The 51,535-nt window shown below is 58.5% G+C and carries 50 protein-coding genes and 3 pseudogenes (1 of these 53 cut by a window edge); 44 read left to right on the top strand and 9 right to left on the bottom strand.

The window, feature by feature from the left end:
• Positions 1-178: 178 nt before the first annotated feature.
• The 5 genes from HMPREF2547_RS01310 (at position 179) to HMPREF2547_RS01300 (ending at position 4,408) form a co-directional block, all read left to right on the top strand.
• Complete coding sequence (locus HMPREF2547_RS01310) at positions 179-616, top strand: hypothetical protein (protein WP_070604483.1); 438 nt, start codon at positions 179-181, stop codon at positions 614-616.
• Positions 617-852: 236 nt separating this feature from the next.
• Positions 853-1,587 carry a hypothetical protein gene (locus HMPREF2547_RS10695; RefSeq protein WP_141744324.1) on the top strand — a complete coding sequence of 245 codons (735 nt, stop codon included), beginning with the start codon at positions 853-855 and terminating at the stop codon, positions 1,585-1,587.
• A gap of 127 nt (positions 1,588-1,714) precedes the next feature.
• Entirely contained in the window at positions 1,715-2,173 is a 459-nt protein-coding gene (locus HMPREF2547_RS10690; RefSeq protein WP_141744323.1) for a hypothetical protein, read from the top strand.
• Between the two features lie 175 nt (positions 2,174-2,348).
• The gene (gene mgtE, locus HMPREF2547_RS01305; RefSeq protein ID WP_070604481.1) at positions 2,349-3,695 is read left to right on the top strand and encodes a magnesium transporter; all 1,347 of its coding nucleotides are present in this window, start codon (positions 2,349-2,351) and stop codon (positions 3,693-3,695) included.
• 53 nt (positions 3,696-3,748) lie between these two features.
• Positions 3,749-4,408, top strand: coding sequence for a class I SAM-dependent methyltransferase (locus tag HMPREF2547_RS01300; protein ID WP_083296841.1), 660 nt, complete (start codon positions 3,749-3,751; stop codon positions 4,406-4,408).
• A 20-nt stretch (positions 4,409-4,428) separates the two neighbouring features.
• Here the strand turns inward: HMPREF2547_RS01300 and HMPREF2547_RS01295 are convergent, their stop codons facing one another.
• A complete protein-coding gene (locus tag HMPREF2547_RS01295) occupies positions 4,429-5,325 on the bottom strand; it encodes a carbohydrate kinase family protein (protein WP_070604479.1) in 897 nt (298 codons plus the stop codon).
• Between the two features lie 30 nt (positions 5,326-5,355).
• On the opposite strand from HMPREF2547_RS01295, the pseudogene HMPREF2547_RS10565 reads away from it, so the two are divergent.
• From HMPREF2547_RS10565 to HMPREF2547_RS01280, 3 genes and pseudogenes are all read left to right on the top strand, one after another.
• Positions 5,356-5,739: pseudogene (locus tag HMPREF2547_RS10565) on the top strand (glycoside hydrolase family 32 protein); the annotation flags it as partial.
• Positions 5,723-6,265, top strand: a pseudogene (locus HMPREF2547_RS01285) (PTS transporter subunit EIIC); the annotation flags it as partial. The pseudogenes HMPREF2547_RS10565 and HMPREF2547_RS01285, both read left to right, overlap by 17 nt.
• A 221-nt stretch (positions 6,266-6,486) precedes the next feature.
• Complete coding sequence (locus HMPREF2547_RS01280; protein WP_069359393.1) at positions 6,487-7,269, top strand: formate/nitrite transporter family protein; 783 nt, start codon at positions 6,487-6,489, stop codon at positions 7,267-7,269.
• 44 nt (positions 7,270-7,313) lie between these two features.
• Here HMPREF2547_RS01280 and HMPREF2547_RS01275 read toward each other — a convergent pair whose 3' ends face one another.
• Positions 7,314-8,030 carry a VIT1/CCC1 transporter family protein gene (locus tag HMPREF2547_RS01275; protein WP_049170007.1) on the bottom strand — a complete coding sequence of 239 codons (717 nt, stop codon included), beginning with the start codon at positions 8,028-8,030 and terminating at the stop codon, positions 7,314-7,316.
• Between the two features lie 132 nt (positions 8,031-8,162).
• On the bottom strand, positions 8,163-9,404 hold the full coding sequence (locus tag HMPREF2547_RS01270; protein ID WP_042388406.1) for a multidrug effflux MFS transporter: 1,242 nt from the start codon (positions 9,402-9,404) through the stop codon (positions 8,163-8,165).
• A 281-nt stretch (positions 9,405-9,685) separates the two neighbouring features.
• On the opposite strand from HMPREF2547_RS01270, the gene rplN reads away from it, so the two are divergent.
• From rplN to rplO, 10 genes are all read left to right on the top strand, one after another.
• Positions 9,686-10,054 carry a 50S ribosomal protein L14 gene (gene rplN, locus HMPREF2547_RS01265; RefSeq protein ID WP_016422069.1) on the top strand — a complete coding sequence of 123 codons (369 nt, stop codon included), beginning with the start codon at positions 9,686-9,688 and terminating at the stop codon, positions 10,052-10,054.
• Entirely contained in the window at positions 10,055-10,369 is a 315-nt protein-coding gene (gene rplX, locus HMPREF2547_RS01260; protein WP_070604475.1) for a 50S ribosomal protein L24, read from the top strand. It begins immediately after the preceding gene.
• A gap of 2 nt (positions 10,370-10,371) precedes the next feature.
• On the top strand, positions 10,372-10,926 hold the full coding sequence (rplE, locus tag HMPREF2547_RS01255; RefSeq protein ID WP_005509901.1) for a 50S ribosomal protein L5: 555 nt from the start codon (positions 10,372-10,374) through the stop codon (positions 10,924-10,926).
• A gap of 382 nt (positions 10,927-11,308) precedes the next feature.
• Complete coding sequence (locus tag HMPREF2547_RS01250; protein ID WP_070604473.1) at positions 11,309-12,205, top strand: GDSL-type esterase/lipase family protein; 897 nt, start codon at positions 11,309-11,311, stop codon at positions 12,203-12,205.
• A gap of 403 nt (positions 12,206-12,608) precedes the next feature.
• Positions 12,609-13,007 (top strand): 30S ribosomal protein S8, encoded by a 399-nt coding sequence (gene rpsH, locus HMPREF2547_RS01245; RefSeq protein ID WP_005509822.1) that lies wholly within the window; start codon positions 12,609-12,611, stop codon positions 13,005-13,007.
• Positions 13,008-13,022: 15 nt separating this feature from the next.
• Positions 13,023-13,559 carry a 50S ribosomal protein L6 gene (gene rplF / locus HMPREF2547_RS01240; RefSeq protein WP_005509895.1) on the top strand — a complete coding sequence of 179 codons (537 nt, stop codon included), beginning with the start codon at positions 13,023-13,025 and terminating at the stop codon, positions 13,557-13,559.
• Complete coding sequence (gene rplR / locus HMPREF2547_RS01235) at positions 13,559-13,957, top strand: 50S ribosomal protein L18 (protein WP_005510009.1); 399 nt, start codon at positions 13,559-13,561, stop codon at positions 13,955-13,957. The genes rplF and rplR overlap by 1 nt, the downstream gene beginning before the upstream one ends.
• 34 nt (positions 13,958-13,991) lie before the next feature.
• Entirely contained in the window at positions 13,992-14,609 is a 618-nt protein-coding gene (gene rpsE, locus HMPREF2547_RS01230; protein WP_005510059.1) for a 30S ribosomal protein S5, read from the top strand.
• Positions 14,610-14,614: 5 nt separating this feature from the next.
• The gene (rpmD, locus tag HMPREF2547_RS01225; RefSeq protein WP_070604493.1) at positions 14,615-14,800 is read left to right on the top strand and encodes a 50S ribosomal protein L30; all 186 of its coding nucleotides are present in this window, start codon (positions 14,615-14,617) and stop codon (positions 14,798-14,800) included.
• 7 nt (positions 14,801-14,807) lie between these two features.
• A complete protein-coding gene (gene rplO / locus HMPREF2547_RS01220; protein ID WP_016422071.1) occupies positions 14,808-15,254 on the top strand; it encodes a 50S ribosomal protein L15 in 447 nt (148 codons plus the stop codon).
• A 102-nt stretch (positions 15,255-15,356) separates the two neighbouring features.
• On the opposite strand, the gene HMPREF2547_RS11100 is transcribed toward rplO, so the two are convergent.
• Together HMPREF2547_RS11100 and HMPREF2547_RS11095 are read right to left on the bottom strand one after the other, a co-directional pair.
• Positions 15,357-16,508, bottom strand: coding sequence for an aminotransferase class I/II-fold pyridoxal phosphate-dependent enzyme (locus HMPREF2547_RS11100; RefSeq protein WP_370548459.1), 1,152 nt, complete (start codon positions 16,506-16,508; stop codon positions 15,357-15,359).
• 48 nt (positions 16,509-16,556) lie between these two features.
• Positions 16,557-17,216: pseudogene (locus tag HMPREF2547_RS11095) on the bottom strand (6-carboxyhexanoate--CoA ligase); the annotation flags it as partial.
• Positions 17,217-17,570: 354 nt separating this feature from the next.
• Here HMPREF2547_RS11095 and secY point away from each other — a divergent pair.
• Both secY and HMPREF2547_RS01205 read left to right on the top strand, forming a co-directional pair.
• Positions 17,571-18,902 (top strand): preprotein translocase subunit SecY, encoded by a 1,332-nt coding sequence (gene secY / locus HMPREF2547_RS01210; RefSeq protein ID WP_141744322.1) that lies wholly within the window; start codon positions 17,571-17,573, stop codon positions 18,900-18,902.
• Entirely contained in the window at positions 18,902-19,453 is a 552-nt protein-coding gene (locus HMPREF2547_RS01205) for an adenylate kinase (RefSeq protein ID WP_005509947.1), read from the top strand. The genes secY and HMPREF2547_RS01205 overlap by 1 nt, the downstream gene beginning before the upstream one ends.
• Before the next feature lie 180 nt (positions 19,454-19,633).
• Here the strand turns inward: HMPREF2547_RS01205 and HMPREF2547_RS01200 are convergent, their stop codons facing one another.
• The gene (locus tag HMPREF2547_RS01200; protein ID WP_070429843.1) at positions 19,634-20,215 is read right to left on the bottom strand and encodes a hypothetical protein; all 582 of its coding nucleotides are present in this window, start codon (positions 20,213-20,215) and stop codon (positions 19,634-19,636) included.
• Between the two features lie 137 nt (positions 20,216-20,352).
• On the opposite strand from HMPREF2547_RS01200, the gene map reads away from it, so the two are divergent.
• The 9 genes from map (at position 20,353) to HMPREF2547_RS01155 (ending at position 28,354) form a co-directional block, all read left to right on the top strand.
• Entirely contained in the window at positions 20,353-21,153 is an 801-nt protein-coding gene (gene map / locus HMPREF2547_RS01195; protein ID WP_070429842.1) for a type I methionyl aminopeptidase, read from the top strand.
• Positions 21,154-21,437: 284 nt separating this feature from the next.
• The gene (gene infA, locus HMPREF2547_RS01190; protein WP_016422077.1) at positions 21,438-21,659 is read left to right on the top strand and encodes a translation initiation factor IF-1; all 222 of its coding nucleotides are present in this window, start codon (positions 21,438-21,440) and stop codon (positions 21,657-21,659) included.
• Between the two features lie 296 nt (positions 21,660-21,955).
• Positions 21,956-22,324, top strand: coding sequence for a 30S ribosomal protein S13 (rpsM, locus tag HMPREF2547_RS01185; protein ID WP_005509836.1), 369 nt, complete (start codon positions 21,956-21,958; stop codon positions 22,322-22,324).
• 3 nt (positions 22,325-22,327) lie between these two features.
• A complete protein-coding gene (rpsK, locus tag HMPREF2547_RS01180; protein WP_016422078.1) occupies positions 22,328-22,732 on the top strand; it encodes a 30S ribosomal protein S11 in 405 nt (134 codons plus the stop codon).
• 24 nt (positions 22,733-22,756) lie between these two features.
• On the top strand, positions 22,757-23,362 hold the full coding sequence (gene rpsD, locus HMPREF2547_RS01175; protein WP_005509964.1) for a 30S ribosomal protein S4: 606 nt from the start codon (positions 22,757-22,759) through the stop codon (positions 23,360-23,362).
• A gap of 73 nt (positions 23,363-23,435) precedes the next feature.
• A complete protein-coding gene (locus tag HMPREF2547_RS01170; protein ID WP_016422079.1) occupies positions 23,436-24,461 on the top strand; it encodes a DNA-directed RNA polymerase subunit alpha in 1,026 nt (341 codons plus the stop codon).
• Positions 24,462-24,498: 37 nt separating this feature from the next.
• On the top strand, positions 24,499-24,969 hold the full coding sequence (rplQ, locus tag HMPREF2547_RS01165) for a 50S ribosomal protein L17 (RefSeq protein ID WP_016422080.1): 471 nt from the start codon (positions 24,499-24,501) through the stop codon (positions 24,967-24,969).
• Positions 24,970-25,262: 293 nt separating this feature from the next.
• Positions 25,263-26,153: a tRNA pseudouridine synthase A gene (locus HMPREF2547_RS01160; protein WP_042388414.1), complete on the top strand. Its 891-nt coding sequence runs from the start codon at positions 25,263-25,265 to the stop codon at positions 26,151-26,153.
• A gap of 59 nt (positions 26,154-26,212) precedes the next feature.
• Positions 26,213-28,354 (top strand): DUF6541 family protein, encoded by a 2,142-nt coding sequence (locus tag HMPREF2547_RS01155; protein WP_016422082.1) that lies wholly within the window; start codon positions 26,213-26,215, stop codon positions 28,352-28,354.
• 589 nt (positions 28,355-28,943) lie between these two features.
• Here the strand turns inward: HMPREF2547_RS01155 and HMPREF2547_RS10555 are convergent.
• Positions 28,944-30,098: a hypothetical protein gene (locus HMPREF2547_RS10555; RefSeq protein ID WP_083296839.1), complete on the bottom strand. Its 1,155-nt coding sequence runs from the start codon at positions 30,096-30,098 to the stop codon at positions 28,944-28,946.
• Positions 30,099-30,211: 113 nt separating this feature from the next.
• Here HMPREF2547_RS10555 and eccB point away from each other — a divergent pair, with 113 nt between their 5' ends.
• Positions 30,212-31,654 (top strand): type VII secretion protein EccB, encoded by a 1,443-nt coding sequence (gene eccB, locus HMPREF2547_RS01145; protein ID WP_070545647.1) that lies wholly within the window; start codon positions 30,212-30,214, stop codon positions 31,652-31,654.
• On the opposite strand, the gene mycP is transcribed toward eccB, so the two are convergent.
• The gene (gene mycP / locus HMPREF2547_RS01140; protein WP_222865580.1) at positions 31,613-32,851 is read right to left on the bottom strand and encodes a type VII secretion-associated serine protease mycosin; all 1,239 of its coding nucleotides are present in this window, start codon (positions 32,849-32,851) and stop codon (positions 31,613-31,615) included. The genes eccB and mycP overlap by 42 nt on opposite strands.
• Positions 32,852-32,865: 14 nt before the next feature.
• Complete coding sequence (gene eccD / locus HMPREF2547_RS01135) at positions 32,866-34,281, bottom strand: type VII secretion integral membrane protein EccD (RefSeq protein ID WP_239272332.1); 1,416 nt, start codon at positions 34,279-34,281, stop codon at positions 32,866-32,868.
• A 193-nt stretch (positions 34,282-34,474) separates the two neighbouring features.
• Between eccD and eccCa the strand changes: the two genes are divergently transcribed.
• The 14 genes from eccCa to HMPREF2547_RS01065 form a co-directional block, all read left to right on the top strand.
• A complete protein-coding gene (gene eccCa / locus HMPREF2547_RS01130; protein ID WP_141744321.1) occupies positions 34,475-38,302 on the top strand; it encodes a type VII secretion protein EccCa in 3,828 nt (1,275 codons plus the stop codon).
• Positions 38,302-39,690 carry a type VII secretion-associated protein gene (locus HMPREF2547_RS01125; protein WP_070604467.1) on the top strand — a complete coding sequence of 463 codons (1,389 nt, stop codon included), beginning with the start codon at positions 38,302-38,304 and terminating at the stop codon, positions 39,688-39,690. The genes eccCa and HMPREF2547_RS01125 overlap by 1 nt, the downstream gene beginning before the upstream one ends.
• Before the next feature lie 202 nt (positions 39,691-39,892).
• The gene (locus tag HMPREF2547_RS01120) at positions 39,893-40,219 is read left to right on the top strand and encodes a WXG100 family type VII secretion target (protein WP_005510029.1); all 327 of its coding nucleotides are present in this window, start codon (positions 39,893-39,895) and stop codon (positions 40,217-40,219) included.
• A gap of 73 nt (positions 40,220-40,292) precedes the next feature.
• A complete protein-coding gene (locus HMPREF2547_RS01115; RefSeq protein ID WP_016422090.1) occupies positions 40,293-40,580 on the top strand; it encodes a WXG100 family type VII secretion target in 288 nt (95 codons plus the stop codon).
• Positions 40,581-40,898: 318 nt separating this feature from the next.
• A complete protein-coding gene (gene rplM, locus HMPREF2547_RS01110; protein WP_049170060.1) occupies positions 40,899-41,342 on the top strand; it encodes a 50S ribosomal protein L13 in 444 nt (147 codons plus the stop codon).
• On the top strand, positions 41,339-41,899 hold the full coding sequence (gene rpsI, locus HMPREF2547_RS01105) for a 30S ribosomal protein S9 (protein WP_016422091.1): 561 nt from the start codon (positions 41,339-41,341) through the stop codon (positions 41,897-41,899). The genes rplM and rpsI overlap by 4 nt, the downstream gene beginning before the upstream one ends.
• Before the next feature lie 220 nt (positions 41,900-42,119).
• Positions 42,120-44,042, top strand: coding sequence for an acyltransferase family protein (locus HMPREF2547_RS01100; RefSeq protein WP_049190393.1), 1,923 nt, complete (start codon positions 42,120-42,122; stop codon positions 44,040-44,042).
• A gap of 43 nt (positions 44,043-44,085) precedes the next feature.
• Complete coding sequence (locus tag HMPREF2547_RS01095; RefSeq protein WP_070604491.1) at positions 44,086-45,774, top strand: VanW family protein; 1,689 nt, start codon at positions 44,086-44,088, stop codon at positions 45,772-45,774.
• 102 nt (positions 45,775-45,876) lie between these two features.
• Entirely contained in the window at positions 45,877-47,220 is a 1,344-nt protein-coding gene (glmM, locus tag HMPREF2547_RS01090) for a phosphoglucosamine mutase (RefSeq protein ID WP_016422094.1), read from the top strand.
• Positions 47,221-47,236: 16 nt separating this feature from the next.
• Positions 47,237-47,893 (top strand): isopentenyl-diphosphate Delta-isomerase, encoded by a 657-nt coding sequence (gene idi, locus HMPREF2547_RS01085; RefSeq protein WP_016422095.1) that lies wholly within the window; start codon positions 47,237-47,239, stop codon positions 47,891-47,893.
• Between the two features lie 4 nt (positions 47,894-47,897).
• Positions 47,898-48,923 (top strand): mevalonate kinase, encoded by a 1,026-nt coding sequence (gene mvk / locus HMPREF2547_RS01080; RefSeq protein WP_101687816.1) that lies wholly within the window; start codon positions 47,898-47,900, stop codon positions 48,921-48,923.
• Positions 48,920-49,897 (top strand): diphosphomevalonate decarboxylase, encoded by a 978-nt coding sequence (mvaD, locus tag HMPREF2547_RS01075; RefSeq protein ID WP_070604465.1) that lies wholly within the window; start codon positions 48,920-48,922, stop codon positions 49,895-49,897. The genes mvk and mvaD overlap by 4 nt, the downstream gene beginning before the upstream one ends.
• Positions 49,898-49,909: 12 nt before the next feature.
• Entirely contained in the window at positions 49,910-50,995 is a 1,086-nt protein-coding gene (locus HMPREF2547_RS01070) for a phosphomevalonate kinase (RefSeq protein ID WP_070604463.1), read from the top strand.
• 93 nt (positions 50,996-51,088) lie between these two features.
• Positions 51,089-51,535, top strand: partial view of a hydroxymethylglutaryl-CoA reductase (NADPH) gene (locus HMPREF2547_RS01065; protein WP_016422099.1) — the 5' end (the start) only. Its footprint extends 609 nt past the window's final position; 447 of the gene's 1,056 nt are visible here — the first part of the coding sequence; its start codon is at positions 51,089-51,091; its stop codon lies beyond the right edge, outside the window.

Raw genomic sequence — 51,535 nt, 5'->3', positions numbered from 1 at the left:
AAACGTCCGCATCCCCTTTTGTCACTTAACCCCGGAATCTGATGCGCCTTCTTCGGAACTTTTCCACCGTGCAAGCCCTCTAATACGTGAACACCGGCTATAAGAGACGTGCTTCAATGCGATTGGAAGCGATATTTGGTCCGTCGGTGGTTGATTATCACGTTGACCAGGAGGCGCAGTGGAAAGCCAGTTACCGCTCAAGAACGATTTCATCGATTTGCTGCTCGAACAAACCGCTGAGGACGAGGGACTGACCTTAGAAGAGTATATCTTTAGGCATATTCGGCAATACGAGGATCAAACTGGTGAAGAACTTCAAGAGCTGTTCGCAGCCGGAGAATTGGATAATGAAGAACTAGAAGAGCTGTTATTGACCAGCCATTTGGCGACTCATGAAGTAAACGAGGTGACCGAACAGTACTACTACGAACTCCGAAAGGGAACGACTATCGGGGTTCTATCCGTTTTGTTTCTCGTGGTCGGCGTAATCTTTGGGGGTATCGCCGTAGTGTGCGCTTTCAACGACGCTATGGGGGCTGGTCTGACCTGCGGAGCAATTGGTGTGGTTTTGGCTTGTGTGCGTCTTGGGACGATTATTTGGGCGAGTACGGATTAGCTGTCTTCTAATTGGTGTCTGGGTTATATGGCAGGCTCTACAGCTAAGTGCTGTGCCTGTGCGAGATGGAGTGTAAACGGCGTGGCCGCTGATTCGGAGTCAAGTAGTGAAGGCGTTCGACAACACCATGTTCTGCGAATAACCCACGAGTTTTGCCGCTAAGGCTCTTTCCCGAAAAGACTGAAAAATTTCGTATGAACAGGGAACTTTTTGCGTGCGCGCGGACTCTAACAAGCATGATGAGTTCACTTCCCGGTAGAAAGCCCCAACGGCTGGTGATAAGCAGCGATTCCATATCGTCCTTGGAGGATCGCCCACGCGCTCAGGCGTCTGACGATCGCCCACGTCCTGACAACCAGATTGGAAACAAACAGGCTTCGGAGAGATCGCGATTTAAGAAAGCGGTTTTGAATAAGCGCCGTATAGCTGTTCTTTTGGTCTGCACCGGAATGCTCCTTGGTTCAGTTGTATTTGCTTATTCGAAAGTGTCCGAGGCGAAGAACTATGTTTATACACCGCCTGGGATGCCGCATAACTTGGCTGAGAAGCTGCCTCCGCTTTTGCGAGCTATTAGCTACGTTGATGAAGAATCCGATGGAGGGCGAACTGTAAGTCTTGGAGACGAGAACGTCGAGGGTTTCTCGTATGGGATCGATTTGCCCGGGGCATGTACAACCCCTTCTTATTCATTGATTTCAGACCAAAAAGTAGTCAGGAGGCATCTTTCAGGTGTTGAGTCTCTTGACGGCTACAATGGTTTGTCCATACCTGGGTATAACGCATTTTCATATTTAAGTGAACAGTATGCGGGTGTGGATTGGAAAGACTATAGAACGGTTCTTTATCCCGATGATGAATCATACTTGATAGAAATCAACTGTACCCAATTTTGGCGTACAGACTCTACAGCAGATATTGAAGAGTGGCATGAGCGACTTTATGAACTTTTGTCTGTCGATGGAGGGTTTTAAATGGGGAAGTTCGGAAAGATGCCTATCGAAAACGAAACCAACATTAAGAGATTTAACGTAATTGATATCAGTTTAATTGTTGGCACTTTACTGTTAGCTACGTGTGTATTCGGTGGTAGTATGTGGTATGCGGGGGTCGAATGGCGCCGGCGGTCACGATGAGGTTCGCCTGTATGATGGACCAAGTATCGAAGGATTGCGGCCCACGCTGACCTCTAAATCGCCTAGTTTAATCCCTGCGACCTCAACGAAATGTTCGCTGGATATGATTTGGAGTATCCCAAATATTGAGGTACCCCAGGTAGCGGCGCAAGTTTGTGATAGCTATATTTATGTCGGTGTGGAATCGTGGATTGAGCGAGTCTATGCGCATCGGGAATCTTGGCCGAATTATAAAGAATATGAATTGCCTGGATTTACGGCGTTCGAATTTGGGTATGGAGGTCAAGCGATGGTAATTAATGATAATCGTGATTTGGCAATTTATATTCGCCATATTGACCGTCATAAAAATAATGAACTATTGAAAGATAGCTTTGAAGATGGCGGTAGTTTCGAGCGATTTGTACAGAGGATGCGGGTCTAGAACGATCTTTACGGTTGTTCCTAGCCTGCGGCTGGCCTGGTTTGTCCAAAACTTGGAACCGCAACATACGGGTCAGCTTCGTGCTCTGCGGGGTTAAACCTCCTGCTTGCCGGTATGGTCTAAAGAGGTCGGTACAGCCGGTACCAAGTCCGAGTAGCGGGAGGCACGCTGGATAATGGGCAATAGCAGAACCCTTGATGATCGAGATCTCGAGTCCGCGCTTCGCTCACATGACGTGGCTACGCTGTCGCGGCTCTTAACTGATATTGAGCCCAAGGCTGCCGCTCGAAAGATGCGCCGCCTCAGCCATGGGGAACGTGCGCTGTTCTACCGCACACTGCCGAAAGACACGGCGGTTGAAACCTTCGATGAGCTGAACTCGGCTCTGCAGGCGCACCTGATTGACAGTCTCCGTGATCCTGAAGTCACCGCAGTTTTCGCGGAGATGGAACCGGACGATCGAGCAGAGCTGCTCGACGAGCTTCCTGCGTCTGTCGCTGCAAAACTGCTTGCCGATCTGCCGGATGACGAGCGAGAGCTAACCAACATCGTCCTCGGTTACCCCGATGGTTCCATTGGGCGTCGGATGAGCCCGGAGCTGGTGTCGCTTCACGACGATATGACGGTGGGGGAGGCTCTGGAGACCGTCTACAAGCATCTGGATGATGCCGAATCCATCTACACGCTGCCGGTGTCGAACCGGAACCGTCGGCTGGTGGGCGTGGTTAGCCTTCGTGAACTGATGCGCGCCAGCAGTGATATCCATGTTGCGGCGATTTTGCGGAAGGCCGATTACGCAGAGGCGACCGAATCCGAAGAGAAGGTAGCCCGCATGTGCGCTGATCGTAAGCGCCTAGCTCTGCCGATTGTCGACAGCGAGCAGCGTGTTATCGGTCTGCTCACGGTCGACGACGCCCTCCGGATTCTGGAAGAGGCAGACTCCGAGGACCAAGCTCGTATTTCCGGTTCTGAGCCTCTGCGCTTGCCCTATCTCGCGACGCCCATTTTCGAGATTGTTCGCTCTCGTGTGGTGTGGCTGCTCGTGCTTGCTATCGGTGCAACATTGACCGTGCAAGTCCTGGAAACTTTCGAAGAGACTCTTTCTCAGATGGTGGTTCTCTCGGTATTTGTGCCGCTGCTGATCGGTACAGGTGGCAATACCGGTAACCAGGCAGCAACCACGATTACGCGTGCGTTGGCGCTGGGGGATGTCCAACCCCGCGATATATTCAAAGTCATTCTCCGCGAGGTGAGAGTCGGTGCCTTCCTCGGTTTATTGCTTGGTACTCTCGGCCTGCTATTGGCTGGCTTGGTTTACGGCTGGGACATCGGCCTAGTGATTGGCCTGACGCTGCTGGGTATTTGTACTCTCGCGGCAACTGTCGGTGGCATCATGCCGCTAATCGGTAAGAAGTTCGGCATCGACCCAGCCGTCTTCGCTAACCCGTTCATTACCACTCTTGTCGATGCCTCCGGTCTGATCATCTACTTCCTGATCGCTAAGTCAGTATTGGGAATCTAGTCCCGTCGCGCAGGGGACGTCGGCGGTATAGAAAAGAGATCAACTACGCCATAATGGTGGCCATGAGCAATGGCACCCACAATCACCGCACTTGGAAAGAAATTATCGCTGCCGATCCGCAGCATTCTCGTCGTTACGCCAACCGCTGGCGGGGATTCGTGCGCGAGGGCCGCGATATTGACGGCGAGGCTCGGTTGGTGGATGCAATGGCGCCACGCCACGCTCGAATCCTGGATGCCGGCTGTGGGCAGGGGCGCGTCGGCGGTTACCTGGCGAAGGCTAGTCATCGAGTCGTCGGTGTCGACGTCGACCCCTATCTCATCGACGAGGCAAAGCGACAGTTCCCGGACGCGACGTGGTTGGTAGGGGACTTGGCGCAGCTGCCGCACGTGCTTGACGACGGGCTGGAGAACACACCCCACGATGACACGGCATCCGCCTTCGACGTCATCATTTGCCCCGGCAATGTGCTGACTTTCGTAGCGGCAGAAGACCGCGCGAAGGTACTGCAGGGCTTCGCGGAGGTGCTGAATCCGGAGAGCGGTCGTGCCATTATCGGCTTCGGCGCTGGCCGTGGTTGGGACTTTGCCGATTTTGAAACCACTGCGCAGGAGGCTGGGCTCACCGTGATTCAGCGTTATTCCACGTGGGATCTTCGTCCCTTTGACAAAGAGTCTCAGTTCCTGGTTGCAGTGCTTGAGCGAGCTAAATAGAGCGGGCTAAGCAGCGCGGACTAGGAATCTTTAGCCAGGAGTTCTTCGACTTCGGTTTTCGTCGGCGGCTGCGCTCCCTTGCGGGACACAGTGATGGCAGCCGCGGCGGCCGCATAGTGCAGAATCTCGCGCCACTGATCTGGTGATACGGAAGTCAGGTCAGCTGCCGTCAGACCTCGTTCCTCAATTTGCGCCAAAAGTGCGCCCATAATTGTGTCCCCAGCACCGATGGTGTCAACGACATTCGCGTTGACGGCTGGGACATCGATGCGGTTTCCGTCGGCAAGCAAAGTGAGCCCATCGCCACCTCGGGTGATGACGGCGGCCGGAACTTTAGTCAGCGCCTCTTCGCCAAGGAACTCGACTTCCTCGTCCGAGAGCTTCAACAAATTGACGTAGGGGAGCAAGCTCATGAGGAATTCGCGGTGTGCATCCGTTGCGTAAATGGGGCGAATATTTGGATCCAAAGCGACCAGGGTGCCATTGGCCGCGAACTGTTTGAGCAATTCCGCGTACCGGCTGGCACCTGGTTCTAGCGCCAGTGACAGGGTGCCGAAGCATGCGATATTCGCATCGATGTGCTTCGGCTCCACCAACGGGGTGGCCGTGCCGTCGGTGTAAAAGGTGTACGTTGCAGAGCGATCGTCGTGGATGGTGGTTACCGCCAGAATGGTCGGCTCTGGGCCACGCTGAACGTAAGAGGTGTCGACCCCTTCGTTTTCCAAGTGCTTGACCAGCTCATTTCCGAAACCATCTGTGGACAGGCGGGACTGGAAAATAACATCCGCACCGAGGCGAGAGGCCGTAACCGCGACGTTGTAGGGGCCTCCGCCTAGCGCCGGCACGTGGTTATTGAGGCTGCCAGGAGATACCGGAACGAGGTCAACCAGACCTTCGCCGCAAACACAAATAGCCATGACTTCAATAATATCGGGGGGGGGAGGGGTATGACCTATCGGTCGAATTACCATCTGTCACCGCCACAGGGCCGACTGAATGACCCGAATGGCCTTTTCGTGGACGGCGAGACACTGCATGTGTTCTACCAGCATGATCCATGCTTTCCACATGCGCCGAAGAGAACTGGGTGGGGACATGCGTCCGCGTCGCTCACGACAGCCGAGCGGTGGCGTCATCACCCCGATGCGCTGTATCCAGGCATGCCCTATGACAAGCATGGTTGTTATTCTGGCAGCGCGGTTGTTGATGGCGATGATGTGTGGCTCTTCTATACCGGCAATCTGAAGGCAGACGGTCGCCGCATTCCGTCGCAGAATCGGGTGCGCGCGCTTGACGCCTCCGCCCCAGAGGGTGGGATTCATCTTGCCGATTCTGGTTATCTCATGGATTCTCGCAACGATTGAGAAGTTCTTCCATAAGCGTCTCAAGGGCACTGTCGACTTCATGCTGACACCACTGTTGACGTTGCTCATCACTGGTTTCATCACCTTTGCCGCCATTGGTCCAGTACTGCGCACTGCAGGTGAATGGCTGGGTATTGGTCTTGCAAATCTGTACGAATTCGCGGGACCTGTGGGTGGCTTCTTGTTCGGCTTGGTCTACTCGCCAATTGTCATCACTGGTCTGCACCAGTCCTTCTCACCAATCGAGTACATGCTGTGGGACCAGGGCGGCTCGTTCATTTTCGCGACGGCATCGATGGCCAATATTGTCCAAGGTGGTGCCGCGCTGGCAGTGTACTTCCTGGCCAAGAGTGAGAAGCTTAAAGGTCTGGCTGGCGCCTCCGGTATGTCGGCGCTATTCGGTATTACCGAGCCGGCCATCTTCGGTGTGAACCTACGTTTGCGCTGGCCGTTTTACATCGGCATGGGTGCCTCGGCCATTGCCTCAACCATGAAGGACGAGCCGAAGTCAGAAACTGCTGCTGCACCTGCTGGTACCGGAGAAAAGAAGTAAATCTGCCTCTCTTCGACGGTGAATCGCAGTTCCTGGTTGCAGCGCCTAAGGGGGGTAGGGCGCTGTGACCGTCGTAAAGCGGTTGCGATTCCGCGTCAGCCTGTCGTTATTCTTTTATGCGAATAACTGCAATTAACGGCACGCAGGGAAAGGCTTCGGCGGTGACGCTATACGAAACGCTGGATACGGCTGGCGACAAGAAACAGGAACTGTTGACGCAGGACTACGGACGATTTGCCGTGCGAGCGGTCCTGGCGGGTATGTACCTGACGCTCGGGACGGCCTTTGCAGCGGTCGCTGGACAAGTGGCAGAGGGCGTCGCGCCGGGGACTGGGGGACTGGTTTTTGCGTGCCTGTTCGGGCTTGGGCTGTTCGCCATTGTGGTGCTCGGTGCGGAGCTTGCGACCGGCAGCATGATGTTTGTGTCCTGGTCCACCGCACGCGGACGCATGGCGTGGGGAGTGGCCTTTCGAATGGTGGCCGTCGCTACGTTCTACAACTTCATCGGTGCGGCGATTGTGGCGCTGGTGCTCAGCCAGAGCGCCAAGCTCGGTGGGATCGATGACACACATCTGATTTCCACCTTGACTGAGGGGAAGCTGGCCAAGCCGTTCTTCGGCGCTTTCGTAGAGGCCATGGGTGCGAACTTCGTGGTCAATATGGCTGTCCTAGGTGCACTTCAAGCCAAAGAAATCATTTCGAAGTTCGTTGTGATTCTGCCGATTATTGCAGTGTTCGTTGGGCTTGGACTCGAGCACGTGATTGCGAACTTCTCGTTGTTTTCCTTGGCCTTTTTCGCTGATCCGCATCCTGCAGCCTTCGATGGTCTGCACATAACTGTTAACTGGGTGGCCGTGTGGCTGGGCAACTTCGTAGGTGGTGGCCTGGGGATCGGCGCGGTCTACGCCTGGTTGAACCAGACGAAGACCAGCTATGTTGACTAGGTTTTGAGTTTCGCTGTGCGTTAACCGGGCACCTATTTGACGGTCTAACCGACAGCCTGCCCGAAGAGCAGACCGACGAAGTAGGACACAATCAAACCGAGCGCACCACCAATTACCAGGCGCAGAGCAGCCTTGCCGGAGTGCGTGGAGCTGAGCTTGGCGCTGATGTAGCCGGTTAGAGCCAGAGTCACGATGGTGACAACAGTGACTGCGATTGCGCCAGAAGTGGGGCCGGTGAAAACCAGTGCCGCAATCATCGGCAGGATGGCGCCGAGTAGGAACGACAGTGCCGAAGAACCGGCAGCAGCCCAGGGGTTGGTAAGTTCCTCACCGTCAATGCCCAATTCCAGCTTTAGGTGAGCCGCCAGCGGATCGCTTTGTGCGATGCCGTGGGCAGCATCTTCGGCGATATGTTCTGGGATGCCGTAGCTAGAGAGAATCCCCACGAGCTCTTTATGCTCTTCATCTGGAAAGTCTTTAAGCTCGGCCTTTTCTTTGGCAATCAGTGCCCGCTCAGTATCGCGCTGGGTTGAAACCGAGACGTATTCACCCAGGGCCATCGAGATAGCCCCAGCGATAACGGCCGCGGCGCCAGCAGTCAGAATGGCTTCGCGAGAGGAACCTGCTGCAATCACACTGAGCAAGATTAGAGCAGTGGAGACGATACCGTCGTTGGCTCCGAGAACTCCGGCGCGAAGCCAGTTGAGCTTCGCCGACTCAGATGCCTTATGTGGTTCATGAGGATGTGCATGCGTGGTCATGGCAGGACCTTTCTCCCATGTCAGCCCCATGCCTACGGGTGGTACGAGGCCTCACCATCGATTTAATGCCGATTCGGGCACATTCTCAACCAGTGAAGTGAAACGCGGGGAGTCCTCTCGCGCGCGTAGCTCTTATGGAAGTCGGTGTGAGCGTTTGTGGAGGTCGGCGCGCGTCAATGTCAACACCGCGGTCAGTGCAATCAATGCACAGGTCAACATCGAAATAGCCATCGAGAGGGGAAGATTGGAACCAAGCCCCACCAACGGGGAAACCGTGGCGGCCGCGAGGAACTGTGTGAAGCCCATGAGACCGGAACCTGAGCCAATTCCGATATCTCGAACCTCCTCAATTCCGAGTGCCGTGGCATTGGCGAAGATTAGCGGCATCATCGGTACCGTAATGAACAGCAACAGCCAAGTAGTGAAGAAGGTAATCCCGACGAGGGCATTAATAATCAGGCCTATCGACGTCACGAGCATGACCGTAAGGGCAACTAAAATGCCTTTGCGGGGATGAAGCCGGTTGATCATCTTGCCGTTGAGGATTGACACAAATGTCAACATCGCTGCATTGGATGCGAACACGAGAGAAAACTGAGTAGGGGTGAGCCCCAGCAGCTCCTGGAAGATAAAGGGTGACGCAGCGATATAGGAAAACATCACCGAGAAGCCACCAGCGAAAGCCAACAAGTAGCCGACAAATACTGGCCGCCGCAGCAGCCTGCCAATATTGGGCAGGAGATTGCGCAGAGCGCCTGTGGAGCGTCGCTCAGGCGGCAGGGTTTCCGGAACCATCAGGATCACAATCGCGACCATCGCGACGTTGATGGCTGCGAGAAACCAGAACACGCTGCGCCAGCCGAATGCGGGGCCTAGAAAACCGCCCACAAGGGGAGCGATTGCCGGGGCGATGGAGGAAATGCCCATCAGCGTGGAGAAAGCTCTCGCTGATGCCTTGCCCGTCAAGAGGTCTGGTACTACAGAACGAGCCAGAACAACTGTGGAGCCACCAGCTAACCCCTGGAACAGGCGCATTGCAATAAGCGTGCCAATATTCGGTGCTACTGCACAGAGGATTGACGAGCCCAAGAACACCAAAGTCGCAATGAGAAGCAGCTTCTTGCGGCCCAAACTATCGGAGAGAGCGCCAATGACGAGCTGTCCAGCAGCCATGCCAATCATGAAGGTTGTCAGCGTGAGCTGAACCATCGACTCGGTCGTGGAGAACTCGCGTGCAATCTCCACGAAGGATGCCAGATATGTATCTGCGCCGAACGGGGCGGCGGCGGATAATAAGGCCAAGCCGGCAAGTAGCGATACCGGCAGCGTCTGTGCTGGCTGTGTCTGAGCGCTCCCGGAATGTTGATTTGTCACTGTCTCAGTATAGGGTTGCCGCACAAGGCATAAACCATGTTGGGGGCATGAAACTAAGGGATTTTGTTGTCCCGCACGAACGTGCCATAATACACAGGTTGCGCGAAGCGACTGCGTGCTGCTCTCAACGGTCTAGAACCGTAGTAAGCACGAGGTCAAAGCGATAGGAAAGCTACCTCTAGCAGGTGCTTCCGTCGTAAAGCGTAAACGCAAGACATAAAGACCGCGTGCGTTTAGGACGGAAATCTGACGCACAATGCAACCAGGTCAGGAGAAACGCAGTGATTCAGCAGGAATCCCGTCTGCGCGTTGCCGACAACACTGGTGCACGTGAAATTCTGTGCATCCGCGTTCTCGGTGGCTCGACCCGACGCTTCGCTGGCATTGGCGACACCATTGTCGCAACTGTCAAGGAAGCTACTCCGGGCGGCAACGTCAAGGCAGGCGAAATTGTTAAGGCAGTTATCGTCCGTGCGAAGAAGGAGACCCGTCGTCCGGATGGCTCCTACATCTCGTTCGACGAGAATGCAGCTGTCATCATCAAGGCCGACGGTGAGCCAAAGGGCACCCGTATTTTCGGCCCGGTCGCGCGTGAGCTGCGTGACAAGAAGTTCATGAAGATTGTCTCGCTCGCACCGGAGGTGATTTAAGTGAAGATCCGTAAGGGCGATACCGTGCTGGTTATCTCCGGTCCGGACAAGGGTGCTCAGGGCAAGGTCATCGAGGCCTACCCGAAGCGCGACAAGGTCATGGTCGAGGGCGTTAACCGTACCAAGAAGCACGTTGCAAACTCCGCTGCGGAGCGCGGCGCTTCCTCGGGTGGCATTGTCACTCAGGAAGCTCCGATTCACGTGTCGAACGTCATGCTGGTCGACGAAGATGGTACCCCGACTCGCGTCGGTTACCGCTTCGATGAGGACGGCAAGAAGGTTCGCATCTCCCGCCGTACCGGGAAGGACATCTAAGCATGAGCGAAAATTACACCCCTCGTCTGAAGGCCCGTTACCGCGATGAGATTCGCGGCAAGATGCAGGAAGAGTTCTCCTACGAGAACGTCATGCAGATTCCGGGCGTCACCAAGGTCGTCGTCAACATGGGCGTCGGCGCTGCTGCTCAGGACAAGAAGCAGATCAACGGTGCTATCAACGACCTGACTCTGATTACCGGTCAGAAGCCGGAGACCCGTCGTGCTCGCAAGTCGATCGCTAACTTCAAGCTCCGTGAAGGCGATGCCATCGGCGCTCGCGTCACCCTGCGTGGCGACCGTATGTGGGAGTTCCTGGATCGTCTGCTGACCGTGGCTCTGCCGCGAATCCGCGACTTCCGCGGTCTGTCTGATCAGCAGTTCGATGGTCACGGTAACTACACCTTCGGCCTGTCTGAGCAGACCATGTTCTACGAGATCGACGTTGACAAGATCGACCGCCCGCGCGGTATGGACATCACCGTCGTGACCACCGCTACCAACAACGAGGAAGGCCGCGCGCTGCTGCGCGAGCTGGGCTTCCCGTTCAAGAAGTAGTTTTGCCTCTTCGGTAGCTTTTGCCTGAAGCCCCGGATGCCGCTTGGCCTCCGGGGCTTTTTGCTGCTCTGTTAACTGCTTATGTTCGTGGGGGAGTGAGGTCGCTGTGCGGGGCCTGCGTAAAAGTTACCAGTGTTGCTGGTGGGAAAGTTGACCCTTTTTGGGGGTTGGAAATTAGTAAAGCCACAAGGTTTCTCAGTTGAAAGTTAGGCGTTTGTGATGATTTCGTTGTAAACTGCCATTCGTCATAGTGACGGCCGCCAAAATGCATTGTGGTCGTTATCAATTTGGGCAAGACTTAAGTGACTTCAGCTTCTGTGTGATTGAGCCAGTGGTTCTACACAGAGCGGTTCTTAAGTTAAAACGCAAAGGGATTAACTACATGAAGAACTTCTCCGTGGCCGTCCGCTCGGCTGCTATTGCAACTGTTGCGGCTCTGGGTCTGAGCTTGGGTGCAGGTGCTGCCAACGCACAGCCGGCACTGCCGGAAATGCCGAACATTCCGATTCCGGGTATCGGCGACACCGGCCCGAAGGGCGTCAAGCAGATCGTCACCTTCGGTGACTCCTTCACCGCTAATGCCGGTAAGGGTGGCCCGCGTGGCCTGGCGCCGGGGCAGAACGTACTGGTCGCCAACTGCGCTACCGACATGGAAAACTGGCCGAAGGTCGCAGCTACGAAGCTGAACAAGTCCCTGGGTGACTGGTCCTGTAACGGTCTTGGCGGCTTCCCGGGTCAGCTCCTCGCATACCTGGAGGCTTCCATCCAGTACGGCGACATCGGAGAGGGCACCGAGAAGGTTGTCCTGATGTACGGCGGCATGGACTGGGTCCAGTGGGTTGACGTGGCAGGCGAGCTTGTCGCAAAGCCGGATCCGCAGGCTCCTTCCGCGTTCAAGCAGACGCTGCGTCAGTTCACTGACCGCGTCCACCAGGTTGCCCCGGGCGCTCAGGTCGTCCTGGCGTCGTACCCTGAGTACGCCACTGATGACCAGCTGTGCCTGGTGAACACCCCGAACCAGACCTTCCCGATCCCGGCACCGGGTGGCAGCGAGATCCAGGGTGCATTCCGTGACAGCATTCGCTCCGCATCTCAGCACGTAGGTGCCGGCTTCATTGACGTCTACGAGGCAACCCTCGGCCACGGTACCTGCAACCCGAACCCGGATGAGCGCTTCGTCGCCGGTTTCGCAGACCCGGTGATGGGCCCGATGACCAACCACCCGACGGTGGCTGGCGAAAAGGCAATGGGTAACATCATCGCCGACCAGCTCTACTAATTTCCTTTCGCCGGCACCATGTCGGCTAGGAATTGAGTTCCACCGCTAGTTGGTGGGGCTTCACGCCGTGAGCGGACTAACGTCCGTCCGCGGCGTTTTTGCATTTCGGCCGGTATTTGTTAGTATCACCAGGTCTGCCCTCTATAAGAGGTGCGGCAGTAAAAATGTAAGAACTTTGCTGTAGGCCCCTCGCCTCGCATCGTCTCTGGTGTCACCTGGGTGGCGAGCTGACTCGGCTATTGAACCGAGTTGGCGAACAGTAGCCCTTAAATCGCCGGAATCACGATATTGGTAATCACTCCAACTTAAGCTTTCGCCGTGTGACAGTTGCTGTTTGCGCGGTCATTGGAGTTAGCCACGAGGTGGGAAGGAACCGCAGCGAGAAAGGAAGCGGTCACTAACCATGACCATGACTGACCCAATCGCCGACATGCTGTCGCGCGTGCGCAACGCTAACAACGCGTACCACGACTCTGTCTCGATGCCGTCGTCCAAGCTGAAGGCTAACATCGCCGAGATCCTCAAGTCTGAGGGTTACATTGCGGACTACGCAGTCGAGGATGCCAAGGTCGGCAAGACCCTGACCCTGAACCTGAAGTACGGTCCGTCCCGCGAGCGTTCGATCGCTGGCGTGCGTCGCGTCTCCAAGCCGGGTCTGCGTGTTTACGCAAAGTCCACTAACCTGCCGAAGGTCCTCGGCGGCCTGGGCGTGGCTATCATCTCCACGTCTCAGGGCCTGCTGACTGACCGTCAGGCTTACGAGAAGAAGGTTGGCGGGGAAGTCCTCGCTTACGTCTGGTAAAGGGGGAACTACACAATGTCTCGTATTGGTAAGAACCCTGTCGTTGTCCCGGCAAACGTTACTGCCCAGGTCAACGGCCAGGACGTTTCCGTCAAGGGCCCGAAGGGCGAGCTGTCTGTCTCTATCCCGGCTCCAATTACCGTTGAGCTGAAGGACAATGAGATTGTGGTCAACCGCCCGGATGACCACCGCAAGAGCCGCTCCCTGCACGGCCTGTCCCGTTCGCTGATTAACAATATGGTTGTCGGTGTGACCGAGGGCTACACCATCAAGATGGAAATCTTCGGTGTCGGTTACCGTGTCGCCAAGAAGGGCAAGGACCTCGAGTTCTCCCTGGGCTACTCGCACCCAGTCCTGATCGAAGCACCGGAAGGTATCACCTTCGACGTCGACGGCACCACCAAGCTGTCGATCACAGGTATTGATAAGCAGCAGGTCGGACAGCTCGCAGCTAACATCCGTCGTCTGCGTAAGGATGATCCTTACAAGGGCAAGGGCATTCGTTACGATGGCGAGCAGATCCGTCGCAAGATCGGAAAGACGGGTAAGTAATGAGCAACACCAACGAAAAGCGCCTCCCGGTAGGCAAGGACATCTCGACTCGTCGTCGTGTCGCCCGTGCCCGCCGTCACGCACGCTTGCGCAAGAACGTCCGCGGCACCTCCGAGGCACCGCGCCTCGTCGTGCACCGCTCTTCCCGCCACATCACCGCTCAGGTTATCGACGACTCCATCGGTCGTACCCTGGCAGCTGCTTCCACTCTGGACGCAGATCTCCGTGGCTTCGAGGGCGACAAGAAGGCCAAGAGCGCCAAGGTCGGCGAGTTGATTGCTGCTCGCGCTAAGGATGCTGGCATCGAGAAGGTCGTTTTCGACCGCGGTGGCTACCAGTACCACGGCCGCGTTGCTGCTCTGGCCGAGGCTGCCCGTGAAGGTGGTCTGAAGTTCTAATGCGCACTTACAAGTCCAACGGAAGGAATGCGTGATGTCGGAACGCGATAAGCGCGAAGGCGGACGTAACTCCGCTGACAACAAGAACAACAACCGTCGTGGTGGTCGCGGTAACGACCGTCGCCAGCAGGACGAGCGTTCGCAGTACATCGAGCGCGTAGTAACTATCAACCGAGTTTCCAAGGTCGTCAAGGGTGGTCGTCGCTTCAGCTTCACCGCTCTGGTCATCGTCGGTGACGGCGAGGGCATGGTCGGCGTCGGCTACGGCAAGGCCAAGGAAGTACCGGCAGCTATCCAGAAGGGTGCTGAAGAGGCTCGTAAGAACTTCTTCCGCGTCCCGATGATTGCTGGCACCATTACCCACCCGGTTCAGGGTGAGACCGCTGCTGGCATCGTTCTGCTGCGCCCGGCTGCTCCGGGTACCGGTCTGATTGCCGGCGGCGCTGTCCGCCCGGTTCTCGAGTGCGCCGGTGTTCAGGATGTTCTGTCCAAGTCGCTGGGTACCAACAACTCCATCAACGTTGTTCACGCAACCGTTGATGCTCTCAAGCAGCTGGTTCGCCCTGAAGAGGTCGCCGCACGTCGTGGCAAGTCCCTCGAAGAGGTCACCCCAGCACGTATGCTGCGCGCACGCGCAGGTCAGGGAGCGTGATTTCCATGGCACTGAAGATTACCCAGGTCCGTGGTACCGCTGGTACCAAGCAGAACCAGAAGGATTCGCTGCGCACTCTCGGCCTGAAGCGCATCAACGGTTCCGTCGTTCGCCCGGATACTCCGGCTGTGCGCGGTCTCGTGAACGTTGTGCGTCACCTGGTCGAGGTTGAAGAAGTAGCGGGGGAGTAGGTAAACCATGAGCGAACCAATTAAGCTCCACGACTTGGCCCCGGCTCCGGGCGCTAAGAAGAAGAAGACTCGCGTCGGCCGTGGTGAGGCTTCCAAGGGTAAGACCGCTGGTCGCGGCACCAAGGGCACCAAGGCCCGCAAGCAGGTTTCGGCAGCATTCGAGGGTGGCCAGATGCCACTTCACATGCGTCTGCCGAAGTTGAAGGGCTTCAAGAACCCGGCGAAGGTCACCTTCCAGGTGGTCAACGTTTCGGATCTGGAGCGGCTGTTCCCGAACGGTGGCGACGTCACCATCGCCGACCTGGTTGCAAAGGGCGCTGTCCGCGCTAACCAGCCGGTGAAGGTCCTCGGCGACGGCGACATCAACGTCTCCGTCAACGTCACCGCAACCAAGTTCTCGGGCTCCGCAAAGTCCAAGATCGAGGCTGCAGGCGGCTCTGTCACTGAGGCCTAAAGCATTTAAGCTTTAACAAAAGAGCTCTTAACCCAAGTGGTTAAGAGCTCTTTTTGTATTGAGGGGAGGAAAGGGGAGGGGAGGGCAGCGCAAACTGCTGGCTTACAGCAGGCCGGTGTTGCGCAGAGCCTGCTCCAGTCGGTCGATGTCAGCGTCCGTATGGAGCGCGGTAATGGTCAATCGCAACATTGCCTCACCACGGGGAACCGTCGGGTAGCGAATCGCAGGTATGTACACGCCTAGCTCCGCCAACCGTGCTGTGGCGTCCATCGCTTCGGCTTCGTCGCCGACGGGCAGCGGGATGATTGCAGATGCGGGGTCGGCCTGTGCGCCAACCAGGGAGCGGACGCGCGCAATATTACGCTGCAATCGCTTGACGACGTCCCCAGCCTCCAACTGCTTCAACGCGGCGCGGATAGCTGCGACGGAACCTGGGTTCATCGACGTTGAGTACACAAAACTGCGGGCTTGATTGCGTAGCAGTTCGCCAACTGGTGGGGAGCAGAGAACGTATCCTCCTTCGACACCGAGAGCCTTGCTCGCGGTGCCGACCACAATGTCCGGGCGCATGCCCAGGTGCGATGCAGTGCCACGGCCTTGCTCTCCGATAACGCCGACGCCGTGGGCGTCGTCAAGCATCAGCCATGCGTTGTGACGGCGACAGGTGCGCTCGAGTGCGGGGCCGTCGATGACTTCGCCTGACATGGAGAACACTGAGTCGGAGATGACAAGCTTGTGGCGAGCGCTCGATGTTTCGAGGAGACGGTCGAGTGCCTGGTAGCCAGCGTGCGGAAAGACCGTGACTTTAGCTCGGGCATTGCGGCAACCGTCGATGATGGAAGCATGGTTGGCGGCATCGGAGAAGATTTCAACATCGGCGGTGGCAATGGCGGCGATGGTTGAGTGGTTCGCCTGGTAGCCAGTCGCAAAGAGAACGGCATCGTCGAAACCGAAGAACTGCGCCAGTTCATTCTCAAGTGCGCTGTGGATGCTAGTGCCGGTGGTCAGGCGAGAGCCGCCGGACCCGGTGCCGAAATGTCCAATTGCCTCGGTGGCAGCTGAGATGAGTTCAGGGTGCGTGGACAGGCCGAGGTAGTCCGAAGAAGAAAACAGTAGATAGTCGGTTCCGTCAATTCGGCTGTGTGGCAGTTGTCCGGTTTCGAAAGTGCGCAGTGTGCGGGCAAGCCCTTCAGCGGCCCAGGCCGAGTTCCTTTGGGCGGCGATTGCTGAGAGGTCGCTGTTGGGGGCGGTCACGTCCGGCGAGGAACTGGCGTCAGCTGGGAGCTCGACGTAGACCGGCGCGTTCTCCAGGTAATCGATTAGCTCGGGGATATCGGTGCCGGGTTCAACGATGAAGATGCGAGTACCAAGAGTGCTGCCGTGGTCCTTGATATTGGGGATACGGTGAAAGATTCCGTCCAGCGCCAGATATCCCCGCGTGTAAAAGGGGTCATCGGAGAGGCAGATTTCTGCGACGATACCCGGGGCGCTGTGAACCTTAGATGCGAGGATGAGCGCCTCGTGAAAATGATCCTTGGTGCAGTCCTTACTGGGGTGCGAGATGGCATCAAAAGTGGAAACCCGTACACCACGGGCAGGATTTGGGTCGAGCCGTTCACCGGAGGAGGCATCGATAAGAGCGGCACCGCGGAGACCTGTGAGTGAATAGGCCATTTCGACGGCGATGTCGGCTGCCTGTATGCCTGCAGCGTGTAGGCGTTGAGCAATGAGATTGCGTGCGTCCTCAGGGCTGGGGTTCGACTCTAGAAAGGGAGTCAACGCGGGCACGGTGCCGATAGCTGACTCTTCAATCTTGTCCACAGTGATGTGAATTGTGTCGGCTCGACCCTTGTCGTGGTGAAGTGCACGGCTAGTCATTGCAGAAGCCAGCTGAGGTAGTTCGACAACCGGTGCAAGACGCTCAGCGCCAGAGATATGGCAGCCATCGGCGCTGGATCGCATGCGGATACTGTAGGTACTCACAGAGCAAAACTTTAACACTGTTCAAGTTTTGTCTGGGAAAATTGGGTGGAGCACAGTGAGGGGCGTGGGCTCAGAGGGGAGGGGGCGCTGGGATCGTCGTCAAGCGAAAAGAGGTGATTGGCGGGGCGCTGTACTAACGGTGATATGGAGGTGTATTGCGACGATGTGGAGAAACGCTGGTAGACTCACTACGTCAAATACTGTCAATTAAAGGTTTGAGGAATACGTCATCCGCGTTGCTTAACTAAAACGGGAGACTACTGGCGGATAAGCGGGTAAGTCTTTCGGGAAAAGCGTGGGAGAAGCGGATTTCTTGACCTCGGGAGGATGCACGTGGCTTCCGGTCTCATTGCGGCGTTGCGCGATCCCGATTTGCGTAAGAAGATCTTCTTCACTCTGACGATGATCATTCTGTACCGAATCGGCTCGCAGATTCCAACCCCTGGTATCGACTACCAGTTGGTCAACGCGCAGCTCGAGCAGATTTCGAAAGATCAGTCCAGCGTTTACTCGCTGATTAACCTGTTCTCAGGTGGCGCTCTGCTGCAGATGGCGATTTTCGGCATCGGCATTATGCCGTACATTACGGCCTCGATTATCGTCCAGCTGCTCACGGTGGTGATTCCACACTTCGAGCAGTTGAAGAAGGAAGGGCAGTCGGGTCAGACAAAGATGACCCAGTACACCCGCTACCTCACAGTGGCGTTGGCGTTGCTGCAGTCTGCAGGCATTGTGGCCATGGCAGACCGAGGTGCCCTGCTGGGTGGCTCGCAGTCGCTGCTGGTTAAGGATGCGGGTGTCTTTGACCTCGTGGTGATGGTCGTTGTGATGACCTCCGGTGCCGTGCTGGTCATGTGGATGGGTGAGCTCATCACTGACCGAGGCGTCGGCAACGGTATGTCGCTGCTGATTTTCTCCGGTATCGCCGCTGGTATGCCGGCGCAGGGAGCGAACATTCTGCGCTCCACCACCGGTGTCGTGTTCGCCACCGTGATTGTTGCCGTGCTGATTCTCATCATCGGCGTTATTTTCATTGAGCAGGGACAGCGCCGTATTCCGGTGCAGTACGCAAAGCGCATGGTTGGTCGTCGCCAGTACGGCGGATCTTCCACCTACCTGCCGCTGAAGGTGAACCAGGCCGGTGTTATCCCTGTCATCTTCGCGTCCTCTCTGATTTACGTGCCGGTTCTGATTACCCAGATTGTTCAGTCCGGTCAGTCGAATCCGAACATGGACAACTGGTGGCAGCGCAATGTCATTCAGTACCTGCTGGCGCCGTCCAGTTGGCAGTACATTCTGCTGTTCTTCCTGATGATCATCTTCTTCTCCTTCTTCTACACCTCCGTGCAGTACGACCCGCACGAGCAGGCGGAGAACATGAAGAAATACGGTGGATTCATTCCGGGCTTCCGCCCGGGACGTCCGACTGCTGAATACCTGTCCTACGTCCTGATTCGCCTGCTGACTGTCGGCTCGCTGTACCTGGCGCTGATTGCTGTTCTGCCAAATGTCGCTCTTGATATGGGGCTTGGCGACGCGAACTCCAGTACAGGCGGTATGTTTGGAGGTACAGCCCTGCTGATTCTGGTCAGTGTTGCGCTGACGACGGTCAAGCAGGTTGAAAGCCAAATGATGCAACGTAACTACGAAGGGTTCTTGAAGTAATGCGACTCGTACTTGTAGGTCCTCCCGGTGCAGGCAAGGGCACTCAGGCAGCTATCCTCTCGGAGAAGCTCGGTGTCCCGCACATCTCCACCGGTGACCTGTTTCGCGCAAACATCGGTGAAGGCACTCCGCTCGGCATTGAGGCGAAGTCCTACATCGACGCCGGCAACCTTGTTCCGGACGACGTGACTGTGCGTATGGTCGAGTCCCGTCTGAATGAGGACGACGCTGCCAAGGGGTTCCTGTTGGATGGCTTCCCACGCACTGTTGGTCAGGCAGAAGAGCTGAAGCGTCTGCTGTCCAACCTCGGCACTGAGCTGGATGCGGTCGTACAGTTCGACGTTTCTGAGGATGTCGTCGTCGAGCGCATGCTGGCCCGTGGTCGCGCAGACGACACTGAAGAGGTCATCCGCAACCGCATGCATGTGTACACCAATGAGACCGCTCCTTTGCTGGATTACTACTCGGAGAAGATCATCAAGATTGCCGCTGAGGGATCCGTTGAGGAGATTAACGAGCGCACGATGGCTGAGCTGGAGAAGCTGAACTAGGCTCCTGGCACACCGGGTAACTAGACGCTCTAGCTTTTTCGCTGGCTGGGGCCGATGGGTTTGCCGGTTGTAGATGGTTGTTGAAGCCGCCCTTTCGAACCGTTGAGGTTTGGAAGGGCGGCTTTTGTGTGTGGCTGTTGGGGCTGGGGTGGGGCGGGGGGGGGCAGCCGATAGTGAGGGCTACTGGAAGTCCTGAATGATTTCGTCGATAAGTGGCTGTGCGGCCTCGGCGCCAATATTCGCGAAAACGAACTCTTGGTAGATGCGGTTATCCTCGTCGATAACCATAACGAAAGGGGACCCCTTGCTGATGCCGCTAAATGCGTGCTTGCCGGGTAGCTCGTATGGTGCGTAGTTTTCGACGGACTCAGCCTTTTCGTTAATGCGCTCGACAGTGGCCGGGTCCTCGGCCGTACTGAGCATTGCGGTGCCACCGTCGCCAACTGCCATTACGCAGGTGAAGCCATGTACGCTCTCGCTGCCAAAAATGACGGGTTTAGAGTCATCCGACTCGACGCAGCTGCCAATCGCCTCCTTAATTGCATCAGGTGTGAAGTTTTGAATCGACTCAGGCAGTGCAGAGGCGCCCATGAAACCCGAGGTGCTTCCAGGGGCCTCCGGCGATTCCGTGGCAGGGGAAGTGGAGGGGACAGTCGGCGCTGGCGACGGTTCGGGGTTGCTTGAGCATGCGCCAATCAGGAAAAGCGAGCTGGCAGCAATAACAACGCCCGCAGTCTGCGCGGACTTCAACAGTGAATGCATGCCAGTTATCGTAGGGCAGCTCATCTTTGGGTGTAAATTTCTCGGAAGTAGCAGCGATCCGAGCGGCGCCCTCGTAGGTGGCGGGGTGCGGCTAGCCGGTGGTTCCCTTTTAAGTCAGAGTAGACTCAACCAGCGTGATGAGTTTTCCACGCCGCCGCAAAGTAGTTCCTGCCCGCACCGAGGGAGAATTGGATGCGATGCAAGCGGCCGGCGAGATTGTCGGTCGTGCATTGCTAGCCTGCCGAGACGCCGCTAAGCCAGGGGTCACCACGGCAGATCTCAATGAGATTGCGCACCAGGTCATTATCGATGCTGGCGCAACGCCGTCCTTCCTTGGCTATGAAGGCTTCCCGGCATCTGTCTGCGCATCAGTGAACGAAGTGATTGTCCACGGCATTCCGTCTTCGTCTACGGTTCTCGCCGATGGTGATTTAGTCTCAATTGACTGTGGCGCAATCCTGGATGGCTGGCACGGCGATTCGGCACTTACTTTCGGCGTCGGAAAGCTGAGTGACGATGTCGAAAAACTGAACATTGCGACATCAGAGGTCCTCGCCGAAGGTATTAAGGCCATGGTGCCGGGCGCTCGCCTCACCGATATTTCGTATGCGCTTGAAATGGCCACCCGTGAGGCTGAACTGCGCCACGATATTGAACTCGGCATCGTCGATGGGTACGGCGGGCACGGTATTGGGCGTGAGATGCACATGGACCCCTTCCTTCCCAACGAAGGCAAAGCTGGAAAGGGTCCCCGCATCGTCGAAGGCTCCGTATTGGCCATTGAACCGATGCTCATTCTCGGCGGCGAGTGGGGGAGTGATGAGCTTGACGACGGCTGGACGGTCGTCAGCGCCGATAGAATGCCGGCCTCCCATTGGGAGCACACAGTTGCCGCCACAGCGGACGGCCCCCGTATTTTGACTCCTCGAAATGAATAACTAGTGCGGGAGGGGCTACGCGAAAGGTCAGAATGTCGCCATAAAGGCTGCGATGAATTCTGAACGCGGAGAGAGAGTCCGCCTGCCATCGCTTGCAGGCGGTCCCATAGTGGTCGTATTTGGTAAAAACGCAGGTCGCGTGTAAAGTTGGGCGATGGTGTGGGCGCAGTGTCGCTGCAGTGATGATTATCCCTGCACGGAACTGCTAAAACACCAGGCAGAGTAGAGATTTCCCAACTGGTGCCGGGATTGTCCCGGGTATCCGCCAGAGAGACGTGGAGGACATGGCTAAAAAGGAAGGCGCAATTGAGGTTGAGGGTCGCGTCGTCGAACCCTTGCCGAACGCGATGTTCCGAGTGGAGCTGGACAACGGGCACAAGGTGCTCGCCCATATCAGTGGCAAGATGCGCCAGCACTACATCCGTATTCTCCCGGAAGACCGAGTCGTAGTGGAGCTTTCTCCGTACGATCTCGAGCGTGGGCGAATCGTCTACCGCTACAAGTAAATCGACCTGACCACTGTTGGTAGTGGTTATGGGCTTATTTACTAACTAGACAGAAACTCCACCGTCCTAGCTGCTTCTGGTGACGGCCGCGTGATGTTGAGACCGGGTGTCTCAGCAGATTAGCGCGGCGGTTCTTTATGAAAGCTTTTCCACAGAAGTAAGCGAGAATACCTCCGGCAACGGTGGCTGGAGCCTTTCTATAACACTTGCGCGACTCGGCGTCCGACCGAGTAAGCCGGGTCTGGGAAGGATGGCAGTGGAGTAAACCACCGCATCAACCGGAAGGAAATTGCCGTATGGCACGCCTTGCTGGAGTTGACCTGCCACGCAACAAGCGTATGGAGGTCGCTCTTACCTACATCTATGGCATCGGCCCCGCCCGTGCCAATGAGCTGCTGGAGAAGACCGGCATCTCTCCGGATCTGCGCACCGACGCTCTCACCGATGAGCAGGTTGCTGCGCTGCGTGACGTGATTGAAGCTACCTGGAAGGTCGAGGGTGACCTCCGCCGCCAGGTTCAGGCTGATATCCGCCGCAAGATTGAGATTGGTTCCTACCAGGGTCTGCGCCACCGTCGTGGCCTGCCAGTCCGTGGTCAGCGCACCAAGACCAACGCTCGTACGCGTAAGGGTCCGAAGAAGACGATCGCCGGAAAGAAGAAGTAAAACATGGCAGCTCCGAAGTCCGCACGCGGCCGTCGTACCGGCCGTCGCGTTGTAAAGAAGAACGTGGCTCAGGGCCACGCATACATCAAGTCCACCTTCAACAACACCATCGTGTCCATCACGGACCCGAAGGGCGCTGTTATCTCGTGGGCCTCCTCTGGTCACGTCGGTTTCAAGGGCTCTCGTAAGTCCACTCCGTTCGCTGCTCAGATGGCCGCCGAGAACGCTGCTCGTAAGGCCATGGAGCACGGTATGAAGAAGGTTGACGTTTTCGTTAAGGGTCCGGGTTCGGGCCGCGAAACCGCCATCCGTTCCCTCCAGGCCGCTGGCCTTGAGGTGTCCTCGATCTCGGATGTGACCCCTCAGCCGCACAACGGCTGCCGTCCGCCGAAGCGTCGTCGCGTCTAGGAATAGGGTAAGGAGAGAACAGAAATGGCCCGTTATACCGGTCCCGCAACCCGTAAGTCCCGTCGTCTCCGCGTCGACCTCGTCGGTGGCGACATGAACTTTGAGCGTCGTCCCTACCCTCCGGGGCAGGCTGGCCGCGCTCGTATCAAGGAGTCGGAGTACCTGCTCCAGCTCCAGGAGAAGCAGAAGGCACGTTTCACCTACGGCGTGATGGAGAAGCAGTTCCGTCGCTACTACGCCGAGGCTCACCGTCGTCCGGGCAAGACTGGCGATAACCTCGTCGTCCTGCTGGAGTCGCGTCTCGACAACGTTGTCTACCGCGCTGGTCTGGCTCGTACCCGTCGCCAGGCTCGTCAGCTGGTTTCCCACGGCCACTTCACCGTTAACGGTAAGAAGATCAACGTGCCGTCCTTCCAGGTAAGCCAGTACGACATCATCGACGTGCGCCCGAAGTCGCAGAAGATGATTTGGTTCGAAGAGGCACAGGAGAACCTGGTCGACGCTGTCGTCCCGGCATGGCTTCAGGTTGTTCCTGAGTCCCTGCGCATCCTCGTGCACCAGACCCCGGAACGCGCACAGATCGACATTCCGCTTCAGGAACAGCTGATCGTCGAGTTCTACTCGAAGTAATAACCAACTTCGCTTGCATCCATTCATTCCCTATGGCGTCATATAGCGGTCGCCACCTGGAGGATTTTCGAAAATGCTCATTTCCCAGCGCCCAACGCTGACTGAGGACTACATTGATTCCTCTCGCTCCCGGTTCGTTATCGAGCCGCTGGAGCCGGGTTTCGGTTACACCCTCGGTAACTCCCTTCGTCGTACGTTGCTGTCGTCCATTCCGGGCGCTGCAGTCACCAGCATCCGCATTGACGGTGTGCTGCACGAGTTCACCACTATCCCGGGCGTGAAGGAAGATGTCTCCGATATCATCCTGAACATCAAGGGTCTGGTGCTCTCGAGCGAGTTCGATGAGCCGGCTACCGTTTACCTGCGTCGCGAAGGTGCAGGCGCGGTGACCGCTGCAGACATTGAGTGCCCAGCAGGTGTGGAGATTCATAACCCGGACCACCACATCGCTACTCTCAATGATTCCGGTCGCTTGGATATTGAGATGATCGTTGAGCGTGGTCGTGGCTACGTGCCGGCGACCCCGAACTCCGGTGGCGAAATCGGCCGCATTCCGATGGACCAGATTTACTCGCCAGTTCTGAAGGTCAGCTACAAGGTGGAGGCTACTCGTGTTGAGCAGCGCACCGACTTTGACAAGCTGATCATCGATGTCGAGACCAAGAACTCGATCACCGCCCGCGACGCGATGGCGTCGGCAGGCAAGACTCTGGTTGAGCTGTTCGGTCTGGCACGTGAGCTGAACGAGGCTGCTGAGGGCATCGAGATTGGCCCGAGCCCGCGCGAGGCTGAGGATGTCGCTGCGTACCAGACTCCGATTGAGGATCTGGACTTCTCTATGCGCTCCTACAACTGCCTCAAGCGTGAGGAGATCCACACTGTCGGTGAGCTCGCTGCTCGTACCGAGTCGGATCTGCTGGATATCCGCAACTTCGGTGACAAGTCCATCAATGAGGTCAAGGAGAAGCTCGCTGAGCTTGGCCTCGCTCTGAAGGATTCCCCGAACAACTTCGACCCGGCTGCTGTCGCTGATTTGGACGCTGCCTCGGGCGATGACGCTGACTGGACTGATGGCGCAAGCGCTGGCTACGACGAGTAGTTCACCGACGCGACTTCATTAAAACGAGGAGATACCTATGCCTACCCCTAAGCAGGGTTCCCGTCTCGGCGGCTCCGCTTCGCACCAGAAGAAGATTCTGGCCAACCTCGCGAAGCAGCTCATCGAGCACGGCAAGATTAAGACCACCGACACCAAGGCCAAGCTGCTGCGTCCGTACGTTGAGAAGCTGATCACCAAGGCAAAGCGCGGCACTCTCGCAGATCGCCGCAACGTTGCAAAGCTGCTTAACGACAACTACGCAGTTAAGAAGCTGTTCGACGAGATTGGTCCGCAGTTCGCTGATCGCGACGGCGGCTACACCCGCATCATCAAGCTGGGTAACCGCAAGGGCGACAATGCCCCGATCTCTCTGATTGCTCTGGTTGAGGAAGAGACCGCAACTGCTGAGGCAACTCGCGCAACTCGCGCTGCTGCTTCCAAGCAGGCTGAAGAGGCAAAGGCCGAAGAGGCTGAGGCTACTGAGGCTGAGGCTGCAGAGGAGGAGTAATTCCCCTCGCTGACGGCTTCTGACCGTCACAGCTTTGAACCCCCGTTGAGCAGTTCATATCTGAACGCTCTTCCGGGGGTTCTTTGTGCTTGACGACGGTGCATAGCGCCCGACTCCAGTTCTGCCTCCGGTTACACCGACGGATTACGCACCAACATTGAGAGCAATACGGAGACCCTGCGGTGGAAACTGCTGATTATCTAATCCGGGGTCCCGGCTACAATCTGTTAACCGTGACATCACTTACTCCAACGACTCCGGATACCCCGTGCGATTCTCCCGATCGAGCCGCTATGGGGAGCACCGACTCCGACCTGGTTCGGTTGCGTTTTGACATTGCCTATGACGGGACCGATTTCCATGGTTGGGCTGCTCAGCGCGATAAGCCTACTGGAGAACCGGTGCGGACTGTGCAGGCGACGTTGGAATCCACTTTGGAGAAGGTGTTGCGCACTCCCGTGCAACTGACTGTGGCCGGTCGTACAGATGCCGGTGTTCATGCCTCCGGGCAGGTGGCTCACGCAGATGTTCCTGTCTCCTGTTTAGACACACGTTCTATCGCAGGGGACCCGAGTAATTTGGTTCGTCGTGTAGCGCGACTATTGCCCGCGGACGTGACGCTTCGGGGCACCTCGTTTGCGCCCCCGGGTTTCGATGCCCGCTTTTCCGCGTTACGTCGGCACTATGTCTATCGCGTCACTAGTTGCGTCAGTGGCCCGCTTCCTACCCGTGCTCGCGATACGGCCCACTGGCGGCGGTCAGTGGACATCAACCGCATGCAGGTGGCGGCTGATGCCCTACTGGGGCTCAATGACTTTGCCGCTTTTTGTCGACACAAGCCACATGCGACGACCACTAGAGATCTACAGCGGTTCCAGTGGTTCGACGTATCTACGCGGGAAGAACCAGAGCTGTACGAGGCCCATGTGACTGCCGACGCGTTCTGCTGGTCTATGGTGCGCTCACTGGTTGGGGCCTGCCTTAGTGTCGGTGAGGGGCGACGTGCGGTTGGATTCACTGAACAGTTGTTGAGTGAAGGGAAGCGTTCCCCGTTGGTCCCGGTGGCAGAGGCGCGTGGGCTCAGCCTGGTAGGTGTTGATTACCCCGGCGATGCTGATTTGGCGGCCAGGGCGGAGCAGACCCGCGAGCGTCGTGATGCCCGGACAGATGGGGACGAGGCTTAAATGTACAAGCTCTCGGTAATATTCCCTGAAGAAAGTGACCGTAGGAGGAGTGTTCGGTAGTGGTGTGGGCAATTGTTAGCTTGGTTGCGCTGCTCGTAATCCCCGGCGCTGTTGTAGTGAGAGCCAGCGGCGTTCGTACTCCGTGGGCGCTGGCCCTCGGTCCTGCGGTGACGTTTGGTATCGCAGGTACCGCAGGGTGGGCGCTCGGCGCTATCGAAGTGCGCTTCACCTTGGTCAGTGCGTCTATCTGCTGGGCCGTGACACTACTTCTCGCGCTTTGCTGGAGTGGCGGCAGCGCTTTGATTCGGCGGCGGCGCGGTAGTGTCGATCGCTCAGTGTCGGCCGAGACGCAGCCGCCCGCCGCAAGTCGATGGCGCGAGTTGGGCTATGGGCTAATCGCAAGTATCGGAGTCATCATCGCAGCGGCGGTTCTCACGTGGACCGCTATCGGCCGCATCGCTTCAATGTCCGAGGGGATGGCGACCATCCAGCAAGGCTGGGACACACTCTGGCATGCAAGTGTGCTCCGTTCGATTACGGAAGACGGCATGGCCTCGGCCACTAGAATGGGCGAGATTCAGAATGTGGAAACTCAGGCGGTGTCCTACTATCCCGCCGCATGGCATGCGTTCGGTGCGCTTTGGATATTGATTGTCCGTCTACCAATCACCGAGGCGGTCAATTACCTCGGCATTATCATTCCGGCCGTGACCATACCCACGGCGGCTGCGGCGCTGACCTGGCGAATTATTGATCGCCGAAAGCTGTCCACCGCCGTTGCTGCGGGGGTTGCGGCGCTTGTTTCCGCAGCGCTTCCGGTATTGATGCCCGTCGGGGTCTTCGTGGGGGCCTGGCCGTACCAGGTCTCGATTGCGCTAGCGATTACCGTTTTTGCCTTTGTTACGTCGCTCCCACACGCACCTCAGCGCATCTTGAGCGCTGCGCTTTCGATAATCGGTATCGGAGAGCTCCATCCGGCATCGGTGCCTACAGTCGTTATGCTCGGTGCAATTTGGTGGTTGTGCTACCGCCTGCCGCGTCCCGCGCATCCTGAACTGGGTGCGGTTCGCGCCAAGCTTTACGACGTCGCGGTGATTGCAGCCGCCTTTGTGCCAGCAGTGGCAGTACTACTGCCGCAGTGGCTTACGGGAACTTCTCAGACCGAGGATGTGCGCGCGGTTAGCGCTGAAGTAGACGACCTCGATCGTTTCGATGCGTGGTATCGAGGCGCCACAATGCTGACCCGCCACACTGAGGAATTCCGGCCGTTCTGGCCAATCATCATCCTCGGTTTCATCGGGATGGCGTTTTTGGTTTTCGCGGATACTTCGCGCCGACGGGTGTGGGTAGTACCGGCCTGGTTTGTTTCGGTGTTGATGACGACCCACGCGCTCAATCATTTTGGTGGCGTGCCGGGCGATATTCTCGCGCTGTATACGGATCTTCACTATTCGACGCCTCACCGGTTGGTGATGGTCACCGCGTACCTGTATTCCGCGCTTGCGGGTATCGCCGTTGCGTGGGGCTGCGCGTGGGCGGCTCGAATTAGTGAGTCAAAAGTGCCATCGACGGGGCGAGTTCTGGGGTTGAGCTTAGCGACGGTGAGCTCTGCTGTACTTGTGGTCTATGGAGTGGCGTCTAATGCTAGCGCTGCGGATTTCGCCTACAAGAGCCCTAGGGAATGGCAAATCATTTCCAAGGCTGACTTAAAGGCATTTGATTGGTTGGCCGAGCAGCCGGAGGCACATAAGTACCGCACGTTTACCAATCCGCCGGAGGGGTCCAGCTGGATGTACGCTCGCAATGACTTGCCGGTAGTGTTCCCGCACTATGATTGGCCAGTGGCGAATAAGTGGACTGCTACCTCAATGCTGTATTGGCACGCTGATTACCTCGGTTTTCCAGACCCCGATCGGCCGGATGGGGTGAACGATGTCGATCGCTCAGCCCGAAAGCTGAACGTGGGATTCATCTATTTGTCACCCCCGGGTATTTGGGATTCCAAGGAGGATTTAGAGTTTCCTGGTGAAGGGCTCTGGGTAGCTCCAGGGGTAACCCCTGTTTATCGAGATAGGGAAGTAACTATCTTCGCCTTCAATGACGTGATTACGCCAGAACGCATCGACGAGATGCGAGCTAGTTCTCCGGAAGTAATTCCTCCCTCGGCTACTAGGGGATGGAGCGATGGTCGGGTAGGTTAGGACACCATGCGGATGAATAAATTTATGGCAACGATCGCAGCCGGTGTGATGATGACTTTCGCGCTGGCCGGATGTGGAGACGACGAGCCGGCTAAGCCGGAAGTCTCGAATCGCTCCGTCAGTTCTTCCGCAAAGACTAAATCCTCGACTCCGCCGAAGCCGACTGAAGAGTCGACGACACCGACAAAATCAGAGACGCCGACGGAAACTCCTGCAATCACCCAGGTCAATGATGCGGATTACACCCCGGCGGACGGCCCAAATACTCGACTCTTTCAGTTGGAGGATGGCACGACACGCTGCTTCCTCAACGATCTGAGCGGTGACGCCTACTTGGCCTGCCAGGTGAATCTTGCCAATCCTCCGATGGTCGATGACGGCACGGGAAACAAGGTTCCCGCCAATGCTGTGTCCTGGAACCCGGGGGGAGTTACTTACGAGGTCCTTACGTTCCCGCCGGCGGGTGAGATGAAGACGCTGCCAGCGAATTCTCAGTTGAGCGCATTCGGTTACAACTGCGCGGCCTATGGCCCGTCTACTCTGGAGTGCTCGGGACCAGCGGGCGCTGCCACTATCGACAATGGCAATGTCACTGGTGCACAGATGCCGAAGGAGGATGTGCCTCCTGCAGCAGGCGGTCAGCCGGGTGGCCAAGAAAATGGCGCTCCGAATGACCCGGCGCAGCAGGGGGAGCCTGACGGCTCCCAGGCGCCGGGCGGTCTGCCAGATTTGGGTGCGTTGATTCCGGGACTAAACCGCTAGTTGCCCGCATAGCTAGTGGCTGCAATTCATCGGTAGTGCGGGCGGTAGATAGCGTCCAGGTGAATTCGCCCATCGCCAGTCGAGGGCACGAAGCTGGCATTTCCGCTGCTGCTGCCGTGGGCGAACCTGTACGACTGACCTCGATGATTCTCGCGATTCCAGTACACAGGTCGGGCTCATACTCTTCGACAACAACCACATCGACGGTGTCGTCTCCAGCTCGAGCGAGAAGTACTGCGCCCAGATCAAGAGCCACAGTATAGAAATGTGGACGGGACGTGCGAATCCCGACTCGATAGCCGAGCGAGAGCATTCCGATGAGCAGCTCACAAATGTCCTGATTGCCGCAGTCGACCTCCAATCGGGGGACGTTCGCGGGACACATTGTGATGGTTTGTCCACTGCTCCCGGCTCCTATGACCTGCGCCGGACCATTAGTGATAGCGATGTCACGTTGTCGGCTTAACCACAGGTGCGGTTTGCGTCCCAACGCCGCCACATGATGAGAGCGTCCAGTGCGGCGCAGCTGCACGACCTCCGCAGAGCTCTCAGTCAGAGCACATTCCGGTGCCGTCAATCGCCGTGCGCGAATACCAAGGGTTCCCAGCCGGTGGATGAGGAAGCGTAGGGCTTGGTCAGCGGAGGCTTCCACCGGAAGAGTTGCCACCAGATGTGTCCAGGGGTCAGGGGCTGTGCCGGAGCGCTCGGCTGCTCGGAAGTAGCGGTGCGCATGCTCTCCGCGGACTTCCGGCGCAATGTGATAAAAGCACAGCGCATCCAGGGTCACTGGGCTGTCGTCGGCAAGCGAGACGATATCCGCAGCGCTTAGCTGGCTTCGCAGGCCTGGTGTGAGACGTAGTCCGATGAGTTGTCCTGGTTCGGTGCGTCGCAGGCGGTCACGAAGGCTGCGGCCGCGCACAGGGACATGCGCGCCTGCAGTGATGGTTATTGCTGTAATGAGTAGCCACAATGACAATGGCATGTGAAAAACCCCCAATATGTTCCCCACTAAAATTCCCCTGGTCGCACAGTAGCGCGGCCTGGCTTACTCTGCAGGGTAGAGATTATTTGGGGGAATAGTTTTGGGGGAAACTCATGCCACGTACGCCGACTACGCCTAGCCAGGTCAGCGGTCATCGATTCTTGATTCGTCGGATTGAGCACGCGCTTGTGCGTGCGGATTCGCGAATGCTGCACGATCCTCTGCGCACGCGTACGCGAGCACTGTTTATCGGCTGTGCGCTGGTGGTTTTACTGGCCGCCGGCACTGCGGTGCTGTCGTTGGTGCGGCCGCAGGGCGGTTCGAGCTCCAATGAGCAGCTGATTGTCGTATCGGGGTCGGAGGGCCTGCATGTACGTGTCAATGGTCGATTGCATCCAGTCGCGAATCTCGCATCGGCGCGGTTAATTTTGGGCAATCCTGCTGAGCCGAAGCGGGTGCGCAGTAGCGAGTTGGACAAAGAGGACATCAGTTTTGCTGTCGGGATTGAGGGCGCACCAGCAGTTCCGGCCGCGCCGGCAGGCTCTGGTGCCTCGGGAGCTGCCAAGAGGGGCAGTGCAGGTGCGCCGGAGTTGGCACTGTCTTTATGCGAGCGGACGGTGCAAGACCTCGGGCAGCCGTGGATTGTTGCAGAGTCGCTTGCGCGTCTTGAAGAAGTCCGTGCGGAACCGCAGCAGCTTACCCGAACCCACTCGGACAGTGCCGTCGTTGCCGATGGCCAAAACCTCTGGCTGATTACGCAGGGCTACCGCTCGCGGCTGGATGTCAACCACCCGGAGCACGCCGCTGTTTCTCGAGCGCTGGGGTTGGAACGCGCCGCAGTCCGGCCTGTCAGCCCTGCGTTGCTCAGAACGATTCCGGAGGTTCCGATTCTGGCCGCGCCAGCAATCCCGAACCGCGGCGCACCCACGCACTTCGCCGCTCCATTCGACACAGTCGGCAATGTGGTTGAGGTCGGGCAGCGGCGCGTTATCGTGCTTGACGACGGTGCCGCGATTCTCTCCCCGGTGCTAGGAGAGCTATTAGCTGCGCATAGCCCAGTTCTGCAGGCCAGTGAGGGGCAGCTGGCGGCAGTTCCCGTTGCGAATGCGCCAGCAGTCCCGGGGCTACCTGAAAAGCCGCTGACGTTTGCCGATGCTGATGGCTGGTTGTGTGCCGGCCGGATAGCAGGACGGCCGCAAGCTCTCGTGCAGTGGTCGCAGCATGCTCCGGAGGGGCGGCACGTGGATTACCCGCATGCCGACGGTTCGGGTGCGGCCGTCGACGGTTTCGTGGATGGTCGCAGCCGTGAGCGCAGCTCGATTGCAGTAAGCGTAAATGGGGCCGTACACGTCATTTCTCCAGAGGGGATGCGCTTTGCTGTGCACGATCGCACGACGTTGGCCGCCCTCGGGTTTAATGCATCAACCAATGCCGATAGCGGTGGCACGCGACCAGTGGACTGGGAAGTGGTGGCCGCGTTGCGCGGAGGCCCTGAGCTGAGTAAGCAGGCGGCGCTAGGGCCGCTGTCCGGGACGCGAGAGCAGCCAGGCACCTAGGCCCAGTGCGCATATCAGGAGCAGTCCAGTCGCCCGGAGCGGTGCATTGCGCTCCTGCGAAGAAAGCAGATCCGGCGGAGCCGGTGCGGCAGCGGGGTTGGCTGCGTGCTGCGCAGCGGTGTCCACAGTGGTCCAAATCAGAGCGTCATAAGGTGCAACGATGCCGCGACCAAGGCCGAGCCCGGAACTAATTGGGCTCGCGGAACTAAGGATGATGTCGCGAACCTGTGCTGGGGAAAGCTCTGGGTTTCGTGCCAGCAGCAGGGCAGCTGTGCCCGACACGGTTGGCGTGGCAAAGCTGGTGCCGGCAATCTGTTGAGCTCGGGTGTTCTCCCCAGACCCGAACACGTGGCGGTCTATGAGACCGGTGGGGGTGCGCGGATCGGGACCGAGTACGGGGCCGCCGGGAGCGGAGACATTGACCCATTGTCCCGTGATTGCATACTCCGCGGGTTGTGCTTGGCCGGCATCGTCGAACTGTACTGCTGATACTGCGATTACCTCCGGCAGAACTGCGGGCCACGCTACGGATCCGTCCTGACAGCTATCGCCCTTATTGCCTGCCGCTGCGACCACTACTGCGCCTGAGACTTCCGCGCGTGCGACGCTCTCGGCAACATCTGTTGCACCTTGGGGCATTACGCCTGCCGGGGCACACGATGTGAGCGAGATATTGATGACCCGCGCGCCCTCCGCGACGGCCCTGTCGATAGCTTGTGCCAGCGACTCCAAATTGCCTTCGCCATCGGCTGTTTGTCTTATCGACAACACGTGCGCGTCGGGCGCCAGTCCGGCGAAACCATCGGCACCGGGCCGGCCTGCAATAATGCCGGCTACTAGAGTTCCGTGACCGTCGCAGTCTACGAACCCGCTGTTGCCGTCGACAAAATCGCCACCGTCGAGAACCTCGCCCAGGCGCTCATTGGGTGAGACCCCGGTATCGATTACCGCCACCGTAATCCCCGCACCCGTCGTCAGTTGCCATGCTTGGCGAAACCGAAGAGCTTTTTCGATCACCGTCGGTTCATGCAGTGCGCTTTCCGACGACAGCATCGTGGCCACGCAGTCCTGGCTGTTCTGGGCAGCCGCTATTGGTGCGATGCCCGACGGTGCTACTGCGGTGGCCGCCGTCAACGTCGAGATAAGCACTGTGGAAAGTGCGGCCGTGGCGGTGAGACGAGTTTTTATGGCATTCATGAAAAGTGGGTTTTTCACTGGAAGAACCCACTTACGAACTCAGGGAATTCGGCAATGATGGCCGCAATGGGCAAAATAACGGCGATACTGCAGGCCTCGGTTAGCTCAGCTATGCGGCGCGTTGTAGGTGAGATGCGTGACGCGGGAAATGCGGCTAAGGCGGTGGCTGCAAGCATGGGGACGACCAGGCCAGCGGCGACTGGCCAATTGCCCTCGAACCACTGTTGAAAGGCGACGGCCACAATGACGGCAAGACCAGCTAAAGCAGTACAGGTGGAAGCTACTTTCCGGGCTTGGCCACGGGAGTGAATTGCACAAAAGACTATGACAGCAGCAGCCATGCCTAGAGGCCACCACTTGTTCGCATAGGCTCCGGAGAAAAGTACCACCAGGGTGAAGATGCTGAGACTTCCGGTGCCACTGCAGAGGATGCCATCGAGAATCCACCCCGCTCGCTTAGGTGCGTTGTGGGATATTTCGGGAGTTTCGCTGTCATCGAAGCTCTCGCCGGCGGCAGGGACTTTGGGTACGCGAATACCGGCAGCCTTGATAGCGATGGAAGGTGCCAGCAGTATCAGGATGACTGCACTAGCAGCGGTGAGCGCTCCTGATTGAACCGAGTTGTGGAAAAGTGCGACAGCCGCAGCGTAAATACCGAAGGTAACTGCAGCACTGAGACTCGTCGCGCCCAGGGTAACGGTGATGCGGTTGTCGCCGTCGCCGGTGTTGGAAATGAGAAAAATCAAACCGATGACGGCAAGCGCGACACTAATCGCAGCAGTCGGCGGCCAGTCGGTGAGTATGCGGTGTAGGTCGAGGCCAACGAAGCAGAGCCCCGAAGAGGTGCCCAGAATGAGCACTTGCAGCTCCAGGGACATGACAATCGCCGGTTTTGCGCTACGCAACAGAGCCAGGCGCAGTCCACCGGCTACTGCCAGCAGCGCGATGAAGCTGATTGCCGCGGCCAGTGTGGAATCGGTACTGCTCAAGCTCAATGAGGCAGCTGCGATTGAAGCTGTGGCCACGAGGGCTGCGGTACAGCCAACAACCAAATCAGCCGTCCCGATACCGTCGGTATAGGTGGTGTCGGTAATGGCATCGGCGGCATCGAAGAGTCGAGGTTTGGGTACAGGTCCTGGATCGTTGATAACCACGAGACGCTCACCTGGTGAAATACCGGCTTCGTTCAGAGTGTCGTCGGCAAGCAAAATCGTGCCGGTGGCGGTTCGTAGCTGCCACTGCGCCAGCGGGAAGTCCGCAATGTCGATATCGAAAATTTGCAGGATATCCGGTACAAGTGCGGCGATTGCGACGTTGGTCGGTAACGCAAGGTCTGCGTGTGCTCGGTTGGTGTCTTCGGGCATGTGTGCGGCATCAATGCGCACGCGAATGAGTTCCCCCAGCATGTATTTCCCCCATGAATTCTGCATGCTTTAGTCCCTCTAGAGTGTCGTACAACTCGCTAGAGCGCTACTCGGAGTAGTAACTGCGCGTGCCCCCGCTATCAGTTTCGGTCATGCGCTGCGAGAATCCGGAGTGTGTTTTAAGCTATGCGTACACCGATTGGTCGGGGGATTGGCCGTCGAGTGAACACAAGGGGCGACACATAGCGGGGGGATTTTTGTGACTAGTGCACAGGCGGAGATTTCGGCTACCCGAAAAGCGGGGCCGCAGCCTATGACGGGCACAATCGCGCCGGATGCGCCTCCAGAAGCGCCCGAGCCACAGCCGGTGCCGCTGATGCGTGCACTCATGCCGTTAATCATGGTCGTGGCGGTGGTCGGCATGGTGGTGTTGATGTTTGTCTCTGGGATGGGACGTAACCCGATGTCGTTTATGTTTCCGCTGATGATGGTGTTTTCCACTGTGGGCATGATGGTGTCGGGAGGGGCGGGAAATAAGGACATGGCACCGGCGCGGAAGGACTATCAGAGGCATTTGTCCAGTATTCGCCGCGCGGTGGCGAAAGCAGCGAGGATGCAGCGTGAATCGGCGCAGTTTATCCACCCTCGGCCTGGAACTCTGTGGCAGCTGGGGGTGATGGGGCGGGCGTGCGAACGCCGAAAGGGGGACCCGGATTTCTTGCAGCTGCGCATCGGGGTGGCAACGCAGCAGCCCGCAACGCCCGTAACACCACCGGCAATTCCGGCGCCGGAGAAACTGGATCCGGTTTCCGCCGTAGCACTGCGGGAAGTTATTCGATCGGCTCGTCAGGTTGAGGGAGTGCCCTTTGCCATAGATGTGTCGGCCTTTGAGATTATCGCGCTCACTGGAGATACCGCGGCGCAGGGGCTGGCTCGAGCGATGGTCGCCCAAGCTGCTGCGCTGCATCATCCGGAGGATTGCCTGATTGCAGTTGTGGGAGATGAGTGGGAATGGCTGAAATGGACGCCACACCACGGACACCCCGCAGTTACTGATGCCTGTGGCCCAGCGCGGTTGCGGGCGGCGACGTGTGCGCAGCTGACTGAGCTGCTCACGGCTATCGACACACTGCCAGCTGCTGTGCTGATTGTGCTGGCGGATTCGAACGGACAGCTAGATGTCACTGAACTGACACCGATTTTTGACGCGGCGGGGTCGGAGACCTCGGTAGTTTTGCTGACCGTCGTGGAAGCGCAGTCAACGTTGTGGGAGGCAGCGGTTCACCATGGCATCGCGCTGGTTGTTTCCACTACTGCTGTGCATGCGGAAACCGCGTCCGGACGGGAGGAGATTGGCGTACCTGATCAGCTGAGTCCAGCAGAAGCGGAGGTGCTTGGGCGGAGCTTGGCGCGTTTTGAAGTGCCAACAAGCGCAGATGATTCTGTTAAGACCTCGGAAGACCCGGTCATGGAGGAGCTCGGGCTGTACCCGCCTCCGACAACTCTGCGCTACCGACCGCGCTACGGCAGTGCTCGTCTGCGCATTCCTGTTGGAGCTGATGACGGTGGTGCTCCGGTCTATCTGGATTTTAAGGAGAGTGCTGAGGGCGGCATGGGGCCACACGGTCTGTGCGTTGGTGCCACAGGGTCGGGTAAGTCGGAATTCCTCCGAACGACCGTGGTAGGGCTCGCAGCTACGCACAGCCCGGATCAGTTGAACTTTGTGCTGGTGGACTTCAAAGGCGGGGCGACGTTTCTGGGACTGGATCAATTGCCTCATGTCTCGGCGGTGATTACCAACTTGGAGCAGGAGCTTATCCTGGTCAACCGCATGGAAGACGCACTGCGCGGTGAGATGACGCGGCGCCAAGAGCAGCTGCGCGCTGCAGGGAATTTCGCCGGTGTCAGCGATTATGAGCAAGCCCGGCGCGCTGGGCAGATAGATGCGCCACCCATGCCCGCGTTGCTGATTGTGGTGGATGAGTTTTCAGAGCTGCTCTCCGCACGCCCGGAGTTTGCTGAGCTCTTCGTTGCGATTGGTCGGTTGGGGCGCAGTTTGCACATGCATTTGCTGCTGGCCAGTCAGCGTCTGGAGGAAGGCCGCTTGCGCGGGCTGGAAAGCCATCTTTCCTATCGCATTGGGTTGAAGACCTTTTCCGTCGCGGAGTCCCGCAGCGTGCTAGGTGTTCCGGACGCCTATCATCTGCCGGCCATCCCGGGCATTGGGTATATCAAATCTGCTGCCGCCGAACCGGTGCGGTTTCGGTCGGCGTATGTTTCCGGCCCGGTGGTCCGTCCGCAGCCTATTGACGGTGCGACGGCTGGGGCAGAGCAGAGGCTGCAGGGGCAGGTCGCAGCTGTCACTGAATTTACCGCTGAAAATTGGACGCGGGAGGCTTTCGGTGCGTCGTTAAGCGATGGTGGAATGGTGGACCCGCCTGCGCAGACATCGGAGCAGACGGTGCTCGGTGCCGTGGTGGCAGCGGTGTCGCACGTACCGACACGTGCGCATCGGGTGTGGCTGCCGCCACTACCGGAGGCCATCGAGCTTCAGCCCGACGAGCAGCTGCCGCGACAGCGATTGACCGGTGTGATTGGGCTGGTGGACAAGCCGCTGTTTCAGCGTCAGGACCCACTGCGTATTGACCTGCGCACGACCGGCGGGCACATGGCAATCGTCGGAGCGCCGCGGTCAGGAAAGACCACTGCCGCACGCACAGCGATCCTCGCGCTTGCCGACGGCATCAGCGCCCGTGACCTGCATTTTTATATCGTCGACTGTGGTGCGGGCGGCTTGAGCGACCTGGCTGAGTTGCCGCATGTCGCGTCGGTTGCACACCGCGGAGACGAGGAGCTTATTCGCCGTACGATTGGTTTTTTGCGTCGTGAGGTAAGTCGTCGGGAACAGCTCTTTCGCACTAATGGATGGCTCTCTCCGGAAGCAGCACGGGCGGCAGGACAGCCGGATTCGGTGTTGGTCATTGACGGCTGGGGTGCGTTCAAAACGGAGTTTCCGGCGCTGAGCGACGATGTGCAGGCGCTGGTTGCAGATGGATTGGCGGTGGGAATTCATGTCCTGCTCACGGCCTATCGCTGGACGGACATGAGACCTGCCGTTCGCGACCTGATTGGTACGCGGATTGAGCTGCGGCAGGCGGAGTCGATGGATTCAATGATTGACCGTAAGGCAGCAGAGCTGGTGCCGGAGAGCCCAGGACGCGGAGTCGCGCCGGGCGGGTTTGCGATGCTGGTAGCTCTCACCGGCGTTGCAGACGCTAAGCGGATTGCAGAGACAGCGCCGCACGGTGAGCAGGCACCAAAGCTCCAGTTGTTGCCGCGGCGGATTGATATTGCGCGTTTGCCACGACCAGCGGCCGCGACGAGAGGTGCGATTGCGGTGGGGCTCGAAGAAGCCGGTCTGGGTGCGGTGATATTCCACCCAGAAAAGGATCGTCACCTACTGATATTCGGTTCGGCAGGCAGTGGCAGAACCGCCGCGTTGAGGGGCATCGTTCACCAGTTGCGGTACTCGCAGTCGGACTCGAAATTCGTCGTAATTGACTACCGCCGTGGGCTAATGGAGGCCGTGCCCCAAGAGCGGCTGGCCGGTTATGCGGGCTCGGCTGCGGTGGCGACACCCATGCTGGCAGAGCTGGCAGAGGTACTGAAGGCTCGTCTCCCGCAACCGGATATCACCCCAGCGCAGTTGAAGGCCCGAAATTGGTGGAGTGGTCCAACCATCAATGTCATCGTGGACGACTATGACCTCGTGGCCGGCTCGCGGGGTAACCCCTTGCAGCCGCTGGCAGAAGTCATCGCTCACGCCGCCGACATTGGGCTCAATATCTTTTTTGCCCGTCGAATCAGCGGGGCGTTGCGATCCCTCCACGACCCGGTCATGGGTGCGGTTAAGGACCAGGGTGCCAGCGTCTTTGTTATGGACGGCACACGCGACGACGGCCCCATCCTCGGCGTAAAGCCTTGCGAGCAGCCGCCGGGCCGTGGCTATTGGGTGGCGCACGGCCAGAGTCCTCAGGTTGTGCAGTTGGGGTGGTTGGATACCGCTGGTGACCAGGAGGACAGTTGATGATTCGGGTCGAATCTTCTTCCACCACCCAGACCCCGACGCTGCGCCACGGCACCTGGCACCTGTGGGGACTCGCGGCACCTGCAGACACCGCAGAACTGGCGGTGCATGGCCCTAGACCGCTTCTCGAGAGCATGCAAACAGTCATTGTGCCCAGCTATTGGGGTGCTGTGCGACAGTGCCGGTTGGCCTCCGCGCTATTGGCTGCTGAACTCAATCCGTACATCCTGACGCTTGCCGACGCCGTTGTGGAACTCGATGAGGCAACTGTGTCTCATAGCGTGTTGGTGGAAGTAGAGGAAACGCGTGTCTGTGTCACTCGTCTGAGCGGGGGCCACATTGCCAGTCGGATGACACATTTGGTCGGAGCGAACGACAGCGCACCATTGGTGGAAACAGTCATTGCGCTGGCTTATCAGCTGACCATGTATCCGGATGCGCCCCAGGGGATACCCGATGATGTGGAAGTTAGTGGTGGGCGCGGTATCACTGAGTATCCGCCCCGCTGGCAGGAGGATATTGAGTTCATCGTCGGCGAAGTTCCACCCGGGCTAGCGAACTCGCGGCGAGCTCTACTAGTCGATCGTCTGCGCGACCGTGGATTTTTAGTCTTCGACTGCCCAGCATCGCGGCTCGGGGAGTGCGTAAATCCGGCCTGGTTGAAAAACATCGGCGACGCTGAAGCCGGTGAAGTGGAGCCGTCGGAGGATTTCGCGGGGCGGCGTCCTGCAGCCAGGGCAGAAGTCAGCTCAGCGTCGAATCAAAGCACAGTTGTGTCAGTAGCTGCCGTTGGTTTGTTGACGGTGGTGGTTCTGATTGTTGGGATTGCTGCATGGCTCTTTAGTGGCGGCATAGTTAGGGAGAACGAAGGGAGACAGAAGCAGCGTGAGACATCGCACGCACAGGCTCCTCCTGTAACTACGCCTCCTGTAACGACGCCTCCATCCACATCGAAACCAGGTCCCGATTCTGCTCCCGTAGTCAAACTGACCAATGCGGGCGTGGAAGCTCGGTTTCCCGGCGGGTGGGAGCTTGACTCGGCAAGTCCGTTAGACCGTCTGATTGCGGTGGATGGAGGAGATATGCGCGTCTTGGTGCTCGCTAGCCCGCTTTCGCAGGACATGGCGCTTGAACATCTAGCCGCCGCTTTGAGCAGCTCCGTTGCCGGGGATGAGACAAAGTCCGCGCCGGAACGCAGACAAGTACTGGGCACCGATGTCGTAGTCGTAGAGGAGCGGCTGCCGTCAGGTAATTCGATAGTGCTCTGGCATCACAAAGTGATGGACGGAACTCAAGTCAGTGTGGGGTGCCAGTTCAGAGGAAGGACTATTGCGCCGGTACGACCCGTATGCGACCAGGCAGTAGTAAGCGCTCGGCCGGTGCCGTAACACGCAAGGGGCGTAGAGAAAGTGACTGGGGGATGGGCGGGGGTAGGCAGGGGTAAAGGTTGGAAAACCAAAATGGAACCGAATCGGGGTTTTTCGCGCCAAACAATATGACGGGTTTTTAACGCGGGAAGCTGGCTGGCTCGCGCGGGGAGGTAAAAATGCCGTCGTTAATCAGTCACTCAACACGAATAAGGGGGAAACAGTGGCAAACCTATTTGCAGCCGAATCAGATCAAATGACCACTACCGCGGGGGACGTCGATGGCGTCAACTCGGAAGTACAGGGCGAGCTGGGGCGCATTCGAGGCGTCGTGGACGGTCTGGCGGGGGAATGGAAGGGCCAGGCTAAAGACAGCTTCGATGATCTGATGCTTCGTTGGGATGACGCAGCTATGCGTCTATCCAATGCGCTGACGGATATCGCGGATAACATCCGCGCAAATTCCAGCAGCTTCGATGCGGGCGAGGACGAGGGGGCGTCGTCGTTCAAGCAGGTGGCAGCAGCGGGTGCGTCGTTGCTGAACCTCTAAACGTTTTATCGAATCGCACAACCACAACACTGAATCACACAACACACATCACCTTTTGGGGAAAGGGTTCTTAATGCAACCAATTAGGTACAGTTTTGGCGGCATCGACGGTGCTGCCGATGACATTCGGTCCACTTCTGGCACCATCAACGGGCTGCTCGGAGATTTGAAGAAGCGCATCGCGCCGATGGTCTCTACGTGGGAGGGTGACTCTTCGGATTCTTACCAGGAGGCTCAGCGTGAATGGGACACAGCAGCGGAGGAGCTCAATATGATTCTCACGACTATCGCGGATACGGTCAGCGCAGGTAGCCAGCGAATGGCGGATATTAACCGCCGCGCGGCAGCTAGCTGGGGATAGCTTGGTTCCTGATTGAGGCACTTTTGATTGAGCTATGTAACCGGGGGAGGGGAGGACATTGCTCAATTGAGATCTTCAGTTAGGTATCTGCCTTTGAAGTATTCTTGCTAGCAGCACTCCAGGGGGGGGAAAGGCCAGTCTCAGCAGTTTGCGGCTGAGACTGGCTTTGGCATTTTTGTTCTAGCGTCATCTCAAGGTAAAGTAGCCAAACTGTGTGCGCACACGTGAATGTTGCCTCGGGTCTCCACCGGCCGCCGGGGAATAACAACAGTGTGCACGGTGGCTGGCAAATCTACACGGACCCTAAAAGGAGTCATGTTGTCTACTTTCCATCCGAAGGACGGTGACATCGAGCGCAAGTGGTACGTCATCGACGCTACCGACGTTGTTCTCGGCCGTCTGGCTACTCACGCCGCAGACTTGCTGCGCGGTAAGGGCAAGGCTTACTTCGCCCCTAACGTCGACTGCGGTGACCACGTCATCATCATCAACGCCGATAAGGTACACGTCTCCTCGAACAAGCGGGAACGTGAGATGCGCTACCGCCACTCGGGCTTCCCGGGCGGCCTGAAGTCGATGACCCTGGGTCGTTCCCTCGAGGTTCACCCGGAGCGTGTTATCGCTGAGGCTATTGAGGGCATGATGCCGCACAACAAGCTTTCGAGTGCGTCCATCAAGAAGCTGCACGTCTTCGCCGGTTCCGAGCACCCGTTCGCCGGTCAGAAGCCTGAAAACTACGAGATCAAGGCGGTGGCACAGTGACCAACCCACAGGACGTCAATGAGAACCAGAACGTAGAGGCCACCGAGGCTTCCTACGATGATGTTCAGGCTGCCGCTGCTGCTGCCACTGAAGAGTTCACCTCTTCCATCGGCGACGCAGTTGCTACCGAGACCGAGGCTGAGGCTGCTCCGGCTGCACCGCTGACCCTGGATCGCCCGATTCAGACTGTCGGTCGTCGTAAGCGCGCTGTCGCCCGCGTCGTTCTGACCGCTGGTTCCGGCAAGATTGTCTGCAACGGCCGCGAGCTCGAGGATTACTTCCCGAACAAGCTGCACCAGCAGGAGATCAAGGATCCGCTGGTCCTGGTCGAGCGCGAGAGCCAGTTCGACATCAAGGCCAACATCAACGGTGGTGGCCCGTCCGGTCAGGCCGGTGCTCTGCGCCTGGCTATCGCTCGTGCCCTGAACGAGTTCAACCCGGAGGAGCGCAGCGTTCTCAAGAAGGCTGGCTTCCTCACCCGCGACGCTCGTGCTGTCGAGCGCAAGAAGGCTGGTCTGCACAAGGCCCGTCGCGCACCGCAGTACTCCAAGCGTTAAGCTTTACTGCTTCGAAAAGCACCTCAGTTTGCGTATTACACGCAAGCCGAGGTGCTTTTTTGGGTTAAAGTCCGCCGTTACCAGGCATGGCTGCATTTTTGAGACAAGCCCCGTACGTTAGACTTTTATCCGTTAAAAACTGCCACGAGAATCGTTTATCGCGGTGCGATTGCAGTGCGATGAAAGTGCGATTGCAGTGCGATGGGAAGAAGGAAACCGTATGGCGGTGAGCACCACAGCCACCAAGACCTCCGACGCGAAGAGCTCCTCTAGCTCGTCGTCGGTGGCGAAGCATCCCTTCCGCATTCGACGCGTACCAGGCATTGATGGGCTGCGCGGTCTGGCTGTTGCCACAGTGGTGATCTACCACTACTTCGATAATGTGCTGCCCGGTGGCTACATCGGTGTGGATATCTTCTTCGTGCTCTCCGGATTTCTTATCACCTCGCTTCTGGTGCGCGAACGCGCGGTCACTGGGCGCATCGATCTAAAGGACTTCTGGCTTCGTCGGCTGCGCCGCATCGCCCCGGCTGCGATGTTCGTGTTGTTTATTTCCATCGCCGTCGCAGGTCTGGTCGGCGGGGATCCCGCTGTTGGCTTGTCGACGCAGTTTCTCGGCACGGTCTTTTTCGTCAATAACTGGACGCAGATTGCGGGCTCTCAGTCCTATTTCGCGGATTCCGGAGTGCAGCTGTTAGCGCACTACTGGTCACTGTCGGTGGAGGAGCAGTTCTACTTGCTCTGGCCATTGATCTTTGTGGCTCTTCTCGCCTTGAAGCTGGCATCTCGCAAGCTGGCAGCAGTGGCGGGCATTGGGGCGGTTGCCTCTTTCGTGTGGATGGTCTCGCTCTATGATCCGAAGGTCGACCCCACGCGGGTCTACTACGGCACCGATACTCACGCCTTTGGACTCCTGTTTGGCGCGGCCCTCGCATTGTGGTTGACGTCGACGTCGTCACGCGCGGAAGCGGACTCCTGGCCACGCACAGAACCCCTGCTGCGGGACTTCTTTGGCAGTTCCGCCCAGGCTTTCGTAGTGGCCTCGCTGCCGCTGATCTTCCTTTCGTTGGTTTTGCTGATGATGTCGGATACCGCGTCGGCGACTTACCGCGGTGGGTTGGTGTTCGCCTCGTTGCTGTCGGCGGCGATTCTCTATCTTGTCGTTCGCGGTGTCTCACCCGTGCGTCAGATTTTTGAGTTCAAGCCACTGTGCTGGCTGGGAAAGATTTCTTTCTCGCTGTACCTGTGGCACTGGCCGGTCATCGTGCTCATCCGCGAACTGTTGGAGCGCAGTGAGGCCATGCAGTATGAGAACCTCGCTGCCTGCGCAGGTATTGCGCTATCGCTGCTTTTGGCGAACTGGTCATACAAGAATGTGGAATCGCCAATTCGCCGGATGGGTTACCGCCGTTGGATGGCGCAGTTTTCGGGCACGCAGTTTGCCGGTTCCTGGAAGCCGCGCGTTGCAGCAGGGCTGGCGCTGGTCGTCGTGGTTGGTGCAGTTGTGGGAATGGCTACGGCGCCGAAGATGACGCGTTTGGAGGCACAGCTACAGGAGGCAGCTGAGCGCCGTGCGCAGGCTCAGAAGGCGGAGGAAGCCGAGTTGGCCAAGCGCGTTATGCCGCGTGGTGACCAGATCACCGCTATCGGCGACTCTGTGATGCTCGCCTCGGCGTCCGCGTTGGAAGAGAAGCTGCCCGGTATCTATATCGATGCGGCTGTTTCCCGTGGTTATCCGGCCGCCCCGGAGATCATCGCGAGTATGAAGGCGGCGGGTACGCTCGATCCATTCGTCGTGCTGGGTCTTGGTATCAATCAGTCGGCTGCGGCATCGGACGAACACCTGTTGGATGAGATCCTCGATTCGCTGGGTGAAGACCGCATCATTGTCCTCATCAACCCGTACGGTGATCGTGTGTGGATGCCGCAGTCGGAGAGGGAAGTCCTCGACGCGGCAAAGAAGCGCGACAATGTCTATGTGTCTGACTGGTGTCATGGTGTACGTGATGATTTGTCCAAGCTGCGCGCGGACCTTATCCACCCGACCCCGGATGGCGCCGAGGTCTATGCCAATGCCGTGGTCGATGCTTTCCAGCAGTATGCGAAGAACAAGAAACGCATTCCGGACACCTGCGGAATCTAATAAAAATCTAGTTAGTAGTGTTTCCACGGTAAAGTAAGTGGCTGTGGCCAAACAAAAGTCTTCCTCCAGTCACCGTGGATTAAAGATTTTCCTCGGCATCGTCCTCGGTATCTTCGCGCTCTTCGGTGTGTTTTACGCTGTCGATTACGTGCTGAACAAGGACCATGTCCCGCGCGGGTCTACCGTTGCGGGTATTGACATCAGCACGCTGAGCGCGAATCACGCTGAGGCGAAGCTCGAAGAGCAGCTCGGTGATCTTTCCACTCATCCAGTGGCGTTTCGTGCCGGCGAACGCACGGCGGAGGTTCTGCCCGAGGAGGCGGGGCTGAGCATCGACTGGGAGAAGACGGTCGCGCAGGCGGGTAAGCAGACGGCGAACCCAGTTACCTGGGTGCGCAGTTTCTTTACTACCCGTGAGCTGGATTTGGTCAGCGATATCGATAGCTCTAAGTTCGAGCCGCAGGTCGACAGTCTCGTCGGCGAACTGACTATTGCTCCCGTCGATGGTGAGGTCAAGCTTGTCGACGGCCGCGTGGAAACAACTCCACCGGTCATCGGCCAAGATGTCGACCGCAATGCGGTCAGCGGGGATTTGGCCGCCAAGTGGTTGTCGCCGGAGGGCATCGATGTAGAGACCACCGCGCACGACCCGGCCATCGGTGAGGAGCAGGTCCGTGAGGCAGCTGAGGGAGAGGCCGCCGATGCGGTGTCGGGCCCCATTGTTGCCAAGGGCCGTGATGGCAAAGATGGTGTAATTCCGCCGGAGCGCATGGCTGAAATCATCAGCTTTGTGCCGCGCGACGGTGGATTGGTTGCCGATATCAATGTCGACCGCGCACGCGAGATCCTCGAGGAGGGGCTGGCTGCTTCCGAGGTTGATAAGCGCAATGCGTCGATACGCTTCAGCGGTGGTTCGCGTGAAGTGGTCCCCTCGGTTGATGGCGTAGCCGTGAAGTGGGATGAAACTATGAAGGACTTCGCCGAGCGTGTGACTTCGACGGATAAGCGCGAGTTTGATGCGGTCTACGAGGACAAGCCCGCCACCTACACCACCGAACAAGCGGAAAGTGCCACCTTCGATGATGTCATTGGTGAGTTCACCACCGGTGGCTTCAGCTCGGCATCGGGAACAAACATTGCCCTGGTGTCGCAGATGGTCAACGGCGCATTCGTGGCGCCGGGCGATACATTCAGTCTGAACGGCTACACGGGCCCGCGCGGTACTGCGCAGGGTTTTGTCGAGTCGGGCATTATCCTCAACGGCCATGCGGATAAGGCTGTCGGTGGTGGCATTAGCCAGTTCGCCACCACTTTGTACAATGCTTCGTACTTTGCGGGCATGGAGGATGTCGCGCACACCCCGCACAGTTACTACATTTCGCGTTACCCGGCCGGCCGTGAGGCGACGGTGTACGAGGGCGCAATCGACCTAGCGTTTAAGAACAGTTCCGACACTCCGATTCTCATCGAGGCCGTTACTACTGGCTCCGACGTCACTGTGCGCATCAAGGGTGTGAAGAAGGTCAACGTTGAGTCCATCAATGGTGGCCGTTGGGCATACACGCAACCACAGCGTATGCAGGTCAGTGGCAGCTCTTGCCAGCCGTCGTCGGGTGCGCAGGGCTTCACCACTTCTGATACACGCGTCATTCGGGACCTCTCGGGCGCGGAAATATCGCGTGAAACTCAGACTACGGTTTATGACCCGCAGCCAATTGTGTCCTGTGGCTAGTCTGGATTCGCCTGCGCGACCGGCTAAAGTAATACAGCATTGACAATGCAATAGTCCGCGATACCAAAACTCATAAAACCCCCAAGGAGTGGTCTAGCAACAATGGCACGTCTTTTCGGAACTGATGGCGTCCGCGGTTTGGCGAATAAGACTCTGACCGCACCGCTGGCAATGCGGCTGGGTGCTGCTGCGGCCACTGTGCTGACTAGCGGCACGAATCCGTCGGGGCGTCGTCCCCTGGCCATTGTTGGCCGCGATCCGCGTGTCTCCGGTGAGATGCTTGCCGCAGCGCTGTCTGCCGGCATGGCTTCCCAGGGCGTCGACGTTTTGCGTGTCGGCGTGCTGCCCACTCCGGCTGTCGCTTTCCTCACCGACGACTACGGTGCCGACATGGGTGTGATGATTTCGGCTTCTCACAACCCCATGCCGGACAACGGCATCAAGTTCTTCGCCGCGGGCGGCACCAAGCTTGACGACGCGGTGGAGAAGGAAATCGAACACGCTCTCCACAACCTGCCGGAGACCGGCCCCACGGGCACCGGAGTGGGTCGTGTCATCGAGGAGGCCCCAGACGGGCTCGACCGCTACCTGTTCCACCTCTCCCGTGCGGTCAGCACCAAGCTCGACGGCATTCGTGTCGTGGTGGATTGTGCAAATGGTGCTGCTTCGCAGGCCGCCCCCATGGCGTACGCGGCCGCCGGTGCCGACGTCGTCGCTATTCATGACAAGCCGAACTCCTACAACATCAACGACAACTGCGGTTCCACCCACATTGAGGTTTTGCGCGCGGCAGTGCTGGAGCACGGTGCGGATCTGGGTCTGGCTCACGATGGCGATGCCGACCGCTGCCTGGCTGTGGACTCGCAGGGCAACATCGTCGATGGTGACCAAATCATGGCCATCCTGGCCGTCGCCATGAAGGAAGAGGGGCTACTGCACCACAACACGCTGGTGGCCACTGTGATGAGTAACCTCGGCCTCAAGCTGGCGATGGAGGAAAACGATATCGCCCTGCGTACCACCAAGGTCGGCGACCGCTACGTGCTGGCAGATTTGAACGCCGGCGGTTACTCGCTCGGCGGTGAGCAGTCGGGGCATGTGGTCATTCCGGATCACGCCACCACTGGTGACGGCACCCTTACCGGTCTGTATCTCATGGCGCGGATGGCGCGCACCGGTAAGTCTCTGGCTGAGCTGGCCTCCGTAATGAAGGTACTGCCGCAGACCCTTATCAACGTGCCGGTGTCCAACAAGGCCGCAATTCTGGAGTCTGATGAGGTCAAGGCCGCCATCGATGCAGCCGAGGAGAAGCTGGGTTCCACCGGTCGCGTGCTGTTGCGCCCGTCCGGCACCGAGGAGCTCTTCCGCGTCATGGTGGAGGCCGCCGATGCGGAATCGGCCCGCAAGATTGCCGGGGAGTTAGCTGCGGTTGTGGCCGCAGTCTAGAGTCAGGAGTGTGGAAATGAATGACGCGCCAGAGGACATTAAAGCCCGCTTTGCCCCGGGTGAAGCCGACATCCAGGTAGAGGTAGTCGATCGTGACGGTCGGGTTCTCGGTACCGTCGGCAAGCTTGAAGCACACGTTCCGCCGGGAATTTTGCACCGTGCTTTTTCTCTTTTCCTCTTCGATGAGCAGGGACGCATGCTGCTGCAGCGCCGTGCGGAGTCGAAGTATCACTCACCACTGCTACTGACGAATGCGACCTGCTCGCACCCACTGCCGGGGGAGCCGGTGGCCGATGCCGTTGAGCGTCGTGCGAAGGAAGAGCTCGGTGCGGATGTCTCCCAGTTGGAGGAAATCGGCATTGTTATCTACCAGGTCATCGATGATCGTTCGGGATTGGCGGAGCACGAGTACAACCACGTGTACGCCGGCATCGTCGATCCGAAGTCGGTGGATATCAACCCCGATGAGGTCGATGAAGTGGTGTACGTGACCCCGCAGGAGCTCGCAGAACGTCGTGCGAACGAACCGATGACGGAGTGGTTTAACCACGTCTGGGGTGTCGGGGCGGAGAAGTTCTCCAAGTACGGTTTCGACATTGCGGGTGTGCCGGGTATCCATGGCCCCGCAGAGGCGCAGGCTGCCGCACAGTCGGTTTCGGAAAAGGATGTGTAGCTTCGTGACCAGCGTAGAAAACGCCAGCGTCGACGACTTCGGCCTCGACAAGTCCGAGGAATTGGAGACCGGGGAGTTCTATGCCCTGGCCAATGAACAGGGTGCCGCATTCGGTGAAGGCCATGCCAAGTCGATTTTGTTGGGCGAGCACTCTGTCGTCTACGGCAAGCCGGCTATCGCACTGCCGGTGACGTCGCTGCGCACGATGGCGTGGATTGACCGCGTGGAGGATTCTCCAGTCCTGTTTTCCATGGACGGCGAGGTCATCGACATCGACGAGCTGCCGGAGCGCTTTGCCTCCATCGCCGCTGCACTCCGCGCTGGCCTGCGCACCTTCGGTATTCCCGAACGCGACCTGCTGGTTCGTCTCCGCTCTGGTATCCCGCCCGCCGCAGGGCTGGGTGGTTCTGCCGCAGTGGCACATGCGCTTATCGACGCAGTGCGTGACCTCGCCGATGGCACTCTGACCGAGCGTCAGCGCTTTGACCTGGTGCAGGAAGCTGAGCGTCTGGCGCACGGTAACCCCTCTGGCCTGGATGCCACGGTTGCCCGCGCATCGCGTCCGGTTTACTTCAAGCAGGGTGAGTTCCATCCGCTGAAGGTGGCCAAGAAGATGTGGCTGGTGCTGGGGGATACCGGTGTGCGTGGTTCGACGTCGCTGGCCGTTGCCCGCGTGCGTGGTTTCGTCGATTCCCACCGAGTCCACGGCCAAGAGTTGTTGGACCACTTGGGGCAGCTGGCCGATGGCGCGGTGCACAACCTGGCCAAGGGCGATTTTGCCCGTCTGGGACATCGCATGGACTCGGCGCAGGAAGCGCTAGAAGAACTAGGTGTTGGGCATGAGTCCATCACCGATCTCGTCACTGCCGCCCGACTGGCAGGTGCCCACGGGGCAAAGCTCACTGGTGCCGGTTGCGGTGGCTGTGTGATGGCGCTGGCAGAGTCCGCCGATCACGCGGAACTGATTAGCCATGCCATGATGGGCGCCAATGCCGTTGCTACTTGGACTGTGGAGGTAAATCCCTCGTGACCACGACCGCTACCGCCGTCGCTCATCCCAACATCGCCCTGATTAAATACTGGGGCAAGCGCGATGAGGCCGTGCAGCTACCGGCCACAGGTTCGCTGTCCCTTACTCTGGGCATCGCTCCGACGACGACCACGGTGTCGCTTATCGACGATCCCAGCGTCACCGCCGACTCGGGCACTCTGAACGGCCAGGAGATGGTGGGCAAGGACCTCTCCCGTGTCCAGAAGTTTTTGGATTTGGTCCGCGAGCGTGCGGGCAGCACTAGCTTCGCAGAGGTGACCAGCACCAACGAGATTCCGACGGGTGCGGGTCTGGCTTCGTCCGCGTCGGGTTTTGGCGCTCTCGCGCTGGCCGCGGCGAAGGCCTACGGCCTGGACTACACCCCGGAACAGCTCTCGGCTCTGGCCCGTCGCGGTTCGGGCTCGGCCTGTCGCTCTATTTTCGGCGGCCTCGTTGAGTGGCTGCCCGGCGATGACGATGCTTCCAGCCACGCAGTGGCTCTGCCGGATTCCGGCCTGGATCTCTCCCTGGTCGTGGCGGTTTTGGCCCCGGGGCGCAAGAAGATTGACAGCCGTGCCGCCATGCGTCGCACGGTCGAGACATCACCGTTCTTCCCGGCCTGGGTGGAGCAGGTGCCTCGTGATATCGAGGACATGAAGGCCGCCATTGCCGCTGCGGACTTCACTGCGGTCGGCGAGCTTGCCGAGGCCAATGCCATGCGCATGCACGCCACTATGCTGGGGGCTCTTCCTCCGGTGCGGTACTGGAATCCGGATTCGGTGGCGGCTCTCGATCTCGTCGCTACGCTGCGTGACGAGGGCCCCGAGTGCTACGCCACCATGGATGCCGGGCCGAACGTGAAGGTGCTGTGCCGCAGCGGCGATGCCGAGACCATCGCGGATCGTTTCCGCGCAGAGTTCGAGGATATTGACGTGCTGGTTTCCGGCTCCGGCCCCGGCGCTTACCTGGTGTAGCTGGGGGAGTAGTTGAGCAACGCTAAAGGCGGACCTATCGAAGGCGAGTCCATCGGCCGTGGCTGCGGCAAGCTGTACCTCACTGGTGAGTATGCGGTGATGGATGTCGAGGGGCTGGCCGTCATCGCAGGTGTCGACCGCTATGTGACAGTTCGGTGCCGCGATGCCGAACCATCGCAGCCGGTCTCTCGCGTGTACTCCAGCTATTACGGCCCGCAGGGGCGCGTCATTGATATCGATGCACCAGATGACATCGCTACCCATACGATTTCCCTGGTCTATCGCATTGCTGCGGGCGAGTTGGAAAACACCCCAGAGCGCCCCATAAATATCGTCATTGAATCAGACCTCGATGACGCCGACAGTGGTGCGAAGTATGGCCTGGGATCCTCCGGGGCTGTCGCTGTGGCTGTAACTCGTGCGCTGGGGACGCACCTGGGTCTGGAGCTGGATTCACTGGACGTGTACAAGATTGCGATGGTGGCCACGCTTCTGGCTGGTGCAGCTGGTTCCGGCGGCGATATCGCGTGCTCCGCGCACGGCGGGGTGGTGCTCTATCGCCGGCCGAATCCGACGGCGCTCGCAGAGCTCGTGGCGGCTGATCCTGTCGCTGCCGTGGCGGCACCGTGGCCGAATCTTCGCATTGACGCCCGCACCGACCTCGGTGGGCTACAACTGTTGGTCGGCTGGACGGGCAGTCCGGTGAAGACGGACTCGCAGTTGAAGAAGGCCGGTGGCGCAGACCGTGATTTTGTGCGCGGGGTCTCGTCGATAAGCGAAAGACTCTGGCAGGCGCTTGCCGACGGCGACCACACCGCGGCGTTTGCCTGCCTGCGTGAGAATCGGATGCTGCTGCAGGACTATGAGCGTGAGCGTGCTGTGTGCATCGAGACGGAGAAACTGAAAGCGCTCGCCGACATCGCCGATGGCGCGGGGGCCGCGGGCAAGAGCAGCGGCTCCGGTGGTGGTGACTGCGGAATCGCGCTGGTGGGAGTCTCAAAAGATGCCGATGCCGAGGAGACTGCCGCGGACATCACCGCGCGCTGGCAAGCCGCTGGCATCCAGCCGTTGCCGCTGAAGCTGGCCGCTCAACTTTGACCACAGTTTTTTGACCGTAGAATTTAAGACAGCTGAAATTTACAGAAGCTGGGAACCGAAGCTGCATGCAGCTAGAAAGGGTCGCTTAGGACAATGGCTGAAAAGAGCTCGCACGACCTGGAATATGCACACGTACCACTGAGCTGGATTGGTCCGGTGCGCATTAGTGGCAACGTCATGAATGACGAGGTGAAGATTCCGCTGGCGACTTACGAGACCCCGCTGTGGCCGTCTTGTGGTCGCGGTGCGAAGGTCTCCCGCATGATCGAAGGTGGCATTACCTGCACTTTCGTCGGTGAGAAGATGACCCGATCGGTGATTTTCACTCTCGACTCGGCAGCGGATGCCGTCATTGCGCGCGACAACATTCTGTCTCGTTATGACGAGCTGAAGAAGGTCGTGGAGTCCTCCTCGCGTTTTGCCAAGCTGGTAGATATTCACTTCCAGATCGCATCGCGTCTTCTCTTTGTCCGCTTTGACTTCTTCTCCGGTGATGCCTCGGGCCACAACATGGCCACGCTGGCGTCTGAGCGTTTGATG

Source organism: Corynebacterium sp. HMSC055G02 (assembly GCF_001809065.1).
Classification (GTDB): domain Bacteria; phylum Actinomycetota; class Actinomycetes; order Mycobacteriales; family Mycobacteriaceae; genus Corynebacterium; species Corynebacterium jeikeium_D.
Note: the sequence above shows the minus strand (reverse complement) of the source record. Positions and strands in the feature narration are given on the sequence as shown.

Coding starts and splice junctions, on each gene's coding strand:
- HMPREF2547_RS01275 (WP_049170007.1), bottom strand. CDS start 8,030: ATGACCACGCATGCACATCCTCATGAACCACATAAGGCATCTGAGTCG.
- HMPREF2547_RS01250 (WP_070604473.1), top strand. CDS start 11,309: ATGAAGAACTTCTCCGTGGCCGTCCGCTCGGCTGCTATTGCAACTGTT.
- HMPREF2547_RS10555 (WP_083296839.1), bottom strand. CDS start 30,098: ATGCCATTGTCATTGTGGCTACTCATTACAGCAATAACCATCACTGCA.
- HMPREF2547_RS01125 (WP_070604467.1), top strand. CDS start 38,302: ATGATTCGGGTCGAATCTTCTTCCACCACCCAGACCCCGACGCTGCGC.
- HMPREF2547_RS01205 (WP_005509947.1), top strand. CDS start 18,902: ATGCGACTCGTACTTGTAGGTCCTCCCGGTGCAGGCAAGGGCACTCAG.
- rplR (WP_005510009.1), top strand. CDS start 13,559: ATGAGCAACACCAACGAAAAGCGCCTCCCGGTAGGCAAGGACATCTCG.
- HMPREF2547_RS01200 (WP_070429843.1), bottom strand. CDS start 20,215: ATGCATTCACTGTTGAAGTCCGCGCAGACTGCGGGCGTTGTTATTGCT.
- HMPREF2547_RS01170 (WP_016422079.1), top strand. CDS start 23,436: ATGCTCATTTCCCAGCGCCCAACGCTGACTGAGGACTACATTGATTCC.
- rpmD (WP_070604493.1), top strand. CDS start 14,615: ATGGCACTGAAGATTACCCAGGTCCGTGGTACCGCTGGTACCAAGCAG.
- HMPREF2547_RS01295 (WP_070604479.1), bottom strand. CDS start 5,325: ATGGCTATTTGTGTTTGCGGCGAAGGTCTGGTTGACCTCGTTCCGGTA.
- glmM (WP_016422094.1), top strand. CDS start 45,877: ATGGCACGTCTTTTCGGAACTGATGGCGTCCGCGGTTTGGCGAATAAG.
- HMPREF2547_RS10690 (WP_141744323.1), top strand. CDS start 1,715: ATGCGGGGGTCGAATGGCGCCGGCGGTCACGATGAGGTTCGCCTGTAT.
- eccD (WP_239272332.1), bottom strand. CDS start 34,281: ATGCAGAATTCATGGGGGAAATACATGCTGGGGGAACTCATTCGCGTG.
- eccB (WP_070545647.1), top strand. CDS start 30,212: ATGCCACGTACGCCGACTACGCCTAGCCAGGTCAGCGGTCATCGATTC.
- idi (WP_016422095.1), top strand. CDS start 47,237: ATGAATGACGCGCCAGAGGACATTAAAGCCCGCTTTGCCCCGGGTGAA.
- rpsE (WP_005510059.1), top strand. CDS start 13,992: ATGTCGGAACGCGATAAGCGCGAAGGCGGACGTAACTCCGCTGACAAC.
- rplO (WP_016422071.1), top strand. CDS start 14,808: ATGAGCGAACCAATTAAGCTCCACGACTTGGCCCCGGCTCCGGGCGCT.
- mgtE (WP_070604481.1), top strand. CDS start 2,349: ATGGGCAATAGCAGAACCCTTGATGATCGAGATCTCGAGTCCGCGCTT.
- rpsH (WP_005509822.1), top strand. CDS start 12,609: ATGACCATGACTGACCCAATCGCCGACATGCTGTCGCGCGTGCGCAAC.
- rplE (WP_005509901.1), top strand. CDS start 10,372: ATGAGCGAAAATTACACCCCTCGTCTGAAGGCCCGTTACCGCGATGAG.
- HMPREF2547_RS10695 (WP_141744324.1), top strand. CDS start 853: ATGATGAGTTCACTTCCCGGTAGAAAGCCCCAACGGCTGGTGATAAGC.
- rpsM (WP_005509836.1), top strand. CDS start 21,956: ATGGCACGCCTTGCTGGAGTTGACCTGCCACGCAACAAGCGTATGGAG.
- map (WP_070429842.1), top strand. CDS start 20,353: ATGAGTTTTCCACGCCGCCGCAAAGTAGTTCCTGCCCGCACCGAGGGA.
- HMPREF2547_RS01160 (WP_042388414.1), top strand. CDS start 25,263: ATGGGGAGCACCGACTCCGACCTGGTTCGGTTGCGTTTTGACATTGCC.
- HMPREF2547_RS01100 (WP_049190393.1), top strand. CDS start 42,120: ATGGCGGTGAGCACCACAGCCACCAAGACCTCCGACGCGAAGAGCTCC.
- rpsK (WP_016422078.1), top strand. CDS start 22,328: ATGGCAGCTCCGAAGTCCGCACGCGGCCGTCGTACCGGCCGTCGCGTT.
- rplF (WP_005509895.1), top strand. CDS start 13,023: ATGTCTCGTATTGGTAAGAACCCTGTCGTTGTCCCGGCAAACGTTACT.
- infA (WP_016422077.1), top strand. CDS start 21,438: ATGGCTAAAAAGGAAGGCGCAATTGAGGTTGAGGGTCGCGTCGTCGAA.
- mycP (WP_222865580.1), bottom strand. CDS start 32,851: ATGAATGCCATAAAAACTCGTCTCACCGCCACGGCCGCACTTTCCACA.
- rpsD (WP_005509964.1), top strand. CDS start 22,757: ATGGCCCGTTATACCGGTCCCGCAACCCGTAAGTCCCGTCGTCTCCGC.
- HMPREF2547_RS01300 (WP_083296841.1), top strand. CDS start 3,749: ATGGTGGCCATGAGCAATGGCACCCACAATCACCGCACTTGGAAAGAA.
- HMPREF2547_RS01115 (WP_016422090.1), top strand. CDS start 40,293: ATGCAACCAATTAGGTACAGTTTTGGCGGCATCGACGGTGCTGCCGAT.
- rplQ (WP_016422080.1), top strand. CDS start 24,499: ATGCCTACCCCTAAGCAGGGTTCCCGTCTCGGCGGCTCCGCTTCGCAC.